This is a genomic window from Thalassospira sp. MBR-102, assembly GCF_040549275.1.
GTDB classification, from domain to species: Bacteria; Pseudomonadota; Alphaproteobacteria; order Rhodospirillales; family Thalassospiraceae; genus Thalassospira; species Thalassospira xiamenensis.
Map to the genome: position 1 here is coordinate 1 of NZ_JBEPTC010000005.1, position 57,671 is coordinate 57,671.

General features: G+C 52.6%; 35 protein-coding genes (1 of these 35 running past the window's edge). 12 read left to right on the plus strand and 23 right to left on the minus strand.

Features of this window, described 5'->3' with window-relative positions:
- Positions 1–163: 163 nt before the first annotated feature.
- Positions 164–871 carry a DUF542 domain-containing protein gene (locus ABIE64_RS10535; RefSeq protein ID WP_114110836.1) on the minus strand — a complete coding sequence of 236 codons (708 nt, stop codon included), beginning with the start codon at positions 869–871 and terminating at the stop codon, positions 164–166.
- A 255-nt stretch (positions 872–1,126) separates the two neighbouring features.
- On the opposite strand from ABIE64_RS10535, the gene ubiT reads away from it, so the two are divergent.
- From ubiT to ubiV, 3 genes are read left to right on the plus strand one after another with little or no spacing between them, the layout of a single operon-like run.
- Positions 1,127–1,831 carry a ubiquinone anaerobic biosynthesis accessory factor UbiT gene (ubiT, locus tag ABIE64_RS10540; RefSeq protein ID WP_354377394.1) on the plus strand — a complete coding sequence of 235 codons (705 nt, stop codon included), beginning with the start codon at positions 1,127–1,129 and terminating at the stop codon, positions 1,829–1,831.
- 24 nt (positions 1,832–1,855) lie between these two features.
- A complete protein-coding gene (gene ubiU, locus ABIE64_RS10545) occupies positions 1,856–2,833 on the plus strand; it encodes a ubiquinone anaerobic biosynthesis protein UbiU (protein ID WP_354377395.1) in 978 nt (325 codons plus the stop codon).
- Positions 2,830–3,747: a ubiquinone anaerobic biosynthesis protein UbiV gene (gene ubiV, locus ABIE64_RS10550; protein ID WP_354377396.1), complete on the plus strand. Its 918-nt coding sequence runs from the start codon at positions 2,830–2,832 to the stop codon at positions 3,745–3,747. The genes ubiU and ubiV overlap by 4 nt, the downstream gene beginning before the upstream one ends.
- 201 nt (positions 3,748–3,948) lie before the next feature.
- Here ubiV and ABIE64_RS10555 read toward each other — a convergent pair whose 3' ends face one another.
- From ABIE64_RS10555 to kdpF, 13 genes are all read right to left on the minus strand, one after another.
- Positions 3,949–4,938, minus strand: a complete 990-nt coding sequence (locus ABIE64_RS10555) for an FAD:protein FMN transferase (protein WP_354377397.1) — start codon at positions 4,936–4,938, stop codon at positions 3,949–3,951.
- The gene (locus tag ABIE64_RS10560) at positions 4,935–5,450 is read right to left on the minus strand and encodes a nitrous oxide reductase accessory protein NosL (RefSeq protein WP_007089834.1); all 516 of its coding nucleotides are present in this window, start codon (positions 5,448–5,450) and stop codon (positions 4,935–4,937) included. Before ABIE64_RS10560 ends, ABIE64_RS10555 begins: the two co-directional genes overlap by 4 nt.
- Complete coding sequence (locus tag ABIE64_RS10565) at positions 5,447–6,271, minus strand: ABC transporter permease subunit (RefSeq protein WP_007089835.1); 825 nt, start codon at positions 6,269–6,271, stop codon at positions 5,447–5,449. The genes ABIE64_RS10560 and ABIE64_RS10565 overlap by 4 nt, the downstream gene beginning before the upstream one ends.
- On the minus strand, positions 6,268–7,197 hold the full coding sequence (locus ABIE64_RS10570) for an ABC transporter ATP-binding protein (protein WP_007089836.1): 930 nt from the start codon (positions 7,195–7,197) through the stop codon (positions 6,268–6,270). Before ABIE64_RS10570 ends, ABIE64_RS10565 begins: the two co-directional genes overlap by 4 nt.
- Complete coding sequence (locus ABIE64_RS10575) at positions 7,187–8,485, minus strand: nitrous oxide reductase family maturation protein NosD (protein WP_354377398.1); 1,299 nt, start codon at positions 8,483–8,485, stop codon at positions 7,187–7,189. The genes ABIE64_RS10570 and ABIE64_RS10575 overlap by 11 nt, the downstream gene beginning before the upstream one ends.
- 11 nt (positions 8,486–8,496) lie before the next feature.
- Positions 8,497–10,413, minus strand: coding sequence for a TAT-dependent nitrous-oxide reductase (nosZ, locus tag ABIE64_RS10580; RefSeq protein WP_007089838.1), 1,917 nt, complete (start codon positions 10,411–10,413; stop codon positions 8,497–8,499).
- A gap of 18 nt (positions 10,414–10,431) precedes the next feature.
- Complete coding sequence (locus ABIE64_RS10585; RefSeq protein ID WP_354377399.1) at positions 10,432–12,771, minus strand: 4Fe-4S binding protein; 2,340 nt, start codon at positions 12,769–12,771, stop codon at positions 10,432–10,434.
- A 346-nt stretch (positions 12,772–13,117) separates the two neighbouring features.
- A complete protein-coding gene (locus ABIE64_RS10590; RefSeq protein ID WP_503012848.1) occupies positions 13,118–13,825 on the minus strand; it encodes a response regulator in 708 nt (235 codons plus the stop codon).
- Entirely contained in the window at positions 13,803–16,532 is a 2,730-nt protein-coding gene (locus ABIE64_RS10595; RefSeq protein ID WP_354377400.1) for a DUF4118 domain-containing protein, read from the minus strand. The genes ABIE64_RS10590 and ABIE64_RS10595 overlap by 23 nt, the downstream gene beginning before the upstream one ends.
- Positions 16,533–16,740: 208 nt before the next feature.
- On the minus strand, positions 16,741–17,307 hold the full coding sequence (gene kdpC / locus ABIE64_RS10600) for a potassium-transporting ATPase subunit KdpC (RefSeq protein ID WP_354377401.1): 567 nt from the start codon (positions 17,305–17,307) through the stop codon (positions 16,741–16,743).
- A 13-nt stretch (positions 17,308–17,320) separates the two neighbouring features.
- On the minus strand, positions 17,321–19,354 hold the full coding sequence (kdpB, locus tag ABIE64_RS10605; protein ID WP_354377402.1) for a potassium-transporting ATPase subunit KdpB: 2,034 nt from the start codon (positions 19,352–19,354) through the stop codon (positions 17,321–17,323).
- Between the two features lie 17 nt (positions 19,355–19,371).
- A complete protein-coding gene (gene kdpA / locus ABIE64_RS10610) occupies positions 19,372–21,081 on the minus strand; it encodes a potassium-transporting ATPase subunit KdpA (protein WP_354377403.1) in 1,710 nt (569 codons plus the stop codon).
- 13 nt (positions 21,082–21,094) lie between these two features.
- Positions 21,095–21,181, minus strand: coding sequence for a K(+)-transporting ATPase subunit F (kdpF, locus tag ABIE64_RS10615; protein ID WP_354377525.1), 87 nt, complete (start codon positions 21,179–21,181; stop codon positions 21,095–21,097).
- A gap of 591 nt (positions 21,182–21,772) precedes the next feature.
- On the opposite strand from kdpF, the gene atpD reads away from it, so the two are divergent.
- Genes atpD through ABIE64_RS10660 form a run of 9 tightly spaced genes read left to right on the plus strand, consistent with a single transcriptional unit; the run spans position 21,773 to position 28,335 of the window.
- Positions 21,773–23,236, plus strand: a complete 1,464-nt coding sequence (gene atpD, locus ABIE64_RS10620) for a F0F1 ATP synthase subunit beta (protein WP_354377404.1) — start codon at positions 21,773–21,775, stop codon at positions 23,234–23,236.
- Positions 23,233–23,649, plus strand: coding sequence for a F0F1 ATP synthase subunit epsilon (locus ABIE64_RS10625; protein ID WP_354377405.1), 417 nt, complete (start codon positions 23,233–23,235; stop codon positions 23,647–23,649). Before atpD ends, ABIE64_RS10625 begins: the two co-directional genes overlap by 4 nt.
- Entirely contained in the window at positions 23,646–23,948 is a 303-nt protein-coding gene (locus tag ABIE64_RS10630) for an AtpZ/AtpI family protein (protein ID WP_354377406.1), read from the plus strand. Before ABIE64_RS10625 ends, ABIE64_RS10630 begins: the two co-directional genes overlap by 4 nt.
- 20 nt (positions 23,949–23,968) lie before the next feature.
- Positions 23,969–24,235 carry an N-ATPase subunit AtpR gene (locus ABIE64_RS10635; RefSeq protein WP_354377526.1) on the plus strand — a complete coding sequence of 89 codons (267 nt, stop codon included), beginning with the start codon at positions 23,969–23,971 and terminating at the stop codon, positions 24,233–24,235.
- Positions 24,232–24,945, plus strand: coding sequence for a F0F1 ATP synthase subunit A (locus ABIE64_RS10640; RefSeq protein ID WP_230729453.1), 714 nt, complete (start codon positions 24,232–24,234; stop codon positions 24,943–24,945). The genes ABIE64_RS10635 and ABIE64_RS10640 overlap by 4 nt, the downstream gene beginning before the upstream one ends.
- On the plus strand, positions 24,945–25,190 hold the full coding sequence (locus tag ABIE64_RS10645) for a F0F1 ATP synthase subunit C (protein WP_037987400.1): 246 nt from the start codon (positions 24,945–24,947) through the stop codon (positions 25,188–25,190). Before ABIE64_RS10640 ends, ABIE64_RS10645 begins: the two co-directional genes overlap by 1 nt.
- A gap of 4 nt (positions 25,191–25,194) precedes the next feature.
- Positions 25,195–25,932, plus strand: coding sequence for a F0F1 ATP synthase subunit delta (locus ABIE64_RS10650; protein ID WP_063094970.1), 738 nt, complete (start codon positions 25,195–25,197; stop codon positions 25,930–25,932).
- Positions 25,922–27,493, plus strand: a complete 1,572-nt coding sequence (locus ABIE64_RS10655) for a F0F1 ATP synthase subunit alpha (protein WP_063094968.1) — start codon at positions 25,922–25,924, stop codon at positions 27,491–27,493. Before ABIE64_RS10650 ends, ABIE64_RS10655 begins: the two co-directional genes overlap by 11 nt.
- A complete protein-coding gene (locus ABIE64_RS10660) occupies positions 27,490–28,335 on the plus strand; it encodes a F0F1 ATP synthase subunit gamma (protein ID WP_037987397.1) in 846 nt (281 codons plus the stop codon). The genes ABIE64_RS10655 and ABIE64_RS10660 overlap by 4 nt, the downstream gene beginning before the upstream one ends.
- A 439-nt stretch (positions 28,336–28,774) precedes the next feature.
- On the opposite strand, the gene ABIE64_RS10665 is transcribed toward ABIE64_RS10660, so the two are convergent.
- From ABIE64_RS10665 to ABIE64_RS10705, 9 genes are all read right to left on the minus strand, one after another.
- Complete coding sequence (locus ABIE64_RS10665) at positions 28,775–35,398, minus strand: cadherin-like domain-containing protein (RefSeq protein WP_354377407.1); 6,624 nt, start codon at positions 35,396–35,398, stop codon at positions 28,775–28,777.
- A 332-nt stretch (positions 35,399–35,730) separates the two neighbouring features.
- Entirely contained in the window at positions 35,731–37,179 is a 1,449-nt protein-coding gene (locus ABIE64_RS10670; RefSeq protein ID WP_354377408.1) for an HlyD family type I secretion periplasmic adaptor subunit, read from the minus strand.
- Positions 37,163–39,340, minus strand: coding sequence for a type I secretion system permease/ATPase (locus ABIE64_RS10675; protein ID WP_354377409.1), 2,178 nt, complete (start codon positions 39,338–39,340; stop codon positions 37,163–37,165). The genes ABIE64_RS10670 and ABIE64_RS10675 overlap by 17 nt, the downstream gene beginning before the upstream one ends.
- Before the next feature lie 611 nt (positions 39,341–39,951).
- Positions 39,952–41,115, minus strand: coding sequence for a hypothetical protein (locus tag ABIE64_RS10680; RefSeq protein WP_354377410.1), 1,164 nt, complete (start codon positions 41,113–41,115; stop codon positions 39,952–39,954).
- Positions 41,116–41,339: 224 nt separating this feature from the next.
- The gene (locus tag ABIE64_RS10685) at positions 41,340–45,377 is read right to left on the minus strand and encodes a beta strand repeat-containing protein (protein WP_354377411.1); all 4,038 of its coding nucleotides are present in this window, start codon (positions 45,375–45,377) and stop codon (positions 41,340–41,342) included.
- 213 nt (positions 45,378–45,590) lie between these two features.
- Positions 45,591–48,293 (minus strand): Ig-like domain-containing protein, encoded by a 2,703-nt coding sequence (locus ABIE64_RS10690; protein WP_354377412.1) that lies wholly within the window; start codon positions 48,291–48,293, stop codon positions 45,591–45,593.
- 67 nt (positions 48,294–48,360) lie between these two features.
- The gene (locus ABIE64_RS10695) at positions 48,361–54,225 is read right to left on the minus strand and encodes a beta strand repeat-containing protein (RefSeq protein WP_354377413.1); all 5,865 of its coding nucleotides are present in this window, start codon (positions 54,223–54,225) and stop codon (positions 48,361–48,363) included.
- A 52-nt stretch (positions 54,226–54,277) separates the two neighbouring features.
- The gene (locus tag ABIE64_RS10700; protein ID WP_354377414.1) at positions 54,278–55,483 is read right to left on the minus strand and encodes a beta-barrel domain-containing protein; all 1,206 of its coding nucleotides are present in this window, start codon (positions 55,481–55,483) and stop codon (positions 54,278–54,280) included.
- Between the two features lie 16 nt (positions 55,484–55,499).
- On the minus strand, positions 55,500–57,671 hold the 3' portion of the coding sequence (locus ABIE64_RS10705) for an ATP-binding cassette domain-containing protein (protein ID WP_354377415.1). 42 nt of this gene lie beyond the right edge of the window; only the last 2,172 of its 2,214 coding nucleotides appear in the window; the start codon falls outside the window, past its right edge; the stop codon is at positions 55,500–55,502.

The following is a 57,671-nucleotide window of genomic DNA, read 5'->3' on the forward strand; positions in this document are numbered from 1 at the left end:
CGCTCTGCGCACCATGAACTGGTGGTGGCCACCACCAGTTCAAACAAAAGAGGCAGAAGGATCATAACAAATCCTTCTGCCTCTCAATGTATAAGCCCCGCACGATGGCGGGGCAGGTGGGGTGGAAATGCACGGCAGGAAGGATAAGGCAAACCGCGTCAGGCTATTCAAAACACGGAAACAGTATTTCATTCTCGAGATGAATATGCGCCACCAGGTCTTCGACCAACTTGGCCGTGCCGGAATAAAGCGCCCGCCATGAACCACAGACATCATCGGGCAATGTGAAATTGTTGGTCAGCTTTTGCAGTTTATGGATGGCTTCAGCATGCTCGTCATGTTCTTCGCGCATGCAATGGATCGGCATGATCAGGGGAATTGTGCTGGCACTGTTGCGTTGCATTTCGCGCATCGCCGGGAACAGAACCATTTCCTCTTTCGCCATATGGGAATCAAGCCTTTCAGTCATTTCAAACAGCGCGTCGGCCAATCCCGCCGGGGCGTCTGGATGATCTCCGTGAACCGCCTCGACCTTGCGGGCAAGCAGGATGAGCTCGGCCAGTTCATCACGATGGGTCTGATGATACCGATCCAGAATAAAATCGATGAACGCATCGATATCATTTGGATCCGGCAAGGTCAGTGGCCCCTTAGGCAAATCGCACAATTCACGGGCAATCAGACTGGCATCCAGTCCTTTCACACTGGCGACCTCGTCCAGCGACTTGTTGCTTGAACAGCAAAATCCGATTTTATGGCGTCGTAAAACCAGGGTTGCCCCCGGAAAACTTGCGACCAGATCGCCGACCTTGCGATGGATCAGATTTGCTGAATTGGCAGGATCCTGATCATGTGTGAAATCGGATTGCATGCTGGCGGACCTCCATCCCCGGATATTGATCCAACCAAGTTTAGGCACCTTCCCAAAAGTCACGTTGACGATGGTCAAGTAGCCCTGCCCGGAATTTTGCAATTCCCCTTGCCCGATACTGTCTTGGAAAAGCAGAACCTTTCCGCCTTATCAAGAACCGTAAAAATTCAAATCTTTCAGTGATTTGACGGACATCAACACCTTAAAACCCAAACGGGACAATACTTCCGGCACCAATTCGGTCCGGAGTCCGCCGTGTCAATCAAACGCCCGTCATTTACACCCTTTCTGCTGATAAACCCCATCGTTCGGAATGTTCCGGCATTTGCGCTGGAACGTCTGTGCCAGCACGCCATGGCAACCATGTATCGCCGACACAAACCCGTTTTTGAACGGGTCACCGAACGCGAAACATTTGCCCTGCTCGTATGCCCGACCGATCTTGATCTGAACCTTTTCCTTGCCCTTGATCCCAAGGCCCCCGTCCTGCGCCCTGCCCATGAGGGGGATGACAATATCATCGCGGCACGGATCATCGGCCCGCTTCCGGCCCTTCTGGAACTGCTCGAAGGAAAATCCGACGGGGACGCACTGTTTTTCTCGCGCGCATTACGAATAGAGGGCCGGACCGACCTTGTCGTTGCCCTTCGCAATGCCCTGGACGGCGAAGAAATAGACCTGCGTTCCGCCGTCATTGAAAGCTTCGGCGCGTTGGGTCCTGCGGCACGTCTGGCACTGCGCGCGGCCGAAGCGGCATATCGCCAGATGCAATCGGACATGGACCGCGTTGCCGACACCCTGATGTCCCCGATTGAAAAACGTCTGGGCGGACTTGACCGGCGTCTTGGCGAACATGCGGAAAACATTTCAGGGATTCAGAAATCCGTAAAACGTCGCACGCCGCGCATCGGTCAGACCGTGCTGTCGGGTGATGATTTCGCCCTTCCCGATCCTTCATAACCGACAAACACATACAGGGATTTCATGGAATTAGTTTGCCCGGCAGGAACCCCCGCCAGTCTGCGTGCCGCCGTCGAGGCCGGTGCGGATGTTGTATATTGCGGTTTCCGCGATGCGACCAATGCCCGCAACTTTCCGGGGTTGAATTTTTCCCGACCCGAACTGGCCGAGGCCGTTACATTCGCACATAGACATGGCGTGCATGTCTATCTGGCCTGCAACACCTATCCGCAAGCCGGTTCCGAAGATATCTGGCACAAGGCCGTCGATGATGCGGTTGCAATCGGCGTTGATGCGGTAATCTTGGCCGATATCGGTTTGCTGCGCTATGCGCGCGATAAACACCCGGATGCACGTCTGCATCTGTCGGTTCAGGCATCCGCCTCGAACGAGGAAGCCATTCGTTTTTACCACCGCGAGTTTGGCGTGCGCCGTGTGGTTCTGCCGCGTGTCCTGTCGCTCGAAGAAATCCGGATGTTAAACCGGCGCATTTCAGTGGAAACCGAAGTTTTCGCCTTTGGCGGCATGTGTGTCATGGCCGAAGGCCGTTGTTCGCTATCTTCCTATGCCACGGGGGAAAGCCCCAACATGAATGGCGTTTGTTCACCAGCAGCCCACGTCCATTACGAGGAACGCGGCGACAGCACCGTTTCCCGCCTTGGCAATTTTACAATCAATGTTTACGGCAACGATGAAAAAGTCGGATATCCGACCCTGTGCAAGGGCCGGTTTCGCGCCATGGACAAGGCCGGTTACCTGTTCGAAGAACCCACCAGCCTTGACGTTACCGCAATCCTGCCCGAACTCGCCGATGCCGGTGTAACCGCCCTTAAGATCGAAGGACGCCAACGCGGCAAGGCTTATATCACGCAGGTGGTCGGCGCGTTCCGCGCGTCACTTGATCGCATTGCCAATGGGCAAGCCAGTACGCGCAGCAATCTAGCCGCCCTAAGCGAAGGTCAGGCAGATACAACAGGTGCCTATCGGAGAAGCTGGCAATGACGAAATCAAGACTGGTCATGGGGCCTATTTTGTTTCACTGGGACGAAAACCGCAAAAAGGATTTCTATGCCCGGATCGCGGATGAAACCGACATTGATACGGTGCATGTTGGCGAAGTCGTCTGCGCCAAACGCATGCCATTTTTCGACAAGCATCTGCCTGACATCATCGAGCGGCTTCAAAATGCAGGAAAGGAAGTTGTTCTCTCTTCGCTCGCCCTTGTAATGAACGAGCGGGAAATTGCCCAGCTTCGTGAAATTGCCGAAATGCCGGACCTTCTGATCGAAGCCAACGACATATCATCCATCGGCCTGCTTTCCGGTCGTCCACACGTCGTCGGGCCGTATATTAATACGTATAACGAAAGCACCCTGGACTATCTGATTGCCAATGGTGCGCATCGCGTATCCCTTCCCTGGGAATTGCCGATGTCATCGATCATAGCGCTTTGCAACGCGCGGAAATCTGCCGAGATCGAAGTCCAGATATTCGGTCGTGTCCCACTTGCCATATCAGCCCGGTGTTACTCTGCACGCGCACATGGCTTGCACAAGGATGGCTGCCGATATGTCTGTGGCGAGGCCCTTGATGGCATGGATGTCGAAACGCTGGATCATACACCGTTTCTTGCCGTCAATGGTCTGCAAACCCTGTCCAGTCACTATCTGGAATTATCGACCGCCGTTGATGATCTGAAAGATGCTGGTGTTACAGCCTTCCGAATTTCACCGCACACTCTTGATATGGTGCGTGTTGCCAATCTCTACCGTCGTCTGATTGACGGTGAAACCTCGTCTGACGAGGTCAGGCAATCGTTGCTGGAAATGCAAAACGATCTGGCTTTCGCCGATGGCTTCCTGCACAGCCTTCCGGGTGCGGATCTCCGGGAAACGCTTGGTTCCCGGGCAGAATAGCCTTCCCCACCGCGCAAATATCCATATCCGGAATACAGATATAAAAAGGGCCACAGCCTGATGAACTGTGGCCCTTCGATACATTGTGCAGGGGAGTGGACAGCTCAATGTATTGACGATGGCTGGAGTATAATTGATTTGCTTTGATACTCCTTGACGGTCGTCAATCAGGACTGCCTTTGCGGGTTTCCTGCTTTTGGATCACACATCAATTTCTATTTCCTGCGCCTCGCCCAAAGGCACAAGAAGGATTTTTCGAACCGGCAGATGACGCGCTGCATGCCGTATTTCGGTTTCACGCATCATCGAAAACGCAGTTGAAAACGCATCGGCATCCGTTGCGGTATCTGCAAAGACACTCACCCTTTCCCACAAGGCGGGTGAATGTCCGCTGCGCGGGTCGATCAGATGGGTATAATTCCCGTTCAAACTGAACCTGAATCCCGAACCTGACGACGTTGCCAATGCACCATAATACATCCTGACTCCACTGGACGACTGCGCATCGTTCCCGCCAAATCTTACCGGCCATCCCGTACCGTCTATTCTGGGACCAATCGCGTATTTTTCGCCAAGGTCAACCAGCACATTCTTCATGCCGTTTCGCCGGAAAACCCCCGCGACACGGTCGGTGATATAACCCTGTGCCATACCATTCAGCGTGACCTGCATGCCCTGTTGCGCAAAGGAAACCCGGTTCGGTTCAATCCGGATTGCCTCATATCCGATCAAGGATTTCAGCCTCCCGATTTCTGCATGAACTGCACCTTCATCAGTGATAGCGATCTGCTGCGACAGTTCTGTTAGCCGCGCCCAAACGGTCTGGATCGTCGGATCGAATGCGCCATCGGTATGTCTGGAAATCATGGCCGCGCGCGACATCAGTTCAACAAATTCCTGTTCGGGGTTTTCGACAAATCCATCGCGATTCAAACGCGAAATTGTCGCCTCCGGTCGATACAGACTGAACATGTTTTCCAGTCGTTCGATTTCGGAAAGTGCCGACGAAATCATTTCATCGGCCTGATCTTGCGAAAGGCCGTCCAGATAGATTGCAGCCGCTGCACCAAGGGCGGTTCCCTGCCAACGGTGCAGCTTATCTGGCGCGGCAAAGGCCTTGGGGGATACCAAGGCGATTGATGCCGCACTGGCAAACAGGGTGATAAAGCGACGACGGTTCAAGTCTGTCATGACGCACCTCCGTCCGAAGGTCCAAGATCAAAAACGTAGTCATCAGGGATGTCTTTATAGTCGACAATCTGCCCCCCATGCGCGGTTACGAATGACTGGGCGGCGGCAAGGGTCCCGAATGGCACGGCTTCGCCAATTCCCATACCGCTTGTCATGTCACTGCCGATCACGAAATGTGCGCTATCAATGGCCACCCAGTTTGGCGGCGGGGATTGCCAGTCGGCATAACCGGTCATGTCATTGACGTAAATGACCGCCACGTCACGGGCTTCACCGGGCATAAGCGTAAACGCAATCGCGTCACGTACCGACGGGAACCATAAAATTTCGCCATTCGATTTACGGTGCAGCTGGGCCTTTGGCCCCGGATGATCGGCAACAATCATGCCGCAGAAAAAGCCAGAAACATCGCGTGTCAGATCCTGCGGATCGGGCCGCGCGACAATCTCCTGCTCGCGGCATCCCGCAAGTAGGATCGCTCCGAGAACGGCAAACGGTAAAATGGCTTTCATAACTGCTTCCTCCGGAACAGCACCACCGCCAGTATCAGCGGAACAACAACCCACATGCCGAGCGAGAGCACGGGTGCGAAACCGTTACCGATACCTTCAAGGTCCGATATCACTAGCCCGGCCGCAACCCGGACATCCTCAAAACCCGAAAGATTGATCATGCGAAATGCATCAGCCGGATTGACAGTCAGAAGCACATCGAAAACCGGTGCGCTTATGCCTTCGCCGCCATCGGCAACCAACGCCCCCAAAAGCGCCATGTCATAAACGATCACCAGACAAAGCCACAAACCAAACGCCAGGGCCGCCGCGGCACTCCGTTGACGGGGCATGGCACTGATGGCCAATCCAAGTGCGACAAAAGCCGCCCCCAGCGCAACCGAACTCCCCATTAGAACACCAAAGGCCATCCAGTTGGCGCTTTCAATCCCCCCGTAAACAAGGACAAGTGCCGCTGATCCGAAACCAAGAACAGTTGCCAATCCAAGGCCCAGCGTCTGGCCCAGAAACTTTCCGATAATGATGTCGGATCGCGACAGCGGATAGGTCAGCAACAAAAGCATCGTCCCGCGTTCAACCTCGCCAACCAACGCGTCATAGGACAGCAACAACGCCATCAATGGCAGCAAAAAGACCGAAAGGCTGGCCAGACTGACGATCGTAACAGCCAGTTGATCGACGCCAACGGTGCCCGCCGGCGCACTTCCCAGAAAAGTAAGGCTAAGCGAAAACAGGACCAGCGCCGCGGTCGCGCCCAAAAACCAGCGATTGCGAATTCCGTCCCGAAATTCCTTGATTGCAATGATGACAAGTTCTCTCATGACACCACACTTTCTTTCTGGAAATGCATGTAGAGATCGCCAAGCGACGGCAACCTGATGTCAACGTCGTCAAGCTCCGGCACGGTGGCCGACAGATGCCGCAATACGTCAATCTTGCGTGCGGACGGCAAGGTCAGATCAAGACCATGGTCGTTGATCCGCTCGCAGCCGATCCCGTCGGGAATTTTTTCAGCACAGGCGGCCCCCATTCCCGGTCTGGTGATCAGACGGATATGCACCGGCAGATTGGCCCGCCTGCGCAGATCATCGATGGTTCCCGATGCAATCAGTTGGCCCTTTCGCATGATCGCAATTTTACGGGTATGGGCTTCAAGTTCCGTCAGCGCATGCGACGACAGAATGACCGTCACACCACTGTCTTCAAGTTCGCGCACGATGTCATAAAAGGCGTTGCGCAATTCCGGATCAAGGCCGGTCGTGGGCTCGTCGAGCATCAATATCCGCGGATTGCCCAGCAATGCCTGTGCAAGACCAAGACGCTGACGCATCCCTTTGGAATAATGCCCAACCCGCTTATGCGCGGCGTCGGCAAGCCCGACACGTTCAAGGATCCGTGCGCAGTCTGACACGGGATGGCGTTTCAACCGGGCAAAGAAAGCCAGCGTCTCCGCACCGCTCATGCTGTTATAAAACGCGATATTTTCCGGAAGATATCCAAGAAATGCATGCGCGTTCTTTCCGCGATGGCGGGATGTGCTCTCCTCACCAAGAATGCGGATATTTCCCTTGTCAGGACGCATAAGACCAAGGATCAGCTTGATAAGTGTCGTTTTACCCGCGCCATTATGGCCAAGTAACGCAACACTCTCGCCTGCGCCAATTTCCAATGACAGATCGTTGACAGCGTTTTGCTGATCGAACGTCTTGGTCACTTTTTCAAGCAGAATTGCAGGATCATTCGGCATGATAGCCGTCTCCTTCAAATCGGGCGATAACCGGCGGTGCCATTAGCGGATGACTGTCAATCACGCCCCCCGGATGCAGTGCCGGAAACCGGGACTGCGCCCATTTCAAAATCTGTATTGCAGGTGCATTCAGCAAAAGCTTGGCGGATGGATGGGCCCAGACGACCTGATCAAGCATGTCATTTGGCCGATAGGCCCGATCCCCAAGACCATCACCATCCAGATCGAATGCGGCATTATCGCTCCAGTAATTTCCGCGACCGTTTTCAGACCATTCAAGCCAGCGTGTGCCGACATACTTGACCTGTGTCCGGTTTCCGGAAAACGCATTGCCAACAATGACATTGCGTTCAGATCCGGCGGTAAACTGCACACCGATCCCGCAGCCCTCGAACCGGTTTCCCCGAAAATCGTTCTTGTTGGAGTTATAAATAAAAACGCACTTTTCGCCGCCACGATCCACGACATTTCCGCTAAATTCGGACTTATTGGCATAGTTCAGCAGAATGCCGTGGTCACGATCCCCGCGTGACAGGTTGTTCGTTACCTTCAAACCATCCGAAAACATCAACGCATAGCCGACCGTATTGTCAAAGGAACGGTTGTCCCGGATTTCGCTGTCATGCGTATACATGTAATGAACCGCAAAACGGACATTGCGAAATTCGTTACCAATGAACCGGTTCTGTTTGCTGGTCGTCACAAAAATACCGTCTCGGCCCTGAGATATTGCGTTGCCGATCACAACCGATCCCGGTGTATTCCAAAGCTGCACCCCATTACCACGTTCGTTTACGCGCAGGTCCTGCCGGCCGACGATGATATTGTTCCGCACGGTCGCGTTTTCCGGACCGGAAAGATAAATGCCGATCAGATTGTCACTGATCACACTGTCTTCAATGACGGCACCGTCGCCATTGGGGGTTACAAAAATCCCGCTATCCTGTGTTGATAAATCCAGTCCCGATCCCGTCACGGTAATACCGCGAAGCATTACATCCGGCCCGTCGATGGTAATCACATTGCCGGTTCCATTCCCGACAATCCGCACGTCATCGCCACCTTCAAGCGTGACCGGACGATGCAGAATGATCGGCCCGGAATAATCTCCCGGGCCGAGCAGAATCCGGTCACCGTCCTGTGCCGTGTCGACAATCTCCTGCAATCCCTTATCTGACGGGCCTGCCTCGATTTCCGACGCATGCAGCGACGAGAATGTTGCCCCCAAAACCGCCAGCGCAGATAAGGCGGTTCGAATGGCAGTCTTTGGACGGATGACCGGAAACATCGTGCTTATCCTTAGGCCGGTTTAACCAGCATACGGCCGCGCATTTCCATATGCAGCGCATGGCAGAACCACTGGCAGTAATACCAGTGCACACCGGGTCGATCGGCCTTGAAGGTCACCGATGCCGTTGCCTGCGGTGCGACTTCCATTGCCACACCATAGTTCCCGATTGTGAATCCGTGCGTCAGGTCGTCGACATCATCGATATTGGTGATGAATACGGTAACCTCGTCGCCCTGATTGACCTCGAACTTGTCCATGCTGAACATCGGTGCGTTGGAATACATATAGACGCGCACCTTGTTGCCATCCCGAATGACGATTGAATCGCCTTCAAGATCGACACCATCCTTTTTCGCCCAGTCGCGGGCTTCAGCAAACATCGGATCATTGCGATCCCAGAGATTGACCGGATTGACCACCGAACTATGGACGATGATGCAATCATGCGGTTCGGCAAAGGTCGGACCGTCATGAACGACCTTTGGTGCATCACCGGTAATGTCAATCAGCTGATCGTTTTCCGGTTTCAGCGGACCGACATTAAGGAACCGGTCTTTCGAGAACTTGTTAAGGGAAATAAGCCATTTGCCGTCCGCATCCTTGGTTTCACCCATGGAAGTGTGGTTATGGCCCGGTTGATAATGGACATCGACCTTGGCAAGGATCGGATTGACGTCTTCACCGTTGAACTTGCGAACCGCGGCATCAATGTTCCATTTGCACATCTGACTATCAAGGAACAGGGTGGTATAGGCGTTCCCCTGACCATCAAATGCGGTATGTAACGGACCCAATCCAACCTCGGGCTCGGCCACGACCACACCGCGCGGTTCGATCCTGTTTTCGAAGCAATCTTCGAACTTGCGTACATCCAGCACGGTAACCGTCGGGGACAGCTTGCCGTTAATGACAATATGCTTACCATCCGGTGCCGTGTTGCAACCATGCGGGCTGTTCGATACCGGCACATAACGGGTCAGCGGCGATCCTTTGCGGCCGTCAACGACCTTAACACCGTTGATTTCTTTGTAATTGCCATTCTTGATCGCCTGTTCGATGCGCTCGATCGAAAAAATGACCGCCCAGTCCTGCTCGCTTGCCGTCATTTCGGCAAGCGACACACCGTTTTCCGAATTGTAACAGGTCGAAACCGCATATTTTCCCTGATAATCGGCATCACAGTTATCAAGATTACCATCGACCATTACCTGCCAGGCAACTTCCATCGTGTCGCCGTCGATTGCCGTGAAAATTGCATGATACTGCGACGGATCGTCCAGAATGCTACCGTCATTGGGAACCGGAACCCGGTGTTCCCCATTGGCAAAGACATAGCCGGTGCGCGGGAATTTCTGCGGGCGCAGACCATGGATATCCGACGCGTTCGGAATTTCGATGATCTTGTCGCATTTCATGACGTCACAACGAATGCGGGCCACACGCGTGTTCGCCTTGTCATTCACAAACAGGTATCGCCCGTCATAGGTCCCATCCGTGAAGGACATATGCGGGTGGTGCAAATCCCCGTTCAGCCAGATTTCACCCTTGTCGGCCAGATACTTTTTGGTTTCCGGCAACAGACCTTCGGTCAGGATTTTGCGGCTTTCATTCGTTTGGCCCCAACCTGTTGCGCTGCATCGGTTGAAAACCGGAATGCGCATCAGCTCGCGCATGGAGGGAACCCCCATAATGCGGACTTCGCCAGCCTGCCCACTGCTCCAGAAGCCGTAATATTCGTCAAGATCACCTGGCAAAACCTCAACCGATCCGGCAGCCGCTTTTGCAGCCGTTGGTGCGAGGATTGAACCAGCGGCAATGCCCGCAGCACCGGTTGCACCGGCAATTCCTGCCAATCCTGCCATCTTTGCTGTTCCGCCGAGCAAGCCGCGTCGGCTGATCTTATAGTTCTCTGTTTCATTCGACATAATGGAACTCCTGATATGTCACAGCTGGTTAGACGCACCGTTGTTTCCGTCCGAAGACTTCGGATTGGAACAACTTGCGCCGCATCCACCGGAGCCACAGCTCGCGGACGATGGTTTCGAATGAGAAGTCGTTTCGGTTTTCGTTTGAGGTCTGGAAGTTTTTGAACCGGATTGCAGTGCCATGCGGCGTTCAAACCGGGCCAGTTTCTGGATCATGACCGAGCAATTCTGGTCGTCGTAATACAGTTCCTGGCAATGAAGGCAGTACAGGCATTCATTCGGATCGATATGCCCATCTGGATGAATGGCCTGAACCATGCATTCGTTTGCACACCGGTGGCAGGGCGAACCACAATCACGATACCGTTTCAGCCAGTCATTGACCCGGACCCGGCCAGGTATCGCCAAAGCCGCCCCCAGCGGGCAAAGGTAACGACAGTAAAACCGCTCGATAAATAGGCCCGCGACCAAAAGCAGAACCGCAAACAGGACGAACGGCCAATCGCGCATGAAGGACAGAATGATCGCCGTCTTGAACGGCTCGATCTCGGCCAGATGCTCGGCCTGATCGAACGCATGGAACGAGATGCCAAACAGAACCAGGAAGGCGATATATTTGATCGGCCAAAGGCGCTGATGCAGGCCGAAGGGAACCGCGATTTGCGGAATGCGAAGCTGTTTGGCCAGCTTGTTCAAAAGTTCCTGAAGTGCGCCAAACGGGCAAAGCCACCCGCAATAGGCCCCGCGTCCCCAGAATATCAGTGACGCCGCAACCGCAAACCACAGCATGAAGATCAGCGGATCCATCAGGAAATAGGACCAGTCAAAACCCGACCCGAAGGAATTGGCAACCGTCAGGACATTGACGACCGAAAGCTGTGCATTGGCATAATATCCAATCCAGACCACGGTAAAGATCAGGAACCCGGTCCGTATCCGCTGCGTCAGTTTGCGACGGCGGACAAACCAGTCCTGGAAGAAGAACAAGCCGGTCAGAAGCAGGGTTGCGCAAGACAGGATAACAATATCGACAATCCGGTTCGTCCATATCCGCTTCCAAAGCGCGTCCCGGTTTTGGGTATCGGTACCGGATTTCTGTACGCCAACCTCGTTGGCTTTTTCCGAAACATTATCCGGTGCCGCCGTCGCAACATCGATCTTGCGCAGATATTTCACCGGCGGTGCATAGTCGACGCCAAATGTCGTAAAGGCCTTTTCCAAAGCGCCTAGCTGGCGCTGGACCAGAAGCTGCAAATGCCACGGCACAGTTGGATCAAACGGCACTTCCTCGGGGATAACAAAAAGGGCAACTTCCCTGAAACGCGGCGCACCCTCGGCCGCAATTTCCCCGAGGCGCTTGTGATGTTTGTCACGGAAACGGACACTGTTATCGCCCTGTATAACCTGAATACGGTCAAACACCCCACCGCGAACATAACCCGATCCCTTGAAGGAATATTCACCGTTCGCCGCAACAAGCAACGCCTGCTGGCCGGGCTTCAGAACCTTCTGAAGATTGGCATATTCCGCATCCCCCAGCAGATTATGTCCGATCATCGGAATGGAAACGAGAGCGGTATATAGATCAATGAACGGGCCGTCGGCAGCGATCCTGGCTTGATCGTTGCCACTACCTTTACCTTGCCCTCTGTCGTCAGTTCCCTCGAAGGCCTGCGCAACATCGCCATGCGATAGCGACAGACGCCTAACCGACCCGTCGCCAAGCAATTCATCCCAGCTTGCCTGCCCGTCTTGCGACATATCGACGGCGAATTTGTCGCCCTTGCCGCCCGGCTGCGCCAACCCGCCCAGACCAAGTGTTCGGGCCACCTTGATTGCCGAGCGCCGAATTGAATCGTCAATCACCATGATGGTGACGGTGGCACCACTCACGATATCGTCAGGCAACGCATCCAGCTCTTCGCTGCGGGCATATTCGGCGATGTTAAAACCGGTATAACCCGCGATGTAGTCCGTGATTTTGCTTTCAGGAATGCCAACCAGCACGATCGGTTCTTTGTGGGCAACCAGTCGTGCACCGGTAATAACACCCTGCATCGAGATGCCGACCAGAATGTCGATTGGTTTGCCGGAATAACCAACCGAATTGGCCCAGTCGCTATTGAGGAAAATGTAACCAAGCTGGTTACTGCCGCTATAGACGGGAACAAGATGATCTGTTGTTTGCTCCTCGCCGATATGATCGGCTCCGGGCATGATGCTTCCGGCATCAAGCGACACGACATAATCGTCAAGCGTACCGGCAAAACTGCTCGTGAACGCAAGTCCCCAACCGATCACTGCCAGCAGAAGCAGGCGCAAACCCGATAACGAAAATGATCCGGATACAACAACCACGGCACGTCCCCACCAAACTGATGCTCCATAATCTGAACACCAGTGAGCGGGACCTTATCGGATCCGGAAACGCCTTCACTTGACTCACGTCATGTCAAAATTGCGAAATCGCAATTGCCTGATAGCTTGTCGTTTTATCTACGCAAAAACGTCATTTTTGATGACGCTCTCTAAAATTGATCTCTTCGAAACTTCAATAGCAAACGACATACGGGACGAGAACGCTCAAAATGGGCGGCACTTTCAAGTCCCGTTAAGCTCATATCATAAAGCTATATAATCCCGAATTGTGAGCCCGCGACAAAAGGAAACTCTCGCACATTTTCACCTCCGGAATACTTCGGTATTAACAAAACCGGTATCCAACCCCCGGCTCGTTTTCGATATAGGTCGGGTTAAGCGGATCATCGCCAAGTTTCTGGCGCAGATGACCGATATAGATACGCAGATAATGTGTTTCACTTTCCTGCGCAGGTCCCCAGATTTCGCGTAAAATCTGTTGATGGGTCACGATACGCCCCGCGTTACGCGCCAGAAGGGTCAGTAAGGCAAACTCCTTTTTGGTCAGTTTCAGTTCATTATCGGCCTTAAAAACCCTGTGTGCCGCCAGATCGATCTTCAGATCACCCGAAACAATCTCGCTACTGGTCAGGTCTTCGGGTTTGCGGCTGCGCAGAATAGCCCGCACCCGTGCGATCAATTCGGCGATGCCGAACGGCTTGGTCACGTAATCGTTCGCACCACGGTCCAAGGCAGTCACTTTTTCTTCCTCATTGGCACGCACGGAAAGAACGATGATCGGAACCTCGCTCCATTCCCTGATTTTCGTCAAAACTTCCTGCCCGTCCAGATCAGGCAATCCAAGGTCAAGAATGACGAGATGCGGGGTCTCAAGGGCGCATTTCTCGATACCCGACTGGCCGTTTTCGGCCTCGATCACCTCATACCCCTGCGCACCAAGGCTGATCCGCAGGAATTTGCGAATTTGCGGTTCGTCATCAATGATCAGCACTTTGGCCTGATCGCGCATCTCAGCTTCCTTCCGCACTGCCATCCTGCAAATCCTCGTCATCCTCTGCAACCGTTGGCATCGCGGTTATCGGCAGGGTTATGGCAATCGTTGTGCCCACCCCCTGCGGCCCGTCGTGTGCAACGATACCTCCGCCATGCGCCTCGATAAAACCACGGCAGATCGACAATCCAAGCCCCGTACCCGCCACCTGGCTATCGCCTGCGCGAACACGATAGAAAACATCAAAAACAGCCTGTCGCGCTTCTGCCGGAATACCGCGTCCGTTATCCGATATCTCGACCACCATCCGTGTTTTATCTGCCTTGGCACTTACTGTAATCCGACCGTTGTCGGCGGTATGCTTTACAGCATTATCAAGAATATTGAACAGAACCTGTTCGATCAGAACCGGATCAAGCTGGATCGGGGACAGATCTGGCGACACCTGCACGTCAAAGGATCGCGACCCGGCATATTTGCGGACATGCTTCACCGCACGACCGATAATCTCGGCCAGATCCGACCATTCCTTTCTCGGCTGCAAGGCACCATAGCCAAGCCGTGTCATATCCAGAAGGTTCTGAACAAACCGGTTCAAGCGTTCGCTTTCCTCAAGGATGGTCTGGGTAAGCTGCCCGCGATCCTCTTCTCCCATGCTGTCGCCATAGCTTGATAATGTAGTCGCCGACCCGATGATCGATACCAGTGGGGTGCGCAAATCATGCGATACCGAAGACAAAAGTGCCGCGCGGAGCTGCTCGGTCTCGCTCAGCAAGCGTGCTTCTTCGATATCGGTCGCAAGACGGGTACGTTCGACAGCAACGGCCACCTGATCGACAAGCGCTTCAAGCAGGCGACGCTGGGAAGGCCCCAATGTGCGCGCATCTTCCCTGAAGCGGACACCAAGAACGCCAAGCGGTCCCTGCGGGGTATTTACCGGCATGAATAGCCATTCTGCGGTCGGCAGGGTTTCGGATCGCCAGCCGGCCGGTTTGGAATGCTCCCACGCCCATTCGGCGGCCCCCCAATCTTTTAGCCCCAACTGATCCTCTGGCGGGTAGGCTGCGGTAATTTCCAACGATCCATCCGTACCCGGCTGCAGGACCATCGACTGACAATCAAGCGTCGCGGCCACATGATGCACAGCCGCCCACAACACATCGTCAAGCGATGCCGCCGCCGCAATCTTGCGACTGAAATCATAAAGGTTGGCAGTGCGCTTGCCGCTGGTTTTCATGGCATCGACCTGCAGGCGCAGACGTCCTGCCAGATTGCCAACAATGACCGAGACAATCAGGAAAAATACGATGGTAATCAGCTGTTCATGATGGAACACCGACAGGGTGTAATAGGGCACGGTGAAGAAGAAATTGTAGGAAATGAAAGACAGCAGACTGGCGGCAATCGATGGCCACATGCCGCAACGGATCGCAGTTAACAACACCGCCAGAAGATAAATCAGCGACAGATTGCCAAGCGGCACATACCGGTCAGCAAAAAGTGCGGCAACGGTTGCCACAGTAACGCTGCCAAAGACCCACGAAAGGCTGCGTGATCGCCAGTTTCCGCGTTCGAACGGATTGTCCGAGATCAGCGAACGTTTTTTCTCATCCATGTCCGCAGCAATGACCGTAACATCAAAGCCCTCGGCATTCTCAAGCAGCTTGCGCGCCACATTTTCACGCAACAATCCGGTCCAGCGTCTTCGCCTTGGCCGCCCGATCAGAAGACGCGTAACATTGCGCTTGGACGCCAATGCGGAAATCTCGCGTGCCAAATGGGATTCCGCCTGAAGCGTGACAATTTCCGCCCCCAACTGTTCCGCCAGACGCAGTGCTTCGGCAATGTCATCTTTTTCGGCATTCGCCATCCGGTCGTCGCGTGGTGTTTCGACATGCAAGGCGATCCACGGAACACGCTGGCGTTCTGCCATCCGCTTGGCCGTGCGCACCAGCTTTTTGGCCACCGGACTTTCATTCAGGCACACCATCAGGCGGTCCTGTGTCGGCCATGGGCCGCTGACCGCGTGGGTGCGCATATATTCCAGCATCTGCGCATCAATGCGTTCCGCGGCAATACGCATCGCCAGTTCGCGAAGGGCTGTCAGATTACCCTTGCTGAAAAAATGCCGGAGCGCGCGCCCCACCTGATCGATGACATAGACCTTGCCATCACGCAGTCTTTGCAAAAGATCATCAGGCGGCAGGTCGATCAGCTCGATTTCATTGGCTTTTTCAAGGAAACTGTCGGGCAGGGTTTCGCGCACGCGAACACGTGAAATCCGTGCAACAATATCGTTCAGGCTTTCAAGATGCTGGATGTTCAGCGTCGTATAGACATCAATCCCGGCATCAAGCAGTTCATCGATATCCTGATAGCGTTTTTCGTGACGACTGCCCGGCACATTGGTGTGTGCCAGTTCATCAACAAGGGCGATTTCCGGCTTGCGCCAGATGATCGCATCAATGTCCATTTCCCCAAAGACGCGACCTCGGTGCAAAAGCCTCTTGCGCGGCAATGCTTCAAGACCGCGCAAGAGGTTTTCGGTTTCCACGCGCCCGTGGGTTTCGACAATGCCGACAATAACGTCCCGCCCTTCCTTCCGCCGTTCCTGTGCGGCCTGAAGCATGGCATAGGTCTTTCCGACGCCGGGATAGGCGCCCAGAAAGATCTTGAGCTTGCCCCTGTCATCCCTGCGGGTCTGTTCCAGCAGGGCCTCAGGGGATGGACGGTCCTCTTCGTCGGTCATGTTGCGTCGATCAAAGCCTTTCGTATTAATCCTGTCATATCAGAACCATCGGCGGATCGCCCGGATAAATCGCTGGTAGACTGACAGCACCTTGCTCCGGAGCCAGACAGCGCGCATTTCCTCTGCCTCGCGCTGAACCTGTCTTTGCCGGGCACCGGACTGCCGAAAGACAGCCCGATACCCTGTATTTTTGGAATAATCCATCGGATCAGGACGACATTTCGTCCAGAGCCAGATTCAACATCAGAACATTGACCCGCGGCTCCCCGATCAACCCAAAGGTCCTGTCTTCAATATGGGCTGCAACCAGTTCCTCCAGATCATTGAGCGGGATGTTTCTGGCTTTAGCCACCCTTTCCATCTGGAAGCGGGCACTTTCGGGCGAGATATCGGGGTCAAGTCCGCTGCCCGACGCCGTCAGCAAATCTATTGGCACCGGGCGATTGCCGTTTTCCACCGAAAGATCAAGGGCACGGGCCTTGATTCCGTTAACCAGTTCCCGGTTCGTCGCCCCAAGGTTGGAACCACCGGAATTATCGCCCTCATAGCCATCGCCGGCATAGGAAGGGCGCGGATGGAAATAGCGATCACCTTCAAACTTCTGGCCGATCAGGCGCGATCCGATCACGACACCGTTCTTTTCAATCAGGCTGCCATTAACTTCTTCCGCGAACAGTCCCTGCCCGATCCCGGTCATTGCCAGCGGATAGGCAACACCGGTTATCACCGTCATCACAGCAGCCATGCCAATGGCCGGACGTAACAAGTTCAACATGACAAATTCTCCGTTAAACCAGACCAACGGCATTGATCAGAAGGTCAATGACCTTGATGCCGACAAAGGGAACGATCAGGCCACCAAGGCCATAGATCAGAAGATTTCGACGCAGCAGAGCCGCCGCACTGCCAGGCGTAAACCGTACCCCGCGCAGAGCCAGCGGGATCAGGGCGATAATGATCAGGGCATTAAAGATCACCGCCGAAAGAATCGCGCTTTGCGGGCTGGCAAGCCCCATGATGTTCAGCGCACCAAGCTGCGGATAGGCCGCAATGAAAAGCGCGGGCAGGATCGCGAAATATTTGGCAACGTCGTTGGCAATCGAAAATGTTGTCAACGCGCCCCGGCTGATCAGCAACTGTTTGCCGACCTGGACAATCTCGATCAGCTTGGTCGGATCGCTATCAAGGTCGACAAGGTTGCCCGCCTCGCGTGCAGCCTGGGTGCCATCATTCATCGCAACCCCGACATCGGCCTGTGCCAAGGCCGGCGCATCGTTCGATCCGTCACCGCACATCGCCACCAGACGCCCGCCTTCCTGTTCCTGACGGATCAGTTCCAGTTTCTTTTCTGGCGTTGCCTCGGCCAGAAAATCATCCACCCCGGCCTCGGCAGCGATTGCCGCAGCGGTTAACGGGTTGTCCCCCGTAATCATGACGGTCCGGATGCCCATGGCACGCAGTTCGGCAAACCGTTCACGAATGCCCGGCTTGATGATGTCTTTCAGATGAATGACACCCATGATCTTGTGGTTTTTCGCGACCACAAGCGGCGTACCACCTGATTTGGCGATGCCATCAACGATCCGGCCAAGTTCGGCAACCTGCGGGCCCGCTTCGGCATATGCCCGCATCGCATCCCCGGCACCTTTACGATATTCATCCTCACCGATATCCGCACCGGACATACGGGTTTCGGCACTAAAGGCAATCGCCTTGGACAGTTTCGCTTTATCACCCCGGAAATCAAACAGCTTGCCTGCCAGTTCGACAATCGATTTGCCCTCTGGTGTGTCATCGGCAAGCGATGCGATTGCCGCGGCTTCCGCGACTTCGCGATCTGTGACACCTTTGAGCGGCACAAATTCGTCGGCCATACGGTTGCCAAAGGTAATGGTTCCGGTTTTATCAAGCAGCAGCGTATCGACATCCCCCGATGCCTCAACTGCACGCCCGGACTTGGCGATGACATTGGCCTTGACCAGGCGGTCCATACCGGCAATCCCGATGGCAGACAGCAAACCGCCGATTGTTGTCGGGATCAAGGTCACCAGAAGCGCAATCAGAAACGCCATCGGGATCGACGTCCCCGAGAACAGCGCGAACGGCTCAAGCGTGACGACGACGATCAGGAAGATGATCGACATGCCGACCAGCAGGATATTAAGCGCGATCTCGTTTGGTGTTTTCTGACGCTGCGCGCCCTCAACCATCGCAATCATACGGTCAAGGAAGCTTTCGCCCGGTTTGGCGGTAACACGGACTTTAAGCCAGTCCGACACAATCCGCGTCCCGCCGGTTACCGCCGACCGATCCCCGCCGCTTTCGCGGATGACCGGGGCCGATTCACCGGTAATCGCAGATTCATCGACCGAAGCAATTCCTTCGACGATCTCGCCATCGACCGGGATGACATCGCCCGCCTCGACCAGTACAAAGTCACCGGGCGAGAGACGGCTGCTTGCGACCATTTCAACGGCGGTCTTTTCCCCGTTGCGGAGCTTTTTTGCCTGGGTTTCCTTATTGGTTGACCGCAGACTATCGGCCCGTGCCTTGCCACGACCTTCGGCGACCGCCTCGGCAAAATTGGCAAACAGGACGGTAAACCACAGCCAGACGGTAATCTGGATCAGGGCCGACAGGTCCGGACCGCCCGTCATGCCTGTATGAATGCTGATGACAGTTGCCATCAGCGCACCGGCCTCAACCATGAACATCACCGGATTGCGGATCATGATCCGCGGATCAAGCTTGCGAAACGCCTCAATACTGGCAGTCCGGACAAGCGCCCCGTCCAGCAGACGGGAATTTTCTGTTTTCTTCATTTTCTGGACTCCTCCGGTCAGTAGGCAATTCCGGCCAGCATTGCGAAATGCTCCGCAATCGGGCCGAGTGCCAGTGCCGGGAAGAAAGTGAGGCCGCCGACAATCAGAATGACGGCAATCAGAAGGGTAACGAAAAGCGGACCATGGGTCGGGAATGTGCCGCCCGAAACCGGAACGACATTCTTCGTCCCGAGCGACCCGGCAATCGCCAGGATCGGAATGATGAAGCCATAACGCCCCAGCAGCATCGCAATGCCCTGCAAGGTAGTATGGAACGGCATTCCGGCCCCGAACCCGGCAAAGGCCGAGCCGTTATTGCCCGTCGCCGAGCTATAGGCATAAAGGATTTCCGAAAGCCCGTGCGGTCCGGCATCCTGAACTGCCGTCATAGCGACCGGAACGGTCGCCGACAGGGCCCCGAATACCAGAATGCCGATCGGCATGGTCAGGATGGCCAGAACAGCCAGCTTGATTTCACGGGCTTCGATCTTCTTGCCCAGATATTCCGGCGTCCGCCCGACCATAAGTCCGGCAATGAAAACCGTCAGAACAACAAACAGCAGCATGCCGTAGAAACCGGCACCGACACCGCCATAGACGATTTCACCAAGCTGCATGTTCAGCATCGTGACCATGCCGCCAAGCGGTGTCAGACTGTCATGCATGGCATTGACCGATCCGTTCGACGCGGCCGTCGTTGCCGTTGCCCACAGGGTGGAATTCAGGATACCGAAACGGGTTTCCTTGCCTTCCATATTGCCCGGATCGGCAATAATCGTGCTGGAATTTGTCAGCAACGCATTGCCTGCCTTTTCCGCACTATAGGTCGCGGCAAATCCACCGACAAACAGCACGGCCATCACCGCGAAAATCGCAATGCCCTGACGCTTGTCATGAACCATCTTGCCAAACAGGAAGCAGAATGCCGCCGGGATCAGCAATAGATAAACCATCTGAAGCAGATTGCTCAGAGGTGTCGGGTTTTCGTAAGGATGCGACGAATTGACGTTAAAGAAACCGCCGCCATTGGTACCGAGCTGCTTGATCGCGATCTGCGATGCCGCCGGTCCCTGTGCCAGAACCTGCTTTGTGCCTTCAAGCGTTGTTGCATCGACATAGGAATTCAGGTTCTGCGGAACACCCTGCGACATCAGGAAAATCGCCGCAACAATCGAAAGCGGCAGTAGAACATAAAGAACCCCGCGCGTCATATCGACATGGAAATTGCCAAGATCACGGATCTTGCGACCGGCAAACCCGCGGATCACAGCAACACCAACCGCCATGCCCGTCGACGCACTGACAAAGTTCTGCATGGTCAGGCCGACCATCTGGCTGAAATAGGACAGTGAGGTTTCACCGCCATAGGCCTGCCAATTGGTATTGGTAACAAAACTGACCGCCGTGTTGAACGCCAGATCGGACGACATCGGCGCCAGCCCGGCCGGATTCCACGGCAAAAGATGCTGCAAACGCAGAATGGCAAACAGCAAAACCCATCCGGCAGCATTAAAGGCCAGAAGGGTCACGGCATATCGCGACCAATGTTGCGATGCCTGCGCATCGATACCGCAAATGCGATAAATGACTTTCTCAACCGGCTTGAAAACGGGGGACAGCAAAACCGCCTGCCCGCTGTAAACCCGGTACATATACCCGCCCAGCAACGGGGCGCACGCCAGCAGGATCGCGCAATAAAGCGCGAACTGGCCGAGATCGGTTGTCATCGGGAACTCCGTCCTAGAATTTTTCAGCCCGGATCAGGGCGTAAAAAAGATAGACAATCAGCGCGGCCGATACCGCGCCGCCAAGGATGTAACTGACCATGGAACCTCCTAGATCCGCGCGCAGCCGCGTACCGCAAGCCCGCACATGGCAAAGGCCCCCAATGCCAGAACGGCATAGATCAGATCGAACATGGGATACTCCTGTAGTGTTCGCATCAACCACTACAGGCTAGGAGGGAGAGCCGTAAAAATGCGATGGCAGAAATGTGTCCTGAACCGATGTCAGGCATAAAAAATGCGTAAAACCCCGATAAAAGCGCGCGGCGATGCCTTCTGAACGGCTGTGATTGGCGTTCACGCCAGAGGCCATAACCCCGAATCATGACAAGCGGGCTTAGCGAGCTTGCAAGCTACAACTCAAGTAATGAGAAATAAATTTCTGAGGTTATATGATAGAAGGTCTCACATTTCCCGAACTGCTCTCTTCAATTAATTGCAACTCCGTCATTAATTTGATTGCGGGAATATAATAGCACCCACTATCTAACCTTTAGGCAGGTTGACGCCGGAAGCCAACACCATATTGATTTGAATCAGTGTCTCGCGGTGCCTGATTGAATACTATCAATTGGGAAATAACACCAAACCCCGAAGATACATAGAGCACCAAAGGTCAGGAGTTCCTCCGACCATGCACCGGGATGACAAACAGCCAGCCATAAAAGAAGAACTGCACGGCATTGTGCTCGCCGTTCGCGGTGCGGTTGTTGACGTCGTTTTCACAGGGTCGGGTCTGCCACCAATCAATTCTTCGCTGATTGTGGCATGGGATCAACCGACACCTTTAACCCTGGAAGTTCATAGTCACCTTGATCTGGAAACGCTGCGTGCTGTCGCATTCCAGTCGACGGCGGGATTGTCCCGCGGCGTAAAGGTTTATGCAACTGGTACCCCTGTGACAGTGCCTGTCGGCAACAACATTCTGGGTCGCCTGATTGATGTCGTCGGTGAACCGAAGGATAGCGGGCCAGCTTTGGCAAAGGACACGCCACGTCGCCCGATCCACGCCCTTCCGCCATTGTTGAAAGCACAAACAAAAAACACTGAAATTTTCGAAACCGGGATCAAGGTTATTGATCTTCTCACACCAATGGCACAAGGCGGAAAAGCCGCAATGTTTGGCGGTGCTGGGGTCGGGAAAACGGTTCTGGTCATGGAACTTATTCATGCCATGGTCCAGAAATACGAGGGCATATCTGTTTTTGCCGGGATCGGTGAACGTTCGCGTGAAGGTCATGAACTTCTGACCGAAATGCAGGCATCCGGCGTTCTGGAACGAACCGTTCTTGTGTATGGCCAGATGAATGAACCACCCGGCGCACGTTGGCGCACCCCGCTTACCGCCCTGACCATTTCGGAATATTTTCGCGATCAGAAGCACCAGAATGTGCTGTTGTTGATGGACAATGTCTTTCGCTTTGTCCAGGCAGGAGCAGAGGTATCAAGCCTTTTGGGACGTCTACCATCGCGCGTTGGCTATCAGCCGACACTGGCAACCGAAGTTGCCGGACTTCAGGAACGCATCGCATCGGTTGCCGGAGCGGCAGTTACCGCTATTCAAGCGGTCTATGTGCCCGCCGATGATTTTACAGACCCCGCCGTAACAACAATTTCAAGCCATATGGATTGTGTCGTTGTGCTATCGCGCGCGCAAGCTGCCGAAGGTTTCTATCCCGCGATTGATCCTCTTGCCTCTTCCTCGATGTTGCTGGACCCGCTGGTCGTTGGCAAAGATCATTATGAAACTGCCGAAGCAGTCCGCCAGGCACTGGCAAGGTTCCGGGAACTGACCGACATTATCTCTCTGCTCGGCATCGAGGAACTGGGAATTGCGGACAGAAAGACCGTTAACCGGGCACGTCGGCTACAGCGCTTCCTAAGCCAACCCTTCATGGTTACACAGGCTTTTACAGGCACGCCGGGCTCAAGCGTTGCCCTTTCCGATACATTGGCAGGATGCCGGGCAATCTTGGACGGGGAAACAGACGATTGGTCTGAAAGTTCGCTTTATATGGTCGGAACACTCCAAGAAGCCCGCGCGAAAGAAGAAAAAGCAACCGCCGCCGATGCCAGTGATCGCGAGGCCAGATCATGACGATGAGGTTGACGATCATCACACCGCTTTCAATCGTCGTTGATGAAGAAATCGATAGCCTTCATGCCGAAGATGAAAGTGGCAGTTTTGGTATCCTGCCCGGGCATGTGCCGTTTCTGACGGCATTGGCAATTTCCATTGTCAGTTGGCGCGTCGAAGGTCAGGACCGGTTTTGCGCCGTGCGTAATGGCGTCATGACCGTAAGTGAACGTACAAGAATCAACATTGCGACCCGTGAAGCTGTCACCGGAGACGATCTGGCAACTCTCGATCAGGAAGTTTTACAAAGATTTCATTCCGAAGCCGACGAAGAACGCGTCGAGCATGTTGAAACGATGCGTCTTCAGATGCATGCCATTCGACAGATCATCAGCCGCCTGCGTCCTGGCATGCATAAGGAAACATTCCGGTGAGCAAAGCACCCGATAGATTTCCGCAGCCACCGGAAGAAGACCCGCTTGTTCGGGAAGTAAGGCGGCGACGCGAACGGCATAATCGCTGGTTACGCGAAGGCGATATGTCAGTCGGTCGACGATTGGCCCAAATCGGGATGCTGGGCTGGATCATTATTGTACCGACATTGGGTGGACTTTTTTTGGGACACTGGATCGACAAACAGTTTGGTACGGGCATTTTCTGGACAGGACCATTGCTGTTCGTCGGCTTGGCAATTGGGGGCTGGACTGCATGGAAATGGATGAACACACAATGATTAATTCCGATGTATCGCCAATGCTTCTGTTGTTGCCTATCTGTTTCTCAGGTGGGTTTGCCATGGGTATTGTTTATTTCCGCACCATCCGCATAACGGCTGACATGATTGTATCGGGCCAAAGACCGATGCTTGTCATTGCTTTGGCGATTGGCAGGTTGGCTCTTCTGGTTTGTGGATTTGCGCTTGCTCTCCAGGCTGGCGGATTCGGAATTCTGGTAACCTTGGCAGGCGTTATCGGCGGGCGCGAAATGATCATCCGAATAAAATGGGGAGCCCGGCCGTGAAGTCGCCTCTTGAAACGCTTCCTCTTTTTTATGTCGGCCCAATACCCGTTACGGCGGCCGTGGTCACCACATGGGTAATCATGATCATCCTGGTGGTTGGTTCCATGCTTCTGACACGGCGACTTGCGTTAATTGCAACCAAACGCCAGGCCGCACTGGAACTTCTGGTCGACACCATAGATAACCAAATTCGCGAAACAAGCGGTGCAGAGCCGGCCCCCTATCGCAGTTTTATCGGATCGCTGTTCCTGTTCATCCTGATCGCAAACTGGTCATCACTTGTGCCGGGAATTGAACCACCGACAGCACGACTTGAGACAGACGCGGCATTAGCGATGCTGGTTTTCCTGTCTGTTATCTGGTTTGGTATCAAAGGTGCCGGGGTTGGCGGGTATCTGCGATCTTTCGCAGCACCAAATCCGGTAATGATCCCGCTGAACATGGTCCAAAGTGTAACGCGGGCTTTTTCCATGTTCGTACGTCTGTTTGGCAATGTGATGAGCGGAGTATTCGTCATCGGGATTGTTGCAACCCTGGCAGGTTTCATCGTTCCGATCCCACTCATCGCACTCGATCTGCTAACCGGACTGGTGCAGGCCTATATTTTTGCTGTGCTGGCGATGGTCTTCATCACGTCGGCCGTCCGAGACGGCACACGTCACCCCACAGAAAAGACGATCCCTCTTCCTCCCGAACAAAAGGACATGTGATGGATTACCTTAACCTCGCCAGTATCGTAAGTGCGGCATTTGCCGTTTCATTCGGGGCAATCGGCCCGGCACTGGCCGAAGGTCGCGCAGTTGCCGCCGCAATGGATGCGATTGCCCGTCAGCCAGAAGCCGCAAACACCATTTCACGAACCCTTTTCGTTGGCCTTGCAATGATAGAAACAACCGCAATCTATTGCCTCGTGATCGCGCTTTTGTTGCTGTTCGCCAATCCGTTGCTGGGATGATCCAATGACAATTGACTGGTGGACCCTTGGCTTGCAGGCGGTCAATGTCCTGATCCTGATGTGGTTATTGTCTCGTGTATTCTGGCGGCCGGTTGCCAATGCAATCGCAAAGCGCAAAGAAGCATCACAGGCAATGCTTGATGCCGCAAAGGCAGCTCAGTCCAAAGCGGATGCAATACGTGCCGAATTGACAGAAGAACGCAAAAGCATCGCTGCGGAACGCGAAGCCATCTTGCTTGCCGCAAGACAAGATGCAGATAATGCAACCAAGGCCGCACTTCTCGAAGCGCACGAAAAAACGGAAAAAATCGTCGCAACAGCACAAATTTCAATCGCCCGCGCGACAGATGCCGCACAGAAGAAAACGGTCACACAGGCGGCTGAACTTGCCACAGAAATTGCATCAAAACTGCTGGAAACTCTTAATACGGCAATCGTTCAGGAAGCATTTTTCCAATTGCTTCTCGATAGTATCGCAAACTTGCCAGAGGCGGAGCGCACAGCATTGGCGCAGAACGCAGACGGCCTTGATCTGGTCAGCGCATATGCGCTTGAGGATGCCGATCGGACCAAATTCAGCAACGCCATCCACAAGGCCCTTGGCGGTACGCCTGATATTACATTCATGACGGATCCAGAACTGATTGCCGGAATGGAAATCCGAACCGCGCATTTCATTTTGCATAACAGCTGGCAATCCGATCTTGCCGAGATTCTGAAGGAGCTAAAAAATGCTGCCTGATGATCCCGATTGGCGCATTGCGGCGCGGCATGCGATTGAAAATGTCCCCTTGGGGCCCCGAACGGAACACAAAGGAAGAGTCGAAGAAATTAGCGATGGTGTCGCGATGATCTCCGGCCTGCGCGATGTTCGCCTTGACGAGGTGCTGCGTTTCCAGGGCGGGCAGATTGGCTTTGCCCGGGTTCTTGATCCGGATCTTATCGGTTGCGTCTTGCTTGATGCCGCAACCGAAATCGAAGCGGGAGACGCGGTATTTGGTACAGGTGAAATCATCCAGGTTCCTGTCGGCGATGCCTTGCTTGGTCGCATTGTCGATCCTCTTGGCCGCCCGCTTGATGAAAAGGATGAGCTCTCCACCACCGAAAGGATGCCTATCGAACGCCCTGCTCCATCAATCATAGAACGTGATCTTGTTACCGAACCGGTACAGACCGGGATGCTGGTGGTAGATACATTATTTGCGCTTGGCCGGGGGCAGCGCGAATTGATCGTTGGCGATCATTCGACCGGCAAAACAACATTGGCAATCGATGCCATGATTGCCCAACACGCAAGCGATATGATTTGCATATATGTCGCCGTAGGGCAGAAAACATCCAGCGTGCGCCGCGCCATTGATGCGCTGCAATCCGAAGGCGCATTTGAACGCTGTATCGTTCTCGTTGCCGGATCGGCGAGCGCCCCCGGATTGCAGTGGATTGCCCCCTATGCTGGCATGACCATGGCGGAATACTTTCGCGATCAGGGAAAACATGCCCTTGTTGTGATCGACGATTTATCAAAGCATGCAGCAACACATCGTGAAATAGCCCTTCTGACCCGCCAGTCTCCAGGTCGCGAAGCCTATCCTGGGGATGTTTTTTATATTCATGCGCGCCTTCTTGAACGTGCGGCAAAACTATCAAAGGATCTTGGCGGCGGTTCGCTGACAGCACTCCCGATCGCGGAAACAGATGCTGGCAATCTATCGGCCTTTATTCCGACCAATCTGATTTCGATTACCGATGGCCAGATCATGCTTGATTCCGCCCTGTTCCATCAGGGCCAGAAACCTGCTGTTGATGTCGGGCTCAGTGTCAGCCGGGTTGGCGGCAAGACCCAGGCACCAATATTACGGGAAGCAGCGGGCTCATTGCGGCTTGATTATGCGCAATTTCTGGAACTGGAAGTTTTTACACGTTTTGGAGGAATGCCCGAAGGGCGTGTACGCCAACAATTAACGCGTGGTGCCAGGATACGCGAAGCTCTGAAACAGTCACAACACTCACCATTCCGGCTTGTCGACGAGGTTGCACTGCTAATCGCCGTGCAATCCGGGTTGCTTGATCCCTTGCCTGTTTCGGCCGTCACAGCATTCCGCGAACGGCTGCCCGCCATATTGGACAGTGACGCAGCAGAAAGCGTGCGTGTCATCTCCGAAACAGACAATCTGGACGAAGCTGCCCGCGCCATGCTGATCGCAGCAATGACCGGCCTTGCGTCTTCGTTATCCGCCATCAAAAATGACACGTCACATGATATTGTGAGCCACAATCCTGAGAGAACCGGTGAAAAAGCATGACCGAACGTTTGGCAGATGTCAGTGAGCGGATTGAAGGCATTCGTCAGCTTGGCGCTGTTGTCAATGCCATGAAAGGCATCGCAGCAGCACGTTCCAGAGACGCAAGGAAGCATATCAAAGCCGTCGACGGTTATGCATCCACGATCGCAAATGCCATGCGAAGCACCCTATCCCCGGAGGAACACCGACCGACAACAAAGATACCTGCCAACACTGGTAAGGGGCTTCTTGTTTTCTGCGCCGAGCAGGGGTTTGCCGGTGCCTTCAGTGAACATGTTCTCGAGAAAATTGCTGAAGACCTTAAAAAAGCAACCCTGTTTTTGATTGGAACGCGCGGGTTATCCATCGCAAGGACACGCGGGATTTATCCTTTCTGGAGCACGGCAATGCCCTCCCACACACCGGGCATTCCGAAAATGGCGGACAATATCACCAAGGCCATCTATGGCAGCGTCGAAGTCGGCAAGATTGACAGCCTTGATGTCATCTATTCTACATGGCATTCAGGAAGACCCGAAATCGTCCGGCACAGTCTGTTTCCAATTGATCTGACCGAGTTCGCATCTCATGCCTCGCGGCCACCGATGATGCAGCTCCCGAAAGCAGCCTTGCTCGATAGCCTGAGCGCTGATTACTTTCATGCTCTGGTTTGCAAGTCTTGCCTGCACGCATTTGCGGCCGAAAACGAAGCGCGACTGGAAGCAATGTCGGCTGCAGCAAGCCAAATCGAACGCGAACTTGATCTGTTTCAAGCTAGATTGCGCCAAGTCCGTCAAGAAGAAATCACAGCCGAAATCATTGAATTGGGAACGGGTACTGCATCTGCGCACCACAAGAAATGAATAAGGAACACGCATGCCGGACCGCGACCAAATCGTCGCTTGCATATTTGGACAAAAATGAGCAACAAATTCCCTCAACATCTAAAGAGGGTAAGGGAATTTATTTGGCGTAAATTTCGCCTATTAAATGTTCGATTTGTCTCAAATTATTTTTTGACCACGTTAGTAATTTCGGCTTCAAATGTCAGGTGCCGCAAAAGATGACATCTAATTTCTAATGAATCCAGATACTTAGAATTTCTGACTGCCATATAAGTTGTCATCGATTGTCACAAAAGATGACAAAAATCTGCAGAATTGACAGAAAAGCTGGCAATTTTCATTTTTCAGCGAAATACCAAGATCAATCCCCTCTCATCAAATCTTTTGAAGAGAGGGGAAAGCACATATCAAAATTGATCTGGTATAATCTGTACTGATTTCCTAATCAGCGATATCGCTAGCTCTGCCAATTTGCGGCAATCACAGTTTGCACATTCGACAAAGCTTCGCTGCTACGATCAATCGTATCTGCAATCACATCTCCGACGCCGAACACTGACATGGCATCGACCAAGGCCTGAACATTTGCCCCGTCCAGTGATGCACCAGAACCGAGTTCAATGTTGTTGACCCGGTGGCTGCCCGTTCCGTCAAACCAATCTGAAACAGTCAAATTGTCCTGACTACCCAACAATTGGATAACCAAGTCATCACCATCCTTTAGGAACCAAAGGTCATCTGTATCTAGCCCATCCGTGATTTGAATGTGGTCGCTGCTTTCAGCATCGAGAATAACATCCGCTTGATCCCCTGTGCCGAACACAAAGGTATCAGCCCCGTCTCCCCCCTCAAGCACATCATCTCCGGCTCCACCTCGCAGAAGGTCATCCCCGCCCGAGCCAACCAAAGTGTCAGCTAAGCCTCCTCCGGAGAGCACATCGTTCCCTGAACTCCCTTCTTCCGTCAAACTACCACTGATAGCATCACTCGTGACCCATCTGACCGGTACCGCATCACCGTCACCGGTAACAAGAGTCACCTCGCCAATCGTCCTTCCTTTGTCAGACAGCGAAGCACTCGGAATCAACGATGCACTGGCGTCGATCACATACTCGGACGTGTATAGAATTTCGCCATTCTGCTTGTAAACAACGGCGCCTGTTTCCAGCCGTTCAACACTCAGAATATCTCCATATTCATACGTACCGATTACAAGCGCAGGGAATCCATAACCGTTGCTAGGATCATACGCAGCAATCTGATTATTAATTCTAGTCACATAAATACTATATTCCGGTACTCCATGCGCCATATCGAACGCTGACTCAGAGGTCGAAAAACCTATAGTCACAGGTTCGTCAATTACTTCAAAACTCAAAGCGCCCGCGCCGCTGAAACTCTCCAACGCAAAGACACTTTTCCAATCAGAATCCTTCGACGTCTTCGTCAGACCACCTGACACAATACCAACCGACACATCCATCACCGCCGTCTGGCTCAGACCATATTCATCGGTCACCCGATAGCTAAAGCTGTCATTGCCAACATAACCGTCATTCGCTGTGAAGCTGTAGGTACCATCGGCATTAACCGTCACCACACCATTCGCAGGGCCATCAACCAATTCGAAGCTCAGTCCGTCACCATCGACATCAACACCATTAAGCTGATGTTCAATCGTGCCGGCTTCAGACAGCACAATGCGACCACTTTCAACTGTCGGGCCATGATTGTCTGCATCAACCGTGTAAGTCTCATCTGCAAAGACAAGTTCTTCAACACCGCTGACAATATCAGCTCCATCATCACCATCAGACGCATTGAGGTCCCGAACCGTCAGAGAGCCGTCGCCATTGTCCTCAATCGCATAGTCGTTGCGATTGCCTGAGAAGACCGCCTGATCATGCCCCTCTCCACCAACGAGGGTGTCATTTCCTGCATTGCCTTGCAGAAGGTCGTCTCCGCCGGAGCCTGTTAAAACGTCAGAGAGCTCTCCGCCCGAGATCACATCATTCCCCGACGCTCCCTCTTTACCCTCAAAAGAGTCACTCGGAGCCCAATTGACTGGCTGCGCATTGCCAGCATCATCCACAAAAGTTACATCGCCGATCACAGCTCCCTGATTAGCTAAGTACGCATTCACGGTTAATGGCTTGCTGACGTCGGAGATATATTCAGAGGTGTAAAGGATCTCGCCATTTTGCTTGTAAACCACGGCCCCGGATTCTAACCGTTCAACAGTGAGAACATCCCCTAGTTCAAACGTGCCTACGATACGGTCTGGAACGCCTTGCTGGCTGCTTTCATCAACAGCGCCAAGCTGATTGTCAATTCGAACTCTGAAACCATAATTAAACATGTCATTGGTTATTTCGGAGTCCGAAAAACCTATCATTACAGGCGTAGTCGTTACGACAAACGATAAAGCACCCGCTCCGACGAAACTCTGCGATGAAGTTACAGTTTCCCAGTCACTGCCTTCAGACGTCTTCGTCAAACCGACACCAACCGACACATCCATCACCGCCGTCTGGCTCAAGCCATGTTCATCGGTCACCCGATAGCTAAAGCTGTCATTGCCAACATAACCGTCATTCGCTGTGAAGCTGTAGGTACCATCGGCATTAACCGTCACCACACCATTCGCAGGACCATCAACCAATTCGAAGCTCAGTTCGTCACCATCGACATCAACACCATTAAGCTGATGTTCAATCGTGCCGGCTTCAGACAGCACAATGCGACCACTTTCAACTGTCGGGCCATGATTGTCTGCATCAACCGTGTAAGTCTCATCCGCAAAGACAAGTTCTTCAACACCGCTGACAATATCAGCTCCATCATCACCATCAGACGCATTGAGGTCCCGAACCGTCAGAGAACCGTCGCCATTGTCCTCAATCGCATAGTCTTTGCGATTGCCTGAGAAGACCGCCTGATCATGCCCTTCACCACCGGCAAGCGTATCATCGCCCTCACCACCGGTAAGGACGTCATCTCCTGCCTTGCCCGAAATCACATCATTTAGCGTACTGCCTTCCAGAACGTCATGACCTGATGTGCCATCAATGTCAGCACCATGGTCGACAAGATACAAACCCGTCGCATCTGCTCCGTCATACGCAAATGGTTCCTGACCAAAGTTGTACTCGACGGCAAAATCACCGCTGGTGACAGCGAAGTCGTATTCTCCCGATGGGATATCATCAAAGACAATCCCCTGATCAACACCATTCAGGAACCAGCGCAGACTTCCGGTATCGGCGTCATATAACAGACCAATCTTGTCTCCATCGGAGAAAGCAGCATTCTCACCAATAACGCTGATACCATCTGAACCACCGCTATATTGATGCAACGCCAATGCACTCCCACCTCCTGCTTCCGTCGTGAGATTGAGAGCATATTCATCCTCGTAATAACCGATCAGATGCGGGTGATCCCGGCCAACACGTCCACTAAGATCCCGACCTGCAGCTATAATGCCAAGGCGCAACGTCCAGGAATCCGTCGCGGACGCGCTCGTAACCGGCGTCACCTCGAAATACGATTTCCCGGTTGTCAGCAGACTGATCGAACTCGAGATTGATTGGAAGGTATTCGGATAATCGTGATCTGTACGAAGTCCATCTGCGTCGACAACATTGCTGCTATGGACATTTGACGTATCAATCGTCGCGAAAGTGAACTGCGAGTGATCCGGTCCGACCTGTACCGACATCACACCTTCACGGCTCAGACCATGTTCATCGGTTACGCGATAGCTAAAGCTGTCTTCGCCAATATAACCATCATTGGCCGTGAAGCTGTAACTGCCATCCGCATTGATCGTCACACTGCCATTAGCAGGACCATCGACAAGCTCGAAGCTTAGCGCGTCACCATCAACGTCAACCCCGTGCAGCTTGTGCGCGACCGTACCAGCTTCGGAAAGCACGATACGACCACCGTAAATATCAGGGCGGTTGTCCACCTCGATCGAAGCAACCGCGGAGGATGTCCCTCCTTGGCCATCGCTGATCTCATACGTAAAGCTATCAGTACCGCTAAAACCTTCTGGTGCGGTATAGCTGAAACTGCCATCCGCATTGACTTCGACCGTAACGCCCTGTGCTGTGACGTAGGACGATGATGTCACAGTTATGGAGTCACCATCAACATCACTGTCGTTTGCCAAAAGATTGAAAATGTGCGTACTGTCGGCCTCAATAACAAAGCTGTCATTCTCTGCAACCGGCGCATCGTTGACCGACGCAACATCAATGGTTACAATGCCGCTATCTTCGAACTCTCCATCCGACGCCACAAAGCTAATTTCGACGTTATCACCATGGAAATTAGCTGCTGGCACAAATGTCCAGCTGCCATCGCCGTTATCCATAATTGCGCCAAATTGCGGATCGACCGAAACCGACGTAATGCTTAACGGGTCACCATCGACATCACTACTATTGCTCAGGAGATCTTGGGCGGTGAATATCCGGCTGGTATCTTCGTCAATCGACCCAAAATCGATATCGCCAACGACGGGCGCATCATTAGTCCCCTGAACTGTGACATCAAATGTGGACTGCGATACGCCACCATGACCATCACTGATGGTATAAGTGAAGCTTTCAACCACAATTTGCCCTGCCGAAAGCGCCTGTACCGCGGCACTGGCGTTATCAATTTGGTACACGTAGGTGCCATCGGAGTTCAACAGAAGGCTGCCATATGTTCCGACGATCGCCTGCCCGATAAGCTGCGCTTCGCCGTTGACCGAAATAACCTGCAGTGTATCGCCATCGGCATCCGTGTCATTATCAAGAACATTGCCTGTCACCGGATCTGTCGTGAGATCTTCGGTGACAATCGTGATATCAGCCACGGCAGCGGGAGCATCATTACGCCCTTCAATCGTTACAGTCGCTGACGCCCCGACAGACACACTGCCATCCGAAACCCCATAGTCGACATCGATGGTAACGCTCTCACCCTCGGCAAGATCGTTAAACTGTTCGGGATCCAGCACAAACGCACCTGTCTGCGGGTCGATGGAATAATCCAGCGCACGACCGTCAGATACCGTTACAACGGCATTCTCAACACTCAGTACGTCACCATCCACATCTGTCGCATTTGAAAGGAGATCGACCGTAAAAGTCGCTTGGTCTTCTTCACCACCACCAACAACATTACCATTAATTACCGGCGCATCATTTGTACCAGTCAGCGTGATATCTACAGTTGTCGTCGTCACCCCACCATGGCCGTCATCAATGCTGACCTCAAAACTCTCGACCACCGTTTCGCCTTCTGCAAGACTATCCAGCGCGCCGTCAGAAACGACATAGTTCCATTCGATGATGCCGGTATTACCGCCTGTCGAGTCCTGGACAAGCGTTGCTGTCAGAGCGCCCCTGTGACCAGAAGGCGACGCAACCGACACAGTGTGATCGTCACTCAGATCAAGATCAGAAAATTCGATGGTACCTTCGGCTGTATGCTCGGTAGCTCCCTCGCCAGCATCACCCTCGGCAATTTCGCTGATGAAGGCGCCGGACGACGACGCCGAAATCTCGGGCGCATCATTGGTCCCGGTCAGTGTAATATCGACGGTTGTCGTCGTCACACCACCATGACCGTCATCAATGCTGACCTCAAAACTTTCTATCAGCGTTTCACCTTCGGCAAGTTGCTCCAGCGCACCATCAGAAACGCTATAGTTCCATTCAACAACACCTGTATTACCGCCCGTCGCACCTTGCGCAGGTGTTGCGGTCAGAACACCCTTGTGACCAGAAGGCCCCGTAACCGAGACAGTGTGACCGTCACTCAGATCAAGATCAGAAAATTCGACGGTACCATCTGCGGTGTGCTCAGTCGTTCCCTCACCAGCATCGCCATCGGCAATTTCGCTGATTACTGCACCGGGCGATGATACCACGATCTCGGGCGCATCATTTTTACCCGTTATGGTTACGGTGACTTCTTTGGAGACCTCTCCCCCTTCGCCGTCGGTAAGGACCATCACATAGGTTTCTGTGATGCTTTCTCCGACGCCTAAATACTCAATCGCAGCGTCATTTACGTAATACTGCCAAAGTGCAGTTCCACTTCCATCACCATTTGCTGGATCTAAAACGAAAGCCGTAAATGTTCCCAAAGATGAAGTTGGCTCTACAACCGAAATGCTGTGGGAGTGCTCTATGACTGTATCAGAAAATGAAATCCCCCCATAAGCCCCGTGAGTGTTTTGCGCTTCTCCTGAAGCTCCATCTGCCAATTCGTTAATCGTTCCAACATCTACACCAGCGCCCCAAACCGCCGTCGCATCCCCGGCGCCAGTTAACGTGATATCGACAGTTGTCGTCGTAACCCCACCATGGCCGTCATCAATACTGACTTCAAAGCTTTCGACCAGGGTTTCGCCTTCAGCAAGGCCATCCAGTGCCCCGTCAGAAACGACATAGTTCCACTCAATGACACCGGTACCATTGGCGGCCAGCGTTGCCGTCAAAACGCCCCTGTGACCAGAAGGCGACGCAACCGACACAGTGTGATCGTCACTCAGATCAAGATCAGAAAATTCGACAGTACCATCTGCCGTATGCTCTGTCGTTCCCTCGCCCGCGTCACCATCGGCAAGTTCGCTGATTACAGCACCGGGCGATGACACCGAAATTTCAGGCGCATCATTTTTACCCGTTATGGTGACGCTGACCTCTTTGGAAACCTCCGCACCATGATCATCGACAAGAACCATCACATAGGTTTCTGTGATGCTTTCTCCGGCCCCCAAATATTCAATTGCGGCGTCATGGACGAAATACTGCCAAAGTGCTGTCCCACTTCCATCACCATTTGCCGGGTCTAAAACAAAAGCCGTGAATGTTCCCAGAGACGAGGTCGGCTCAACAACTGAGATGCTATGAGAATGCTCTATAACCGTATCAGAGAATGAAATCACCCCAGCAGACGCATGAGTATTTTGCGCTTCCCCAGGAGCACCGTCTGCCAGTTCGTTAATCGTCCCGGCATCTGCACCAGCCCCCCAAACCGCCGCTGCTGCAACATTTTCATTCTGTTGTTCAACCATAACTGTCCCCGTTGATGCCCTGTAAATTGTCTGATGAAAGAGGAAACGCCCTAGATGGGAATCGCTTCCTATCTGAATTTAATGATGAATATTAAGGTGAAGGTTGCGAATCATGTCACGTTTTAAAACTTTAAAACACGTTAAAGTTTAGCGAAAGATCATTTAAGAGCAAAAAAGGACGCATAGAATCGCCCAATTTCAACCGTTATGGGTCCAAATACAGACGCCTTGAAAATCAAATGCGCCTTCATCGCAAAACAGCCCCGCAACAACTGCTACGGGGCTGTTTGTATACGTCGCGGGTCTTTAATTGCGTTAATTTGATGCTCAACTCATCTTTCTCTGAGCGCTTCATCCCCGTATTTCATTACGGGGGACAGCAAAAACTCGATAATCCGACGCTTGCCAGTCTTCACTTCTACCGACGCCGTCATTCCGGGCGTCAGCTTGACCATCCGGCCATCGGCAAAGATTTCCGAAGTATCAAGGGTTGCACGCACCTCATAGACCAACCCCAGGTCTTCATCCTGAATGGCATCACGCGAGATGCTTTTAACCTTGCCGTCGATTTTGCCGTAGCGGGTGAAGGGGAAGCTGTCGATCTTGATCACCGCATCCTGCTGTGTACTGACAAACCCGGCATCCTTGTTTTGCACCTTGGCGACGGCTTCAAGCTCCACATCATCGGGCACAACCACCATTAGACTTTCCGCCGGCGAGACAACGCCGCGTATAGTGTGCACCGCCAATTGCTGGATAGTACCGCTGACCGGGGCGCGCAATTGATGGCGCTCTTCGCGGCTTTCGGCCTTACGCAGAGTAATGACCGCCGTTTCAAACTTATTACGGGTATCAAGCAGTTCTTCAAGTGTTTGTTGTTTGGTTTGCGCGATCAGGTTTTCACGGTCTTTCTCTGCCGCTGTGATGGAAGCATCAGCTTCTTCAAGCCGGTTGCGGTAGATCTCAAGATTGCTTGTGGTTTCAATCAGTTGTTGTTTGACTTCCAGCCAAACCGGCTTGGTGCTAATACCGTCAGAGACGAGGCTCGAAAGCGATCCTTCGCGCTCCACCAGAAGCGGAAGAAGCTCCCGACTTTTGGCAATTTCGGCATTGATCGACGCACGCTCTGCCCGAAGTTTTGCAGCCTCGGCATCCTTCGCCGCCAGCTTGGCAAAAAAGGCTGACAAGTCACTGCGAAGCTTCTGCTCTGCCGTTTGAAGAATTTCGTCATTTAAAGTCGCGTGGCGCGACAGTGCTGCAACAGTGCTTTCATCCATGCCATCAAGAAAAGCCCGAAGACGTGCTATATCAAGGGCAGCAGCATCCCGTTCGTGCAAAAGCTGGCCTTTGTCGGCCTCACTCTCCGTCGGATCGAGTTCGATTAGCAGGTCTCCTGCAGTGACATGCTGACCATCCCGAACATGGATCGCACGCACGATCCCGATTTCTAGCGGTTGGATCTGCTTGACGCCCCCCGTTGGCATCAGACGCCCCTGTGCGACCGCCACAACATCGACCTGCCCGATAACGGCCCAGCCAATAGCAATCGTAAAGAACCCGGCGAGCGACAAGGCCACAGTGCGACCAAGAGGGTTGGCCGGCGTTTCCATAATTTCAATCGCGGCAGGCAGAAATTCACGTTCCTCTGCCGAGCGCGTTGCTTTCGACTGCTTCGAATTCGGGTCTAGACGTGGAAAACGTTCGAAGAGTTCCCTCAAGGCTACACTGCTCGCATCCTTGGCACGAACATAGAACTTTTCAAGCTTATTGCGCAGCGACATTGTTTACCGTCCCTGCCTGCAATTGATAAAGTTTGGAATAGCGCCCGCCTTTACGAAGAAGCTCCTCATGGGTGCCATCTTCGATGACCTGCCCGGCCTCAACCGTGATGATCCGATCGGCATCGCGTACGGCCGCTAACCGGTGGGCAATAATAAGAACCGTGCGGCCTTTGCAGATCCGGCGCATGTTCTCCTGAATGATTTTTTCGGATTCATAGTCGAGTGCGCTGGTCGCTTCGTCAAAGATCAGAATGCGCGGGTTATTGACCAAGGCCCGTGCAATCGCCACACGCTGGCGCTGCCCTCCCGACAGGTTTGATCCGCGCTCGCCGATTTTGGTGTCGTAGCCATCCGAAAGCGAGAGGATGAATTCATGGGCACCCGCAAGTTTGGCGGCTTCGATAACGCGCTCCATCGGCATGCCAGGATCAGCAAGGGCGATGTTTTCACGCAAGGACCGGTTAAACAGGATGTTTTCCTGTAAAACCACCCCGACCTGGCGCCTAAGCCATGCAGTATCCACCATTGAAAGATCAATACCATCAATCAGGACCCGACCACTTTCGGGCACATACATGCGCTGTACCAATTTGGTCAGGGTACTTTTGCCCGATCCACTTGGACCGACGATACCAACCACCTCGCCTGCATTGATGCTAAGATCAACCCTGCGCAGAATTTCCGGCCCATCAGGGCGATACCGGAAAGTCACCAGATCAAACTTGATATCCCCCTTGATGTCATTGAGCGTGGATCGATTTGGGTTATAGGTTGGTTCGGTTGGCGAATTCAGGATATCGCCCAGACGATCAATCGAAATACGGGCCTGCTGGAAATCATTCCACAATTGCGCCAGTCTCAGGATCGGGCCGGTCACGCGTCCCGCCAGCATGTTAAACGCCACCAGTTGTCCAACTGTCATATCGCCACCGACAACAGCCGTGGCCCCAAAATACAATGTCAGTACCGTGGTGATCTTGGAAATCAGTTGGGTCAATTGTCCAGCAACGTTGCCCAAGTTGGCCGTTTTAAAACTTGAATGCACGTAACCGGCAAGCTGTTCTTCCCAGCGGCGTTGCATCTGAGGCTCGACTGCAAGCGCCTTCAGTGTTTCAACACCGGTAACACTTTCAACCAGAAACGCCTGATTTTCCGCCCCACGCTGGAACTTGTCATCCAAACGCTTGCGCAAGACCGGGGTGACGACAAAGGCCAGAATGACGAAAAACGGAATGGAGCCCAACACAATCATCGTCAGAAGCGGACTGAAATGCCACATCACTGCGAAGAACACGATGGTGAAAAACAGATCAATCACAAGGGTCAGGGCAGAACCAGTGATGAAGTTTCGAATGCTTTCAAGTTCGCGCACGCGCGCAACACTTTGCCCAACTTGACGCGCCTGAAAATAGCCCATCGGCAGCGACAGCAAATGGCGGAACAGCCGCGCTCCGAGCTCAACATCCACCCGGTTGGTGGTATGCGAGAAGATATAGGTTCGCAGCGTTCCAAGAAGCACTTCGAACACCGAAACAACAAGCAACCCGAAGACCAGCACATCCAGCGTCGTCAAACCGCGATGGACAAGAACCTTGTCAATCACCACCTGGAAAAACAGCGGGGAGATCAGAGCAAAGAGCTGCAGAAAGAAGGATGCAATCAGGACCTCAATGAAGATGCGGCGGTACTTAGAAAGAGCCGCGACGAACCATGAAATATCAAACTTTCCGCCCTGACCAAGGATCGCGGCACGGCGCGTTGCCAGCAACAACCGCCCGGACCATTTCTCTTCAAAGTCGGCCTTGTCAACAGCAACTGCACGCCCGGCAATCGGGTTCTGCACAAGGACTTTTCCTTGCTCGGCATCAATCTTGGCAACAATAACAAAGCTGCCGTTTTTGATTTCGGCAATCGCGGGCAGGTTTGTTTTGGCAAGCCGTTCCCAACCCGATTGAACAATCCGGGATTTCAATTTCAGCCGCTTGGCCGCCAATTGCAAATCCTCGATCGCGAAAAACGCGCCGGGTTTGCCGAACTGATGACGGATCTGCTCCGCATCCGCAGGCAGATTAAAGAACCTTAAAATCGTGACCAGTGCCAACAGACCGCTGTCCTTCGGTCTGTCATTATCCGGTCGGCTGTCGCCGTTTGCGTCCTGCAAAAGATTTCCCCACCTTCAGCACAGAAGCCCCCCGCAACTGCGCTTGATAGGATATTAATAATCGACCAGTTCAAAACTGCAATTAGAGATTGATGAAATAATAACGAGGACGCAATTCAGAAGTCCGGTGCGCATTATACCATCAGAAACAAGATGCCTAACTACGCATCAACTCAAATTCAAAAGGGACAAACTAAGAGCTGCTGTTGGTCGCTCTAACAACCTGAAACACATACCAAACTGTATGTGGAGAACGCTGCATAACCCCGAATTATGACAACTTGGGAATTAGGGGGATTTCATCGGAAAATCTGGGAGGTTTGGGACCAAGGAGCAATACTCATATTGTATGAGTGTTACGTGCCACAAAAGAGGACATTAGAGATTTTGTAAAATCAAGCGCTTGGCATTTCCGATTGCCAGATAAGCTGACACGGATTGACACATAAGATGACAAAAACCTGCGGAATTGTCAGAAAAGCTGACATTTTATTTTCTCAACTTATGTATCCGGCTCCGACAGCTAAATAGCTACCGAATAAGCTTACTGACTCTTAATTACCAAACAGAATGTGTTGAAGCTCACCCATCACAAATGATGGTTGTTATAGCTAAATGAGTTTACCACCCATTTTTCTATTCAAGTCCGCCATATGACGCAGTCCCTCCAGTGAAATAATGGCACTCTCATCTGCCTCAAGGTATTCTGCACATCCAATCTGACCAAGTTTCCTAAGGATTTTGTTTTCTATTGGGCCCGAAACGGCGGTTTTCATGCCAACTTCAGCCAAAGAGGCAAAAAACATGCAAAACAATCCCTCGACAATCTTGTTCCATGCATTGCCACGAAAAATAGAAGTGTCCAGAATAACTCGATCCACCCCTGACAATCCAAGGCATTTGAAGCACGGCAGCTGTCCTTGAGCTACAGCGTATTCTGCCTCCACGCCAAGGCGGCGAAGCGTCTCGAAATTGATTTTGGAAAACACGTCAAAAGTTGAAACACCCGCAGAGAATTGCAAAGTCAGGCCCCCGTGCAATCGCGAACGCAGATGGGAGAGGAGCCTCTCCAGTCGAAGAAAATCAAGTTCAGCCCCCAAAAATGCCGGCGCGGTAGGGACGGTTAACCTTAAAGGCATACACAGGCTTGCATACTTTGACAGAGTTTCCTCAAACAACTGCCACCATTCAACTTTATCATTGTGTCGTATAGCTGATGACAGCGCATAACTTTGATAGTCTAGGGCGCAAATCCCCCCATTCTCCACAAGAGATCGAGGATAAAACCCTTCTGAAAAAGACACGTCCCCAATCAAGGCATCATTTGCAATATTCAACGCTAACCAGATGCTCTCAGCAGCGTGGTCGGGACCATCAATACCCTTCACACTCATAGACAAACCTTGCAGATACATTTCAACCAGGTGATCAAGTTCCTGATCACCAGATCGCAGCACCAGACAAATTTTCTGTTTATTTTTCCAGTCTTGGGATTGGCCAAAGGTGCGAGTAAAAATTTCCAACTGCTCCCAAACAGTCTCATTCACATGAAAAGCGATGAACCGAATGTTTGGCAACGCCTGCATTTGGGCAATACTTAACCCCACAGCAGAACGTATGGAAAATCCCATATATTCCAGATCCGCAAGAAATTTTTCTGGGAATCGTCTACTGTCTCCGAACAAAAGTATAGAATGTCGCATCCTGCTCGCAGGAACAATTGCCGATAGCGTCTCCCGACGCTTAGAGGGTGAATAATCACGATCAGCATTCATCTGACTAATTCCACGAACAACATTTTAGGGATGTTCCCGGGCAGAGGACTAATAGCAACGCCCGGGAACTCGGTTAACATTCATGCTCTGGGGTAGAGGGATGCGGGAGCATGAATGCTGCCGAATGCCCGAGTGAACGGAAAAGGAGGGGGGCGTCACTCAGGCATTCAGAAAGCGTGCAAGAAGCAAGCGTTTTATCGCCAACCAGTCACACGCAATCAGGTTTAACCGCTTATTACCGGGGTTGCTCCAGCTCCGAAAATGTCCTCGAAACTGTTTGTACCGCCTTCTGTTTCAAGGAAGGTATCGACCACGTCGCCCGAATTGGGATCACTGAAAGTCAGGTTGACAACAACCTGACCGTCATCCCCCGCAAAGGCAAGAGACGTAGGAGCCGAGCCATTATTGCTGATAGATACCGTATCGATACTGTATACGTTATCTGTCGAGCTTGAAGCCCGGTCGATATAGATAGCATCATCAGAGCCAAAGCCGGTCAAATTGTAAGTAGCCGGACCGCTCGTATCAAGCTCCGTATTCAAAGATGTATCCCCATCCCGACCAATCACGACCACTGCTTCAACAGAACTCAAACCTTGGACAAAGCTCGAGTTGTCGCCAGCAGTCGCATCATACCAAACCGCACTGTCGACAATGTCTCCATCCGCATCCACCTCAATAGAGGTGCTGCCTGTTACTGACGGTGAAACGGTACTGAAAGTGATCTGACCAGAAGAGACCGCAGCAGATGCCCCCCCAGTTTCCTCATTCACAAATGCGCCATCGGATATGATGATCGTGTAATTGTTGGCCAAATCCAGATCTTCATCAAAGCTGAGTATGATGTTTCCATTCGCATCGGCCGTCAGCCCCGAAGTGGAGATGACAATATCGGCCTGGGTTGAATTTTCACCATTGTATCCACTTGCGCTATCATCATTGGCAAGATTTCGGATGGTGATCGTGCCCCCTTCAACCCCAACAGCTGCAGCATCCCCAAGGGTAATCACCAACGAGGAACGCACATCGACATTGCTGATCTCATTGATTGAAGACGTAATACCAATTGAATCATCTGGACTGAGGGTAATATCAGTAGAGGCTGTCGCCCCAGCACCATCTGTCGCTGTTATTGTGATCGTAACAGAATCAGAGGGCACGGTGCTGCCGGCCACCAGTTGAACCTTCCCTGTTTCGGTAACAGTAAGCCAAGATGGGAGGGCACTGCCATCCTCAAGAGTAGCTGAATAGGTCAGAGTGGCATTGGAGGACCCGACAGTATCGCTGTCAACAAAGAAAGAAACCCCGCCGCCATCGCCGTCCACATCGGTCAAGTCAAGTACGGTAACCTTGGATGCAACATTTCCGGACGATATGCTTAAACTTTCCAAAGTTACGTCAGCATTCACAGTGACAGCTTCGTTCGTCATCTCGATGATCGTATCGATCGCCTCTGTGCTTGCCGTATTGCCCGCAACGTCAGTAACCGTAACGACAAACGAGGCAATACCATCTCCGATCGTGTCAATAACGTCTTTCGTAATTGTTACAGTCCACGAGCCATCTGCCTGAACGACACCATCGAACTCGTCTGTCCCATCAATAGACAGTTTGATACCGGTCGCGCCAGCTTCTGCTGTGCCCCGGATGACATAATTGCCGGACGCATCAAAGGTTGATGCAACAATCTCTGTCGGCAGGCTGTTCGTCGCGATCTGGGGTGTTGCCGCTGCGGTATCGATCGTTATCGTGGTTCTGGATTCCGATAGAACCGAGCTATCACTATTAGAAGTAACAACAGCGACGATGTCATAAGCCGTACCGGCAGCAGAACCCGGCCATTCATAAGTTCCGCTATATGTCAGAACCCCATCACTAATGGTGATATCGCCGGAGCTCAATTTGGATTGATCACTTACTTCTTCCCCTTTGGCCACCAGATACAGGGAAACAGTTTGAGTATCGGCATCGTAGTTTGCAGGCAATTTCACCGTAATTTCAGGTGTCTGATCACTGGTAATATTATCCTCTGCACTGCCAGAGTTGCTGGCTGCTGCCAAACGGGGGGAACCAATCAGGTTAAGATCAACCGTTACGGATAATTTCAGCGGATCGCTTGTGTTGCCTGCAACATCTGTTTGCGTGATCGAGACCGTAATTTCACCAGAAGAAGAAAATGTCACCGGAACAGAATATGTTCCATCCGGACCAACCTTTCCTGTGAAGCTGACTTCCTCTTCACCCTCGACCCAACTGACCGTTACGGTTGCGCCTGCAGCCGCTGTTCCTTCAAAGGTATATTCCGCCCCGGTTGTATCCGTGACAGCGTTCGTGTTGCTGACAACAATCGTCAGATCATCGCCACCCTTGCTATCTTCTAGCAGGCTACCCTCGGAAAAATCATATTTGGCGACGACAAGGTCGGACTCAACTAGAGAAGCATCTTTTCCCCACGAGATCAGCGCTGAAATATCGTCACTCGTCAAGCTCTTATTGTAGACGGTCAGCGTATCAAACAACAGCTCATCACCCGTTCCAGTAAAGGTCAGATTGGGATTAGAAAGATCTGTCCCTACAGAAACTGTTGTGAAACCGACGATAGGTAACGCGGTTGGAAATGACTTGACTACTTCACCATTTGCAGAAAAAACAACCTTTGTAGCATTTCCATCGGCGTCATCTGCAATGCTAACCGTAATCAAAACCCATTCATTGAAATCAAAACTAGGTCCCTCCACCCAGCTCGTATTAAGAGAAGCATAGACACCAAACTTTGTTGAGCCTTCACCAGTATCTCGCAACAAAACTTGAGCAGAAACAGTACTACCATCTTCCTGAACAAGATAAGCAGGCGGGATATCAATATTTGTCACAGAATCTGTGAGATTGATCCAATAAGAATAAGAAAGAACTGGTTCTCCGTTAGATTCACCATTTTCGAAAGTAGCACTGAGTCCAAAATTTGGATCTGAAATCGCCAAGGCCCCGTCCACGGAGGTCATCTTTCCTTCGACGATACTGCTTGCGACTTTACCGTCACTTTGCTGATCAACCGTAATCTCCACAGTATTTGAAACGGTTTCGCTGACAACACCGAACGGGTTAATCTGACGCACTTGCACGTCACCGACGGCATATGTTGTTCCGTCCGCATCTGCTTCCGTATCGGCCAGGGTAAACGTGCCGTCATCCCCGCCATTCTTCCATGTTGCCCCGCCATCCGAAGAATACTGCCAGCGGAAACCATCGACCAACCCATTGACGGTGACGGTGCCATCGCTGGAAACGTTATCCAACGAGGACGCGCCGGAATCATCTACAAGCGAAAGACCGCTTGCCGCATCGGAAACCGAGCTCTGGGATGTTTCATCATCAGACCAAGCCGCACCAAGCTCAGAGGTTGTAACCTCTGCGTCGCTTATCACTGCGGTACGCGCAGCAAGGGAACTTACCGTGCCATCGCGGAAAATCAGACGATCATTGGCGGAACCAAGCCCGGCCGAAACAATGACTGATTCTGTAATTTCCTGACCGGAATAGGCATCAGTGACAGTCCGGGTAAGTGTCAGTTGCGTGCCATTGACAGCCTTGTCATAATCGCCCCAGGTGCCTTCCAGATAAATAACGTCTTCGCCCAGGCCAAGCAGCGTGGCGTCAACGTTACCTCCCTGACCGACATAGACATAGTCGACCTGACCGTTGCCGATCGCGGTGATCGTTGCCGTATTACCGCCGGTGATGTATGTCTGGGAATCATTACTTGCTGCGGCATCTGTCACAGTAGCAGCACTGGCCCCGGCCGAAAGGCTCTGAGGTTGCTGGGATGTATCTGATGTATCAAGAGATACCGAGCTTCCCCCACCAGATACCGAAGACGTTATGGTTGCGACAGTATTAAAACCGTCTGCAAAAACAAGCTTGGTGGCAGAGGTTGAAACGATACGAATGGTTTCGCTGGTATCGCCACTGCCGGCGGTAAGCTTAGTAAGCTCAAGCCATGTGACACCGCTTTCTGTCTCTGTGGTGATATCATAATCTGAATAGCTGCCGGTCAGATAGATTTTATCCGCAGAATCCCCACCGGTGAAATCAAAGCTGTAGCCAGAAGGGCGCAGGAAAATCGTATCTGCACCGCTTGAGGCGGTTACCTTAAAGGTCGTCCCCGAAAGGGAAACGCCCATGGTTGAAAGCCCAAGATCAAGGTAGCTGCCCTGGGATGAAGCATCCGTGTTTGTTCCCAGGTAAAGTTTTCTAATCGACATTTCTCATCTCCGTGAAACGGTTTTGTTTGCTTGTGTACTCGCCAAACGGCGGGTTGAATGATGCTAGGCTGATTTTTTCTGCTCGTACTCGAACCAAACTTCAGGTCTTTTTTTCTCTGTGTCGTCTTGCGTTCAGGACGGTCGTTAAGGTGCCTCTTAAAGGTACATCTGCCGTCGCTCTGACTTTGAAAATGATGCTGGCCTCCTCTTTGATTAACCGGATAGAACCGGCTCTGCGCCACTGCCAAGAAGACTTTCGAAGGAGGTATCGCCGGCCTCCGAAGTACTGAAACCGGTAACGGCTGTATTCGCGTCGCCTTCAAGGCTGAACAGAACTTCGGCCGCCCCGTTATCACCGCTAAATGTCATGCCCGACGAATAGCCGTTTTCACCGTTGACAAAGGTAACCGTATCGGTGGTCAGGATATTGTTGGCGGCGCCGTATTCCACATCGATATAGAAGCTGTCGTCGGCACCGAAATTCGCGTAGGCACCATAACTTGGCTCTTGCAGGACAATGTCAGAACCGGCATCCGTGTCATGACCGATCACGATCATGGCACTGATGCCCGCAAGGTCTGCTTCAAGGCCAAGGGTACCTTGCCCTAAATCCCCTGCCGTACCGTCAAACCAGGTTGCGCCTGCCTGAACAGTGTTTGATGCCCCGGCGACTGTCGTCGCAATGGCGCCCGCCGCATCGGGTGTGACCGTTGAAAACGAAATTTCATCCGATACGACCGCGCCAAAGGCCGTGGCGTCATCTGCGGTAATGAAAACCCCTTCTTCAATCAGGATATTGTAACTGCTGCCCAGATCCATATCGCCGTCGGGCAGGGAAATACGCACGCTCATGCCATCCTCGGCCAAAGTGACATTGCCCGATGAAACATCGATTTCGATGGTGTCGTTTGTATCGCTATTGACCAGCGTGATGGTGCCGGTTCCCAGCTCGGCGGCTTCGGTAAAGTTCAAAACGATGTCGGACCGAACATCCAGATTGGTCACACCATTCAGGATGCTGTCGATCATGCCGGGTTCGCCGACGGAAACTGTTATTATCGTTGATGAACTTTGTGCACCGGCCGGATCACCGTCGATACCCGCACTTGTTGCCGTGATCTCGATTTCGTAGATCCCGGCATCAGCGGGTGCCGTCATGCCATCGGCAATAACCAATGTTCCGTTTGACGTCAGCTCAATCCAGTCTGGAAGATCAGCACCACCCGCCAGATGCGCACTATAGGTAAATATCGCATTGATACTGCCTTCGGCGTCACTGTCGGAAAACAGCAATGTCGATCCATCCTCGCCAGAGAAATCCAATAAAACTGTTCCCTCGGCCGCCGATTGAGCGATCAGGATGGTACCAACATTGACGCCGGTAAATTCTGGCGCACTGTTTTGCAATTCCAGCGTGGTTGCGTCTGAAACGGTTTGGATGACAGCATTACCGCCATCCAGAAATTCCCATTGAAAAATGTAATTGCCATCGCCCACCCCCGCCAGCACCGCTGCCGATGCCGCAACATTCCAAAGGCCGGTTTCATTATTATATGTGGCGTCAATAACGGTCATTTCGGTGGCCCCATCAGCAGACAGAACTTTCAATACAGCCGCTGCCGTTCCTTCTGGCGGTGCCCCCGAAAGGTTCAAACTGTTTCCATCAACAAGGTCGGAATATTCAATCAACGCGGGAATGCCGCTAACCGTGCCGTCCAGAAGGGCCGATGCCCCGTCATTTCCCGCCACGTCCTGATAGGCGGCACTGGCCACCGATATGGTCACTGCCCCGGACTGGGATGCCTCCTGCCGGAATGTCGCGGTATAAACAGTTCCGCTTGCATCCGCGACAAGGCCTTCGAGATATCCGTTGGTCACCGTGATGTCGGATATGTCGAAATCCTTGACGATTTCGGAAAAGGTAAAGGTCACAACATCCCCTTCCTGAAGGGGATCAGTTGTATCAACGGAAATTGTCAGCGTCGGGGCTGTGGTGTCTGATTCCAGACCTGGGGTTACTGTTTCGGGATCCCAGTTTGCGCCAAGATCTTCGATAGATGCGGCAGAACCCGAACCAGCTGCATTGCTGACGGCAATACGAGCATAATCCGTACGCACAGCACCATCAGCAAAGACGAGCAAGTCTCGGGTCGTGCCAAACAACCCATTCCCGACAGTGACTGTTTCTACTTGCCCGTCAATGGTGCGTGTCAGAACAAACTTGCTGCTGACATAGCTTTTCTCATAATCATCCCATGCACCGGTCAGGTAGATAACATCCTCGCCGCCACCCAACCCCGATGCGTCAACTGTAGAGCCAGCGGTAACGTAAATGCTGTCAGCATAAAGACTACCTGAAAGCACCAGATTCATGCCCGGTGTTGACGGCGCAAAATATCCACCCTCTGAACCCTGCACATATGCTAAAACCGAACTACCGGTATCCGTTGGCGTAACTGATGTCGAATTCGTGCTCGCATCCCAGTTTGCGCCGAGATCTTCGGTAGTTGCTGCAGAACCGGAACCGGCGGCATTGCTGACGGCAATACGTACATAGTCCGTGCGCACAGCGCCGTCGGAAAAAACAAGCAAATCCCGGGTCGTACCAAATAACCCGTTACCAACGGAAACAGTTTCCACGTCCCCATCAACGGTACGTGTCAGGACCAGTTTGCTGCTGATATAGCTCTTCTCATAATCAGCCCACGCACCAGAAAAGATGATGACATCTTCACCACCATAAAGGTTTTCTGCATTCGTCGTCCCGGACGCAGCCACAGTGAGTGTGTTTACGGCGTTACTTCCTGTAATCACATACTCTTGGCTATTATTGCCGTAGCCATCGATTTTCTGTCCCAAATCGATAAAATCAGCGCCCGTGGACGAGGCCGCAACATAATATAAAATCTTACTCATTTTGACCGGATCACTCTTTTATGAAGAAGCTGGGGGAGAGCGCACTCGCCCCCAGCTTTCGGTGACGTCAGGCGCTGATAACCATACCGTTATCAAAACCAAGTTCGTTGACGATATCGGCCAGGAACGGGGAAGAGACCGGCCCGTCTTCCAAGACAATCGCCACTTTTTGAGACGGGGGAGTTCCTGTCGCCGAACCTTCCCATCCAAGAGCATTACCCAATGTCGTGCCGTCCATATTCCCGACACCCCCGGCAAAGGTTGATTGCGAAAGATCGTTGGTAGTTCCGTTAAAAATATTGTCGAAATACAACAGATCATCTGTTCCGAAAGAAGTAAGAGCAATATTGCCTGAACCATTCACGACAATACCGTCACTGCTTTCGGTCCCCGCATCCGAACTGGCATCCTGCAGAACATAGACGATCGACCCAACCGATGCGTCTGAAGAGACACTCTGCCCAAGTGTAAGTGTTGCATCTCCAAGATTGCTGATGTCGAGCCAATCGCTGCTGTCTTCAAGCCCTCCGGCAGATGTCATAATCTGCGAGGCTGCCGCTTGCGATGCATCTGTGGTTCCAGACTTTGGCGTAACCGTACTGAAGGTCGCACTAAGTGCCGAGGACGTTCCACTATCCGCCCCAACCAGCAATCCGTCGGAAATCGTCAGGGTATAGTTCGACGACAGATCCAGATCATAGGCCGGGTTGAGGGTCAGTTTATCACCGTCAATACTCAGAACATCGGCAAGGTCAACCGATGTCGAGGTGCTGCCATTGTCACCCGACACACTGACAGAGGAAATATCACCGCTGCCATCCACCGTGATCGTGAATATCTGGGTGTTGTTCTGGGTTTCGCCTCGATAACCCGATGCCGTGCCGTCCGTCAGGGTGATGGTGTAGGTTCCCGCCTGATCGGTGAATGCAACATTCTCGCTACCGCTCACCACAAGGTCTGAACGCACATCAAGATTGGTCACACCCTGCACCGCTGTGCTAAGGGACAGTCCTGCCGATATCGAAATATCGACATCTTGCGTGACGGTCAAACCACCACTATCGGTCGCCGTGATCGTGACAGTCGAGGTTCCCGCCGCACTTGGCGTTCCCGAAATTGTGCCATTCGAGGCAATGGAAAGACCATCCGGAAGGCCGCTGGCGCTAAAGGTCAGGCTATCACCATCATCCACATCGGTGAAGTAGGATGCGATACTGGTTGAGAACGCCTGGTTCGAATATGCCGAAAGATCCGAGATATCAGATGCAATTGGCGCTTCATTGACGTCATTAATAGTGAGGTCGATACTCTGTTCGGTACTGTTTCCGTATGCATCGGTTGCAGTGACCGAAATGAAGTAAGCGTTATAGGTCTCATAATCAATTGAAGCACCATCTTTCAGGCTGATTTGTCCCTGATCGTTGACCGTGAACAAGTCAGAGTCCAAGGTGGTCGCCACGCCCGACCAGCCTTCAATAGTTCCAATTGAGTACGTAACAGATGCGTAGTCAGAAACCTGAAGTGTCGCAACCACACCCGTCGAATTTTCATCAACACTATATGTTGTTTGATCGAAGGTCGGATCGCCATCGTCAACGGTCAGCCCGCTCAAGGAAACCGCATCAAACCCGGTATCAATCGTCATGCCGTTAAGGGTCATGGTCGATTCATTGGGATCGAGTGAGACAAGTGAAATTTCGGTTCCTGTCGCATTGGTTGGTACCGTGACGGAAAAGGTCATCGCTCCTGTACCAAATGCAACCCAAGTACCGGTCACCGTTTGCCCATTGATATTGAAGGTTGCCGTTGGATAACCGGAGCTATCACCAGCAAGGGTTACCGACATTGAATTGTCGTATGCCACACCGATCTGTAGCGTATCGCCCTCGGATACGACAGTTTCTCCGTAGGGCAAATAAATGGATGTAGGGGTCCATCCTGCAACCACGTCAATTTCAAGGTCCTGGGTGACACTTACTCCCGCGCCATCCGTGGCGACAACACGCACAACAATAGGATCACTGGTACTGGTAACCGTGGAAGGGGCTGTCTGGCCGGTCGCAACCGAAATGACCCCGTCAGACGAAATGGTCAACCAGGATGGTGCAGCCGAACCGTCGACTGCTGTCAACGTGTAGGTGAGTGTGCCATTGGCCGTGGTACTGGAATCGGGGTCTTCGAAATAACCGTCAACATCGAAGATTTCAGCGCCGGCACTTGCCGACACCTGAACTGCGGCATCATCAAAATCATACGCCACAGTCGGTGCTTCGTTGACATCGGTGACATTGACGGTGACCTCCCGATAAGAGATTAACCCGGCAGCATCTGTTGCGGTAACGACAAGATTATAGGTGCCATCGACACTTTCATAGTCGATTGAGGCGCCGTCCTTGACAGAAATGTTGCCGTCTTGATCAATTTCGAACAACGGATAGCCGTTGTTATCCACTATGACCCCCTCAAGGAGACTATAGGTAATGCCGTTCGCATCCGTGGCCGCCACGGTGCCAAGCAAGCCCGAGCCGCCTTCTGAAATCGAGAAACTGTACGTGTCTTCCTCGAACACAGGCGTGCTGTAATCAATGATGACGTCATCGACATCCATATTGATCGTTTCGGCGACTGGTGCACCATCAAGGGTCGGGTTCGCGGCGCCATAATCAATGCTGACAAGTGTGACATTCCCCCCCTCGGCAACGCCGGTGGGAAGGGTAAGGACGAACACGGTAGAGTCCGATGATCCAAGCTCACCTGAATAGTCTGTGACTATTGTCGCTGTGTATTCTTGTCCGTTGATGTCGAATGTTGCTGTCGCCGAAGTGCCCACGTTATCCAAACCGTCAACCCCTGACGGCGCAGTGATCACGACATAGTAGCTTGTGTTTTCAGTAAGCGTTGTTACGGCAACCTCGCTCGTATCATAAAACTCAACCGATGTCGGGACCCAGCTTGAGACAACGTTGACATTCACATCCTGATAGACGCTGGCCCCCGCACCGTCAGTCGCAACAACGCGAACAACCAATGAGGAACTGGTGTCTGTCGAAGGTGCTGTCTGACCGGTTGCAACCGCCAATTTACCATCGGAGGTTATCGTCAGCCATGATGGCACCGTGGACCCGTCAGCCATTTGCAGACTGTAAGTCAGCGTTGCGTTGCTGGTGCCGCTGGTGTCTGCATCCGAAAACGCGTTATTGGAAACCAGATCATAGAGTTCCGTACCAGCCGCCGCGCTGGTTTGCACATTCAGGTCGGCAATATCGGCACTGACTGTCGGCGCAGTGTTGGTAAGCTCGATATCGAAGTCTGGACCATAGGCGGTCTGGTTGCCCGCAGCATCCGTCACAAGGATAAGCAGCGAGACCTGACCATCGCCAAGGGCATCAATGTTAGCGACAGAATCATCTGACGACAGATAATAGGTAAGACTATTGGTGTCGATATTTACAGACCAGTCCGTTCCATTAACCGTTGCCGTGATTGTGTTGGTATAAACCTCGGTCGAGGAGCTGTTTGGCGCACTTCCGACCAGGGTAACGGTGACCGACACAATGTCTTCATCTGACAGGGTTCCGGCCAAGGCCAAAACGCCACTTGTCAGGTCGCTGCTTTCAATGACCCCGGACAGATCAGTAGAAACAGTTGGGTCGGAAACAGTTCGATCCACGGTCACAGTATATCCGGCTGGACCACCGGTGTTGCCATTTACGTCTGTTGCCGACACCGAGATCGAAATGGTCCCGTCATCAAAGCTGCCCAGATTACGTGTGGTCGACCAGGTACCATCTGATTGCACGGTTGCAGTTGCCGTCAGGTTTTGGGCGGCTCCTCCGGAAGTCCCGGTAAAGGTAACGGTAATGGTTTCCCCGACCGCAATTTCACTGGTATTGACACTGCCGGAAATGGCAAAGGCCGACGCGGCCTCTTCTTGTGAGAGCAGAGTGTCGTAACTGTCGACTGTAATCCCGGTCACATTGGTATCAAGAACAATGTTCTGGCTGCTTGATACCGTGTTTCCGGCCGCATCCGTGATGCTGACCCAAAGGGTGTAGGACCCGTCATCCAGATTTGACAAAAGAGAGGAAGGCAGGACAGCATTCTGACCGCTCAATATGCCAGACGTCGTGTAAGTTGCTTCACCCGCGTCATTATTCTGCTGAACAATATTTCCATTTGCATCGCGGACCTCAACCGTCATCGTGACTGTTTCGCTGCCAGTCAGCGTGATTTCGTAATTGTCCACTCCATTGGCATTAATCGTGGAGGAATCATCGAAACTGATTGCTCTGCCAACTTCCGTATCGACAGTAAAACTGAAGTCAACTGACGAGGTAACAGTGCTATCATCATCAACCTCAGCTACCTGTGTAACAGAGACGGTGTTGATGCCTTCAATGACGCCGTCACTTCCGACACCCGTCAAAGTGACAGACCATCTACCGTTAGCATCAACGGTGACGGATGTTTGTGCGACATTATCAGGTGTCGTCAGGGTAACAGTGGCACCCGCCACACCTGTGCCGGAAATTACGAGACCATCGGCATTGTCTGATGCATTGGTAACACCATCTGCGTTTGCATCCTCGGCTTTTGCCGTCCAACCATTTTCCTTCAACTGCTGAGAAATAGCTGCTTTGTCTTCACCAGCTGCCTTGGAAGCGATCGAACTGACAACGTCACTCAGAGTTTGCGTTCCAGTTGATGACGGAAGCTCTGTTGTATCGGAAAGAACATGGCTTGATCCCGACTGCGCGGTCTGCCCTGACAGCTCGGAAAGCAATTCGTTGATTGCATCCTCAGTTGTTGAAGGTGCTGTCCCCGACAGAATTGCGTCAATCGCAATAGCAACACTTTCAGCGAAATCTTCACCCTTGTCATTTGCGTAGCTCTCCATGAGAGCCAGTACAACGTTAACCGCATAGGTCGCTGATTCGGTAACCGCGGTTGACATATAGTCGTAAGAAGCGAGATCAACCTCATCGGGCAACAGGAAGAAATCACCTACGATTTCCAACGCCTCGGCAAAGGTAATATCATTCGTACCATCAGCATCCCCGCTACGAAGTGAAACAAGTGCCGTAGCGACCGCGTTAACAGGCGAGATCACTGACGCGCTACTATCTACGACAATGGTAAAGTTGTTCGCCAAACCGGTATCTGTATTTGTCCCTCCGACAACCACAATGTTCCCCGTGTCATTGGTTGACAGGGAATATTTGCCATTTGCATCGGTTGTGGTGGATGCTTCTCCGTTATCAAGTTGACCATTACCATTCGCGTCGAGAAATACGGTTGCATTTTGCAGGTAGCCGTCAATTGCGGTTCCTGTCAGCACCTTCAGAGCACTACCGCCCGCAGCCGCAGCTGAGGAACCCCCACCGCCACCCAGACCAACCGCCGCGCCGATACCCGCACCGACAACACCGATCACGCCAAGTGGAAGTCCCCATCCGCCAAAGACTGACGGGGTGTACTGCGCAGTCTCACTCACAACAGATACACCAGAAGCAGAAGAGGAAACAGTTGAAGCGTTTGCAAGCTCAACCGCGGAATGGACATCAGCTTCACTTGCGCTCGAAAGCCAAGTGTTGTCGAGCCACGCAACTTCCTCAACCGGGCCCGGCACAGCATCAAATTCCACGCCTTCCGAGTTTGAAGCTATATCCAGAGGAAGCTCCTCCTCAGAGAGGAGTTGTTCTTCCTCCGCACCATCGCGCCCTTCATCACTTGCAAGATCGCCGCTTACCTCTGCTTCACGTTGTTTGGTAGTACGGTTTTCGAGTTCCTCTTGCTGCCGCTTCTTTAGCTCCAGCAGCCTTAGCTCAGCCAGTTGCTCTGCGCTCTGTGCAGCGGATACATTGCTTACCGCAGCGACTTCTGCTGATTGAACAGCCTCGCGGGTCGTCTTGGTGTTTGGGTTCTTGCTCATACTGTTTAACTCCTAATTTCTCATTCCATCTGGGGTGATCGCCTTACGGCATTCACCGCTCGGTGAAGGCGACATCCAGGGTTTTGAATACTGGCTTGGTCAAGTAACTCAGAAGGGTCTTGTCGCGCGTCCGCACTTCGGCAATCCCTGTCATGCCTGGGTTGATTTTGATTTCTGAATCATTGGCTTGCTTGTCACGAGGAGAAATCTGCCCGCTCCGACCTAGCTCGATATAAACTCGGTAGTACTTGACCTCGCCACGGCTAGCGTCCTTTTGGGTCAGGGCATCCGGGCTAATATACGCCACAGTCCCATCAACCTTTCCGTAGATTGAATAATCGTAGGCATCCAGTTTCACTTGGGCGGGCAGTCCAAGTTCCAAAGGCGCAATGTCGCTTGGTGCGAATTTTGCCTCAAAAATCAGCCGGTTATCGGTCGGTAAAATTTCAAGGATCGGATCGCCCGGCTTCAAAGTCGCACCAAGCGTCGTAATGCCAATATCCCGAACGATCCCGTCTTGAGGTGCATAAATATCAGTGTTATCGAGAATAACCTTACGCTCCCTCATCAACTCTAGCTGGGCTGCGAGTTCCTCGTCGGCCTTCGCCATTTCGGTCTGTGCCTCTTGGAAATACTCATTTTGCTGGTTGATGATTCGCCCGGTTAGTTCAGCCACTTGCTTCTCAAGACGAACAACCTGAGCCTGACCGACATCACCATGTTTAAGCAGGGGTTTGGTCATCGCCAATTCCTGCGTCGCGAGTGACCGAAGTTTTTTGAGCGCCAGAATTGATTCCTCAACGGCGCGCTTGCGCTTCTCAAAAAGGCTTCGCTGGTTTTCGATAAACTGTGGCCAAGCAGAGAGGTTCTGGGGGAAATTCACTTCCGGGTGCCCGTAGACTTCAGCTTGAAGCCTCGCAAGGCGCGCCTGCACAGCCGCCACCTTGTTTTGACTGTCATCGTATGCAGCTTCCGCACGAGTTTTGTCGAAGGTCGCAATAAGCTGCCCTTTATTGACAATCTCTCCCTCGGTTACGAGCAAAGAACGAAGGACCCCTCCATCGATACTTTGCACCACCTGGGTGCGCTGTTCTGCGATGACCTGTCCTTGTGCGCGGGCCAACTCGTCAAGCTTGGTAGCGGAGGCCCAACCCACGAAAGCTCCGGTTCCAACGACAATAATGACAATGATTGCCATCGAACCAAACGGACCTCTTCTGACGCGAGACACCGATGACGATAGATGATGATACGGCATGCTTTTCCCCCTCAATTCAATTGGCCAATTCAGCACTTGCAACCTCAGGCTCGACTGCCACTGCTGTGGCTCCTGTCTTCTTGTTCCTGAAAGTGGTTGTCTCACGCCGTGGTGGTTTCAGTTTTGCAAGGATGTCATTCCTGGGACCATCAAGGACAATTTGCCCGTCAGGTCCCAATACGATCAGTCGATTGATCAACGACAACAAAGCAGGTTTATGCGTCACGAGAACGAGTGTATCGCTCTCTCCCAAGCGCTCAGAGAATGCCGCTATACATTTGGCTTCAAACATTTCATCCATTGATGCTGTCGGTTCATCCAGCAACCAAACCTGAGCATCAGATAGGATAGAGCGCGTCACGGCCACCAACTGAGCCTGACCACCGGACAGTCCGCTTCCGCCTTCGTGAATTGGCAGATCCAGGCCTTCATGACGCCCGGAAATCATCTGCATGAGGCCCGTTTTTTCGGCCACCTCGACCAATTTCTGATCATCTATATGTGGCAGGCCAAGGGTAAGGTTCTCGCGCAAGGTCCCCCCGAAAAGACGGGTTTGCTGCGGCAGGTAAGAGATCAGTTCAACCCGGCGACTGGGGTCTATGTGCTGAATATTGACCCCGCCCACCAGTAGATGCCCATGTGACGGCGCACATTCACCAGAGAGCAATTTCAGAAGGGTGCTTTTGCCGCAACCGACTGCCCCGACAATTCCTACTTTCTGCCCTTCACCGATATTCAGCTTGTCGAAGGACAAATAAGCAGGCTGTCCTGCATAGGAGAACTCTACCCGGTCAAACTTGAATTCCGGCTTGATGACCTCTGGAACGAGCGGATGGGTAACAGATTGGTTTTCGATGGGTAGCTGGTAAAGCGCATCCAGATTTTTTAGCGATGCTTTTGCGTGCGCGGACTGGACCAAAAGCCCCGGAATCATGTTTATCGGGGTTAGTATACGTCCCGACAAAATGCTGCAGGCAATGATTGCACCAGTCGTAATACCGCTACCTGAGACCGCAAGATATGCCCCTGCAGAGACAAGTAAAACATAACTGATTTGCTGAATGGCGCCCGCGATAAAGGTCGAGACCTCACTTAGACTCTTTGTTTCAAGTGTTTCTGCTACTGTTTGCTCAGAAAGCGAGTGCCATTTATGTGCAAAATACCATGCTGATCCCGTTGATTTCACCACCTCAATGTTACGGATAACCTCAACCAACTGTCCCTGGCGCTTGTTTCCGACAAGGTTTTCTTTCTGAGTGTGACTTTCGATCGCCTTTCGGAATGATAAACCACACAGAATGGCTACGATGCAGGCTATCAAAGGAATTGCAGCAAGAACTGGTCCCGCCAAGAGGAAGATTACTGCCAGAAAAATTATGGCAATCGGTGCATCAGAAAGAAAATAGGTCGTCTTTGCTGTGCGATAACTTCGAATTGTCTCAAAACCACGGACTTGCGCGGCAAGAGTCCCGACAGATTGCGGAAATGCATCAAGACGCACCTTTAGCAATCTCGCAAAAACGTGCCTTGCACAGGTCACATCGACGCTTTTGGTCATATGGTGCACAAGTGACGCACGTGCCGTTTTAAGCAAAAATTCGACAATTATGGCACCTGTCACGCCCGTCATTAAAACAACCAGTGTCGGAATTCCGCCAGTAGCCATAACCCTGTCATAGACTTGCATACTAAACAGAGATGTTGCGAGCATAAGCAAACTGGCAACAACTGAAGACAGGATGAAGAAATAGATCCAAGAACGCTCAGAAGAGACGGCCTGATCGATATCGTCACTCGCCGAAAGCGGGGCATGCTCTACAATACGGGAAGCAGCTGGCAGAAATTTAGTACCTTCCGGCCACTCATCCACAACTTCTCGTCCCTGAGGCCCCTCAACAAGCCAGCCACCGCGGTTATCTCGATCATAAACGATCCAATAGCCGTGCTCAGGTACCATTGCGAGCAATGGTACCTGGTTTTCCCGTGCCACTGCCGTCCAGGAAGGCGCAACATATCCGAGGCCCTGAAAAAGCTTGATCGGTCCAGACAGCACCTCTTTTTCCGGCGCTGCAGATCCCTCAATTGCCAAAATTTCGGAAATTTTCCGGCGAGACAGCTTTTGATTTGCTCTCACAAGCCCCGGAAGGCGTTGACCAACCCACAAAAAACTGCTGGAAAAAAGTGCCTT

Bases quoted from the DNA above. Each gene is read 5' to 3' on its own strand.
- ABIE64_RS10535 (WP_114110836.1), bottom strand. From the start codon at position 871: ATGCAATCCGATTTCACACATGATCAGGATCCTGCCAATTCAGCAAAT.
- ubiU (WP_354377395.1), top strand. From the start codon at position 1,856: ATGGAATTAGTTTGCCCGGCAGGAACCCCCGCCAGTCTGCGTGCCGCC.
- ubiV (WP_354377396.1), top strand. From the start codon at position 2,830: ATGACGAAATCAAGACTGGTCATGGGGCCTATTTTGTTTCACTGGGAC.
- ABIE64_RS10555 (WP_354377397.1), bottom strand. From the start codon at position 4,938: ATGACAGACTTGAACCGTCGTCGCTTTATCACCCTGTTTGCCAGTGCG.
- ABIE64_RS10560 (WP_007089834.1), bottom strand. From the start codon at position 5,450: ATGAAAGCCATTTTACCGTTTGCCGTTCTCGGAGCGATCCTACTTGCG.
- ABIE64_RS10565 (WP_007089835.1), bottom strand. From the start codon at position 6,271: ATGAGAGAACTTGTCATCATTGCAATCAAGGAATTTCGGGACGGAATT.
- ABIE64_RS10570 (WP_007089836.1), bottom strand. From the start codon at position 7,197: ATGCCGAATGATCCTGCAATTCTGCTTGAAAAAGTGACCAAGACGTTC.
- ABIE64_RS10575 (WP_354377398.1), bottom strand. From the start codon at position 8,485: ATGTTTCCGGTCATCCGTCCAAAGACTGCCATTCGAACCGCCTTATCT.
- nosZ (WP_007089838.1), bottom strand. From the start codon at position 10,413: ATGTCGAATGAAACAGAGAACTATAAGATCAGCCGACGCGGCTTGCTC.
- ABIE64_RS10590 (WP_503012848.1), bottom strand. From the start codon at position 13,825: ATGGCAGTGCGGAAGGAAGCTGAGATGCGCGATCAGGCCAAAGTGCTG.
- ABIE64_RS10595 (WP_354377400.1), bottom strand. From the start codon at position 16,532: ATGACCGACGAAGAGGACCGTCCATCCCCTGAGGCCCTGCTGGAACAG.
- kdpC (WP_354377401.1), bottom strand. From the start codon at position 17,307: ATGTTGAACTTGTTACGTCCGGCCATTGGCATGGCTGCTGTGATGACG.
- kdpB (WP_354377402.1), bottom strand. From the start codon at position 19,354: ATGAAGAAAACAGAAAATTCCCGTCTGCTGGACGGGGCGCTTGTCCGG.
- kdpA (WP_354377403.1), bottom strand. From the start codon at position 21,081: ATGACAACCGATCTCGGCCAGTTCGCGCTTTATTGCGCGATCCTGCTG.
- kdpF (WP_354377525.1), bottom strand. From the start codon at position 21,181: ATGGTCAGTTACATCCTTGGCGGCGCGGTATCGGCCGCGCTGATTGTC.
- atpD (WP_354377404.1), top strand. From the start codon at position 21,773: ATGCACCGGGATGACAAACAGCCAGCCATAAAAGAAGAACTGCACGGC.
- ABIE64_RS10625 (WP_354377405.1), top strand. From the start codon at position 23,233: ATGACGATGAGGTTGACGATCATCACACCGCTTTCAATCGTCGTTGAT.
- ABIE64_RS10635 (WP_354377526.1), top strand. From the start codon at position 23,969: ATGCTTCTGTTGTTGCCTATCTGTTTCTCAGGTGGGTTTGCCATGGGT.
- ABIE64_RS10645 (WP_037987400.1), top strand. From the start codon at position 24,945: ATGGATTACCTTAACCTCGCCAGTATCGTAAGTGCGGCATTTGCCGTT.
- ABIE64_RS10650 (WP_063094970.1), top strand. From the start codon at position 25,195: ATGACAATTGACTGGTGGACCCTTGGCTTGCAGGCGGTCAATGTCCTG.
- ABIE64_RS10655 (WP_063094968.1), top strand. From the start codon at position 25,922: ATGCTGCCTGATGATCCCGATTGGCGCATTGCGGCGCGGCATGCGATT.
- ABIE64_RS10660 (WP_037987397.1), top strand. From the start codon at position 27,490: ATGACCGAACGTTTGGCAGATGTCAGTGAGCGGATTGAAGGCATTCGT.
- ABIE64_RS10665 (WP_354377407.1), bottom strand. From the start codon at position 35,398: ATGGTTGAACAACAGAATGAAAATGTTGCAGCAGCGGCGGTTTGGGGG.
- ABIE64_RS10670 (WP_354377408.1), bottom strand. From the start codon at position 37,179: ATGTCGCTGCGCAATAAGCTTGAAAAGTTCTATGTTCGTGCCAAGGAT.
- ABIE64_RS10680 (WP_354377410.1), bottom strand. From the start codon at position 41,115: ATGAATGCTGATCGTGATTATTCACCCTCTAAGCGTCGGGAGACGCTA.
- ABIE64_RS10685 (WP_354377411.1), bottom strand. From the start codon at position 45,377: ATGTCGATTAGAAAACTTTACCTGGGAACAAACACGGATGCTTCATCC.
- ABIE64_RS10690 (WP_354377412.1), bottom strand. From the start codon at position 48,293: ATGAGTAAGATTTTATATTATGTTGCGGCCTCGTCCACGGGCGCTGAT.
- ABIE64_RS10695 (WP_354377413.1), bottom strand. From the start codon at position 54,225: ATGAGCAAGAACCCAAACACCAAGACGACCCGCGAGGCTGTTCAATCA.
- ABIE64_RS10700 (WP_354377414.1), bottom strand. From the start codon at position 55,483: ATGCCGTATCATCATCTATCGTCATCGGTGTCTCGCGTCAGAAGAGGT.